The organism is Paractinoplanes deccanensis (assembly GCF_016862115.1).
Classification (GTDB): Bacteria; Actinomycetota; Actinomycetes; order Mycobacteriales; family Micromonosporaceae; genus Actinoplanes; species Actinoplanes deccanensis.
Window position 1 is genome coordinate 1 of record NZ_BOMI01000037.1, and the last position, 56,194, is coordinate 56,194.

At 72.3% G+C, this 56,194-nt stretch carries 51 protein-coding genes, 1 tRNA gene, 1 pseudogene and 1 riboswitch (1 of these 54 cut by a window edge); of the genes and pseudogenes, 26 read left to right on the top strand and 27 right to left on the bottom strand.

Features of this window, described 5'->3' with window-relative positions; translation table 11 throughout:
- On the bottom strand, positions 1 to 1,775 hold a 1,775-nt coding region (locus Ade02nite_RS11065), incomplete at its 3' end, for a cobyrinic acid a,c-diamide synthase CobB (protein ID WP_239168680.1).
- Positions 1,776 to 1,876: 101 nt separating this feature from the next.
- Between Ade02nite_RS11065 and Ade02nite_RS11070 the strand changes: the two are divergent.
- Positions 1,877 to 2,698, top strand: a pseudogene (locus Ade02nite_RS11070) (SURF1 family cytochrome oxidase biogenesis protein); the annotation flags it as partial.
- Between the two features lie 627 nt (positions 2,699 to 3,325).
- Here Ade02nite_RS11070 and Ade02nite_RS11075 read toward each other — a convergent pair.
- The 9 genes from Ade02nite_RS11075 to Ade02nite_RS11115 form a co-directional block, all read right to left on the bottom strand.
- Positions 3,326 to 4,900: an ATP-dependent DNA ligase gene (locus Ade02nite_RS11075; protein WP_239168681.1), complete on the bottom strand. Its 1,575-nt coding sequence runs from the start codon at positions 4,898 to 4,900 to the stop codon at positions 3,326 to 3,328.
- 717 nt (positions 4,901 to 5,617) lie between these two features.
- Positions 5,618 to 5,914 carry a hypothetical protein gene (locus tag Ade02nite_RS11080; protein ID WP_239168705.1) on the bottom strand — a complete coding sequence of 99 codons (297 nt, stop codon included), beginning with the start codon at positions 5,912 to 5,914 and terminating at the stop codon, positions 5,618 to 5,620.
- Positions 5,915 to 5,980: 66 nt separating this feature from the next.
- A complete protein-coding gene (locus tag Ade02nite_RS11085) occupies positions 5,981 to 7,459 on the bottom strand; it encodes an FAD-dependent monooxygenase (RefSeq protein ID WP_203761501.1) in 1,479 nt (492 codons plus the stop codon).
- A gap of 11 nt (positions 7,460 to 7,470) precedes the next feature.
- Positions 7,471 to 8,817 carry a dipeptidase gene (locus tag Ade02nite_RS11090; RefSeq protein ID WP_203761669.1) on the bottom strand — a complete coding sequence of 449 codons (1,347 nt, stop codon included), beginning with the start codon at positions 8,815 to 8,817 and terminating at the stop codon, positions 7,471 to 7,473.
- 87 nt (positions 8,818 to 8,904) lie between these two features.
- On the bottom strand, positions 8,905 to 9,969 hold the full coding sequence (locus tag Ade02nite_RS11095) for a M48 family metallopeptidase (RefSeq protein ID WP_203761502.1): 1,065 nt from the start codon (positions 9,967 to 9,969) through the stop codon (positions 8,905 to 8,907).
- Positions 9,970 to 10,012: 43 nt separating this feature from the next.
- The gene (locus Ade02nite_RS11100; RefSeq protein WP_203761503.1) at positions 10,013 to 11,557 is read right to left on the bottom strand and encodes a cobyric acid synthase; all 1,545 of its coding nucleotides are present in this window, start codon (positions 11,555 to 11,557) and stop codon (positions 10,013 to 10,015) included.
- The gene (locus Ade02nite_RS11105) at positions 11,554 to 12,612 is read right to left on the bottom strand and encodes a cobalamin biosynthesis protein (protein WP_203761504.1); all 1,059 of its coding nucleotides are present in this window, start codon (positions 12,610 to 12,612) and stop codon (positions 11,554 to 11,556) included. Before Ade02nite_RS11105 ends, Ade02nite_RS11100 begins: the two co-directional genes overlap by 4 nt.
- Positions 12,609 to 13,109 carry a hypothetical protein gene (locus Ade02nite_RS11110; RefSeq protein ID WP_203761505.1) on the bottom strand — a complete coding sequence of 167 codons (501 nt, stop codon included), beginning with the start codon at positions 13,107 to 13,109 and terminating at the stop codon, positions 12,609 to 12,611. The genes Ade02nite_RS11105 and Ade02nite_RS11110 overlap by 4 nt, the downstream gene beginning before the upstream one ends.
- A 385-nt stretch (positions 13,110 to 13,494) precedes the next feature.
- Complete coding sequence (locus tag Ade02nite_RS11115; protein WP_203761506.1) at positions 13,495 to 14,334, bottom strand: single-stranded DNA-binding protein; 840 nt, start codon at positions 14,332 to 14,334, stop codon at positions 13,495 to 13,497.
- Between the two features lie 170 nt (positions 14,335 to 14,504).
- Between Ade02nite_RS11115 and Ade02nite_RS11120 the strand changes: the two genes are divergently transcribed.
- From Ade02nite_RS11120 to Ade02nite_RS11130, 3 genes are all read left to right on the top strand, one after another.
- Complete coding sequence (locus Ade02nite_RS11120; RefSeq protein WP_203761507.1) at positions 14,505 to 15,503, top strand: alpha/beta hydrolase; 999 nt, start codon at positions 14,505 to 14,507, stop codon at positions 15,501 to 15,503.
- A gap of 169 nt (positions 15,504 to 15,672) precedes the next feature.
- Positions 15,673 to 15,745: transfer RNA gene (locus Ade02nite_RS11125), tRNA-Arg, on the top strand.
- 63 nt (positions 15,746 to 15,808) lie between these two features.
- Positions 15,809 to 18,220, top strand: a complete 2,412-nt coding sequence (locus Ade02nite_RS11130; RefSeq protein WP_203761508.1) for an ATP-binding protein — start codon at positions 15,809 to 15,811, stop codon at positions 18,218 to 18,220.
- Here the strand turns inward: Ade02nite_RS11130 and Ade02nite_RS11135 are convergent.
- Positions 18,192 to 19,310 carry a sensor histidine kinase gene (locus Ade02nite_RS11135; protein WP_203761509.1) on the bottom strand — a complete coding sequence of 373 codons (1,119 nt, stop codon included), beginning with the start codon at positions 19,308 to 19,310 and terminating at the stop codon, positions 18,192 to 18,194. The genes Ade02nite_RS11130 and Ade02nite_RS11135 overlap by 29 nt on opposite strands.
- Positions 19,307 to 19,963 carry a response regulator transcription factor gene (locus Ade02nite_RS11140; protein ID WP_203761510.1) on the bottom strand — a complete coding sequence of 219 codons (657 nt, stop codon included), beginning with the start codon at positions 19,961 to 19,963 and terminating at the stop codon, positions 19,307 to 19,309. Before Ade02nite_RS11140 ends, Ade02nite_RS11135 begins: the two co-directional genes overlap by 4 nt.
- Positions 19,964 to 20,072: 109 nt before the next feature.
- Between Ade02nite_RS11140 and Ade02nite_RS11145 the strand changes: the two genes are divergently transcribed.
- From Ade02nite_RS11145 to Ade02nite_RS11160, 4 genes are read left to right on the top strand one after another with little or no spacing between them, the layout of a single operon-like run.
- Positions 20,073 to 20,633: a hypothetical protein gene (locus Ade02nite_RS11145; protein ID WP_203761511.1), complete on the top strand. Its 561-nt coding sequence runs from the start codon at positions 20,073 to 20,075 to the stop codon at positions 20,631 to 20,633.
- Positions 20,630 to 21,679, top strand: coding sequence for an efflux RND transporter periplasmic adaptor subunit (locus Ade02nite_RS11150; protein ID WP_203761512.1), 1,050 nt, complete (start codon positions 20,630 to 20,632; stop codon positions 21,677 to 21,679). Before Ade02nite_RS11145 ends, Ade02nite_RS11150 begins: the two co-directional genes overlap by 4 nt.
- A 5-nt stretch (positions 21,680 to 21,684) precedes the next feature.
- Entirely contained in the window at positions 21,685 to 22,356 is a 672-nt protein-coding gene (locus Ade02nite_RS11155) for an ABC transporter ATP-binding protein (RefSeq protein WP_203761670.1), read from the top strand.
- Positions 22,337 to 23,515 (top strand): ABC transporter permease, encoded by a 1,179-nt coding sequence (locus Ade02nite_RS11160; protein ID WP_203761513.1) that lies wholly within the window; start codon positions 22,337 to 22,339, stop codon positions 23,513 to 23,515. Before Ade02nite_RS11155 ends, Ade02nite_RS11160 begins: the two co-directional genes overlap by 20 nt.
- Positions 23,516 to 23,524: 9 nt before the next feature.
- Here Ade02nite_RS11160 and Ade02nite_RS11165 read toward each other — a convergent pair whose 3' ends face one another.
- The 5 genes from Ade02nite_RS11165 to dhaK all read right to left on the bottom strand — a co-directional run bounded on the left by Ade02nite_RS11165 (position 23,525) and on the right by dhaK (position 29,578).
- Positions 23,525 to 24,760 carry a carboxypeptidase regulatory-like domain-containing protein gene (locus Ade02nite_RS11165; protein WP_203761514.1) on the bottom strand — a complete coding sequence of 412 codons (1,236 nt, stop codon included), beginning with the start codon at positions 24,758 to 24,760 and terminating at the stop codon, positions 23,525 to 23,527.
- A 96-nt stretch (positions 24,761 to 24,856) separates the two neighbouring features.
- On the bottom strand, positions 24,857 to 25,624 hold the full coding sequence (locus tag Ade02nite_RS11170; RefSeq protein WP_203761515.1) for an SDR family NAD(P)-dependent oxidoreductase: 768 nt from the start codon (positions 25,622 to 25,624) through the stop codon (positions 24,857 to 24,859).
- Positions 25,621 to 27,978, bottom strand: a complete 2,358-nt coding sequence (ptsP, locus tag Ade02nite_RS11175; protein WP_203761516.1) for a phosphoenolpyruvate--protein phosphotransferase — start codon at positions 27,976 to 27,978, stop codon at positions 25,621 to 25,623. The genes Ade02nite_RS11170 and ptsP overlap by 4 nt, the downstream gene beginning before the upstream one ends.
- Positions 27,978 to 28,571, bottom strand: a complete 594-nt coding sequence (gene dhaL, locus Ade02nite_RS11180; protein ID WP_239168682.1) for a dihydroxyacetone kinase subunit DhaL — start codon at positions 28,569 to 28,571, stop codon at positions 27,978 to 27,980. The genes ptsP and dhaL overlap by 1 nt, the downstream gene beginning before the upstream one ends.
- Before the next feature lie 5 nt (positions 28,572 to 28,576).
- Positions 28,577 to 29,578, bottom strand: coding sequence for a dihydroxyacetone kinase subunit DhaK (gene dhaK, locus Ade02nite_RS11185; RefSeq protein ID WP_203761518.1), 1,002 nt, complete (start codon positions 29,576 to 29,578; stop codon positions 28,577 to 28,579).
- A 248-nt stretch (positions 29,579 to 29,826) separates the two neighbouring features.
- Here dhaK and Ade02nite_RS11190 point away from each other — a divergent pair, with 248 nt between their 5' ends.
- Both Ade02nite_RS11190 and Ade02nite_RS11195 read left to right on the top strand, forming a co-directional pair.
- Entirely contained in the window at positions 29,827 to 30,429 is a 603-nt protein-coding gene (locus Ade02nite_RS11190; RefSeq protein WP_203761519.1) for a hypothetical protein, read from the top strand.
- Positions 30,430 to 30,491: 62 nt separating this feature from the next.
- Positions 30,492 to 32,507 (top strand): phosphocholine-specific phospholipase C, encoded by a 2,016-nt coding sequence (locus Ade02nite_RS11195; protein WP_203761520.1) that lies wholly within the window; start codon positions 30,492 to 30,494, stop codon positions 32,505 to 32,507.
- Here the strand turns inward: Ade02nite_RS11195 and Ade02nite_RS11200 are convergent.
- Complete coding sequence (locus tag Ade02nite_RS11200) at positions 32,504 to 33,073, bottom strand: DUF3455 domain-containing protein (RefSeq protein WP_203761521.1); 570 nt, start codon at positions 33,071 to 33,073, stop codon at positions 32,504 to 32,506. The two genes, Ade02nite_RS11195 and Ade02nite_RS11200, sit on opposite strands and share 4 nt — an antisense overlap.
- 244 nt (positions 33,074 to 33,317) lie before the next feature.
- On the opposite strand from Ade02nite_RS11200, the gene Ade02nite_RS11205 reads away from it, so the two are divergent.
- Positions 33,318 to 37,169: an NACHT domain-containing protein gene (locus Ade02nite_RS11205; protein ID WP_203761522.1), complete on the top strand. Its 3,852-nt coding sequence runs from the start codon at positions 33,318 to 33,320 to the stop codon at positions 37,167 to 37,169.
- Here the strand turns inward: Ade02nite_RS11205 and Ade02nite_RS11210 are convergent.
- Positions 37,144 to 38,004: a DMT family transporter gene (locus Ade02nite_RS11210; RefSeq protein ID WP_203761523.1), complete on the bottom strand. Its 861-nt coding sequence runs from the start codon at positions 38,002 to 38,004 to the stop codon at positions 37,144 to 37,146. The two genes, Ade02nite_RS11205 and Ade02nite_RS11210, sit on opposite strands and share 26 nt — an antisense overlap.
- A 130-nt stretch (positions 38,005 to 38,134) precedes the next feature.
- Between Ade02nite_RS11210 and Ade02nite_RS11215 the strand changes: the two genes are divergently transcribed.
- Positions 38,135 to 39,046 (top strand): aminoglycoside phosphotransferase family protein, encoded by a 912-nt coding sequence (locus Ade02nite_RS11215; protein WP_203761524.1) that lies wholly within the window; start codon positions 38,135 to 38,137, stop codon positions 39,044 to 39,046.
- 170 nt (positions 39,047 to 39,216) lie between these two features.
- Positions 39,217 to 40,431 (top strand): phosphoglycerate dehydrogenase, encoded by a 1,215-nt coding sequence (serA, locus tag Ade02nite_RS11220; RefSeq protein ID WP_203761525.1) that lies wholly within the window; start codon positions 39,217 to 39,219, stop codon positions 40,429 to 40,431.
- 35 nt (positions 40,432 to 40,466) lie between these two features.
- On the opposite strand, the gene Ade02nite_RS11225 is transcribed toward serA, so the two are convergent.
- Both Ade02nite_RS11225 and Ade02nite_RS11230 read right to left on the bottom strand, forming a co-directional pair.
- A complete protein-coding gene (locus Ade02nite_RS11225) occupies positions 40,467 to 41,849 on the bottom strand; it encodes a hypothetical protein (protein WP_203761526.1) in 1,383 nt (460 codons plus the stop codon).
- A gap of 173 nt (positions 41,850 to 42,022) precedes the next feature.
- A complete protein-coding gene (locus tag Ade02nite_RS11230; protein ID WP_203761527.1) occupies positions 42,023 to 42,679 on the bottom strand; it encodes a response regulator in 657 nt (218 codons plus the stop codon).
- A 220-nt stretch (positions 42,680 to 42,899) separates the two neighbouring features.
- Between Ade02nite_RS11230 and Ade02nite_RS11235 the strand changes: the two genes are divergently transcribed.
- From Ade02nite_RS11235 to Ade02nite_RS11255, 5 genes are all read left to right on the top strand, one after another.
- Positions 42,900 to 43,367 carry an AfsR/SARP family transcriptional regulator gene (locus Ade02nite_RS11235; RefSeq protein WP_203761528.1) on the top strand — a complete coding sequence of 156 codons (468 nt, stop codon included), beginning with the start codon at positions 42,900 to 42,902 and terminating at the stop codon, positions 43,365 to 43,367.
- Entirely contained in the window at positions 43,364 to 43,960 is a 597-nt protein-coding gene (locus tag Ade02nite_RS11240) for a class I SAM-dependent methyltransferase (protein WP_203761529.1), read from the top strand. Before Ade02nite_RS11235 ends, Ade02nite_RS11240 begins: the two co-directional genes overlap by 4 nt.
- A 92-nt stretch (positions 43,961 to 44,052) precedes the next feature.
- Positions 44,053 to 44,532, top strand: a complete 480-nt coding sequence (locus Ade02nite_RS11245; RefSeq protein WP_239168684.1) for a MarR family winged helix-turn-helix transcriptional regulator — start codon at positions 44,053 to 44,055, stop codon at positions 44,530 to 44,532.
- Positions 44,533 to 44,558: 26 nt separating this feature from the next.
- Positions 44,559 to 46,262: an MDR family MFS transporter gene (locus Ade02nite_RS11250; protein ID WP_379035888.1), complete on the top strand. Its 1,704-nt coding sequence runs from the start codon at positions 44,559 to 44,561 to the stop codon at positions 46,260 to 46,262.
- A gap of 409 nt (positions 46,263 to 46,671) precedes the next feature.
- Positions 46,672 to 46,986 (top strand): antibiotic biosynthesis monooxygenase family protein, encoded by a 315-nt coding sequence (locus Ade02nite_RS11255; RefSeq protein ID WP_203761531.1) that lies wholly within the window; start codon positions 46,672 to 46,674, stop codon positions 46,984 to 46,986.
- A gap of 112 nt (positions 46,987 to 47,098) precedes the next feature.
- Here Ade02nite_RS11255 and Ade02nite_RS11260 read toward each other — a convergent pair whose 3' ends face one another.
- Positions 47,099 to 47,830: a GAF and ANTAR domain-containing protein gene (locus Ade02nite_RS11260; protein WP_203761532.1), complete on the bottom strand. Its 732-nt coding sequence runs from the start codon at positions 47,828 to 47,830 to the stop codon at positions 47,099 to 47,101.
- Between the two features lie 99 nt (positions 47,831 to 47,929).
- A complete protein-coding gene (locus tag Ade02nite_RS11265) occupies positions 47,930 to 48,136 on the bottom strand; it encodes a hypothetical protein (RefSeq protein WP_203761533.1) in 207 nt (68 codons plus the stop codon).
- 625 nt (positions 48,137 to 48,761) lie between these two features.
- Between Ade02nite_RS11265 and Ade02nite_RS11270 the strand changes: the two genes are divergently transcribed.
- Positions 48,762 to 48,962 (top strand): hypothetical protein, encoded by a 201-nt coding sequence (locus tag Ade02nite_RS11270; protein ID WP_203761534.1) that lies wholly within the window; start codon positions 48,762 to 48,764, stop codon positions 48,960 to 48,962.
- Positions 48,963 to 49,023: 61 nt separating this feature from the next.
- Positions 49,024 to 49,176 carry a hypothetical protein gene (locus Ade02nite_RS11275; protein ID WP_203761535.1) on the top strand — a complete coding sequence of 51 codons (153 nt, stop codon included), beginning with the start codon at positions 49,024 to 49,026 and terminating at the stop codon, positions 49,174 to 49,176.
- Positions 49,177 to 49,206: 30 nt separating this feature from the next.
- Here Ade02nite_RS11275 and Ade02nite_RS11280 read toward each other — a convergent pair whose 3' ends face one another.
- Both Ade02nite_RS11280 and Ade02nite_RS11285 read right to left on the bottom strand, forming a co-directional pair.
- Positions 49,207 to 49,731 carry a DUF1360 domain-containing protein gene (locus tag Ade02nite_RS11280; RefSeq protein WP_203761536.1) on the bottom strand — a complete coding sequence of 175 codons (525 nt, stop codon included), beginning with the start codon at positions 49,729 to 49,731 and terminating at the stop codon, positions 49,207 to 49,209.
- Positions 49,732 to 49,758: 27 nt separating this feature from the next.
- Positions 49,759 to 50,004 carry a DUF6158 family protein gene (locus Ade02nite_RS11285; protein WP_203761537.1) on the bottom strand — a complete coding sequence of 82 codons (246 nt, stop codon included), beginning with the start codon at positions 50,002 to 50,004 and terminating at the stop codon, positions 49,759 to 49,761.
- A 92-nt stretch (positions 50,005 to 50,096) separates the two neighbouring features.
- Here Ade02nite_RS11285 and Ade02nite_RS11290 point away from each other — a divergent pair, with 92 nt between their 5' ends.
- From Ade02nite_RS11290 to Ade02nite_RS11300, 3 genes are all read left to right on the top strand, one after another.
- On the top strand, positions 50,097 to 50,504 hold the full coding sequence (locus Ade02nite_RS11290; RefSeq protein ID WP_203761538.1) for a hypothetical protein: 408 nt from the start codon (positions 50,097 to 50,099) through the stop codon (positions 50,502 to 50,504).
- Between the two features lie 19 nt (positions 50,505 to 50,523).
- On the top strand, positions 50,524 to 50,850 hold the full coding sequence (locus tag Ade02nite_RS11295) for a DUF3817 domain-containing protein (protein ID WP_203761539.1): 327 nt from the start codon (positions 50,524 to 50,526) through the stop codon (positions 50,848 to 50,850).
- A 218-nt stretch (positions 50,851 to 51,068) separates the two neighbouring features.
- Positions 51,069 to 51,169, top strand: a riboswitch (cyclic di-AMP (ydaO/yuaA leader).
- Positions 51,170 to 51,257: 88 nt separating this feature from the next.
- Entirely contained in the window at positions 51,258 to 52,163 is a 906-nt protein-coding gene (locus Ade02nite_RS11300) for a C40 family peptidase (protein WP_239168686.1), read from the top strand.
- A gap of 87 nt (positions 52,164 to 52,250) precedes the next feature.
- On the opposite strand, the gene Ade02nite_RS11305 is transcribed toward Ade02nite_RS11300, so the two are convergent.
- Positions 52,251 to 53,255 carry a sigma-70 family RNA polymerase sigma factor gene (locus tag Ade02nite_RS11305; protein ID WP_203761541.1) on the bottom strand — a complete coding sequence of 335 codons (1,005 nt, stop codon included), beginning with the start codon at positions 53,253 to 53,255 and terminating at the stop codon, positions 52,251 to 52,253.
- Positions 53,256 to 53,838: 583 nt separating this feature from the next.
- On the opposite strand from Ade02nite_RS11305, the gene Ade02nite_RS11310 reads away from it, so the two are divergent.
- Positions 53,839 to 54,525 (top strand): SDR family NAD(P)-dependent oxidoreductase, encoded by a 687-nt coding sequence (locus Ade02nite_RS11310; RefSeq protein ID WP_203761542.1) that lies wholly within the window; start codon positions 53,839 to 53,841, stop codon positions 54,523 to 54,525.
- Positions 54,526 to 54,530: 5 nt separating this feature from the next.
- Here Ade02nite_RS11310 and Ade02nite_RS11315 read toward each other — a convergent pair whose 3' ends face one another.
- Positions 54,531 to 55,226, bottom strand: a complete 696-nt coding sequence (locus Ade02nite_RS11315) for a dTMP kinase (protein WP_203761543.1) — start codon at positions 55,224 to 55,226, stop codon at positions 54,531 to 54,533.
- Positions 55,227 to 55,388: 162 nt separating this feature from the next.
- Here Ade02nite_RS11315 and Ade02nite_RS11320 point away from each other — a divergent pair, with 162 nt between their 5' ends.
- Positions 55,389 to 55,973: a nucleotidyltransferase gene (locus tag Ade02nite_RS11320; protein WP_203761544.1), complete on the top strand. Its 585-nt coding sequence runs from the start codon at positions 55,389 to 55,391 to the stop codon at positions 55,971 to 55,973.
- A gap of 19 nt (positions 55,974 to 55,992) precedes the next feature.
- Positions 55,993 to 56,194, top strand: partial view of a hypothetical protein gene (locus Ade02nite_RS11325; RefSeq protein ID WP_203761545.1) — the 5' portion only. 47 nt of this gene lie beyond the right edge of the window; the window shows 202 of its 249 coding nt (coding positions 1-202); its start codon is at positions 55,993 to 55,995; its stop codon lies off the right edge, out of view.

Below are 56,194 nucleotides of genomic sequence, written 5' to 3' on the forward strand. Positions count from 1 at the left end.
GACGTTGGCTGGCCTGGCGTTGGCTGGCCTGGCATCGACTCGGCGGGCAGCGCCGGGGCCGGTGCCGAATGGGCGCCCACCGGCTGCGGCGGCGTGTGCTGGGCCGGCGGCATCGGGTTGGCCTGTGACATCGGCTGGGTCTCGGACATCGGGTTGGCCTGGGACATCGGGTGGGTCTCGGACATCGGGTGCGCCTGAGACAACGGGTTGGCCCGGGACGTCGGCTGGGCCAACGGCAGGGCATGCATAGCGGGCTCGGCCTGCGCGGCGGGCACAGGCTGGGCTGAAGGCGCGGTCTGAGCCGCGGGCGCGGGCTGCACCGGGGACATGGGCTGCACCGGCGGCATCGGCTGGGCGTGCGGGGGCATCGGTGGAGCCTGCGGCGGCATCGGCGGGCGGGACGGGGGCGCCATCGGGGCGGGCCCGGCGATCGCGGCCGAGACGATGCGCTTGGCGATCTCGGGGGCGGCCGCCCAGTGCAGGCCCAGCTGGGAGGCGTGCACCTGGCGCCAGACGAAGCCCTCCGGGTTGCCGCCGGACCAGGTCCACGCCGGGACCGTGCCGGCGCGCGGGGTCACGATCGCCCGGTGTTGCTTGTAGCCGGTGATGCGGGCTCCTGCGGGGGCGAGCGACGACGTGATGGGCGCGGTGGCCTCGCGGTAGCCGGCGATCGTCTGCTCGCCGGTGACCGCCGACGCGTCGAAGACCCCGCACATCGGGCGGCCGTCGAAGTCCCGTCCGAGCCACGGCAGGGCCACGCCCTCCGCCACGACCGGCCATCCGTCGTGCGCGAACTGGGCGACCGCGTTGCAGAGCCGGCGATTGGCCGACAGCTCCTCCGCGTACCCCTCGGGAAGCCCTGCCCCCACGATCAGCGCGCGCGTGCCCGCCGGGAGCGACTCGTCACGCAGCGGATCGACCACGGCGACCTCGGCACCCGCGGCCGTCAGGAGCTCGGCCGTCTCGACATAGGTGTACGGGGCGCCGGGGCCGCCCGCGAGCGCGACCACCGGGCGCTGGTCGAAGACCTCGCCGCCGACGACGTCCGCGGGCGTCCAGACCGGTCCGGGCAGGGCCGGGGCCGACGCGGCGAGCGCCATGAGCCGTTCCAGATCGAGGCCGCCGGCGACCGCCTCGCCGAGCCGCCGCACCGCGCGGGACGCCTCGACCGTGCGGTGCGCGACCGGCACCGGGCCGTGCGCGCGCGCCGGCAGAACGTTGGGCAGGTCACCGCGGCGCAGCGCCCCGAGGACCGGCATGCCGATGTCGTCGAGCGCGGTGCGCAGCATCTGCTCGTGCCGGGGCGACGCGACCCGGTTGAGGATCACCCCGCCCAGGTGCACCATCTCGTCGAACATGCGGAAGCCGTGCACGAGCGCGGCGAGCGAGTGACCCATGGCGGCGACGTCGACGACGAGCACGACCGGGGCGCGCAGGGCGGCGGCGACCGCGGCGGTGCCGTCGACCTCCGGCTGACCGGTGAGCGAGTCGAACAGGCCCATCGCGCCCTCGATCACGGAGAGTTGCGCGCTGCCGGCACCATGCAGGAACAGCGGGGCGATACGCTGCGCCCCGACCAGCCGGGGGTCGAGGTTGCGGCCGGGCCGGCCGGCCGCGAGTCCGAGGTACGCGGCGTCGGTGTGATCCGGGCCGACCTTGAACCCGGCCGCCGGGATGCCACGCGCCGCGGCGGCCGCGAGCAGGCCGACCGCGATGGCGGTCTTGCCGTGCCCGGACGCGGGCGCGCTCACGACCAGTCGGGGCTGGGCGCTCATCTATGACTCTCCCGAACGGAATATCGCCTGTTGTCGACTACAGAAGTGGGACAGTACCCGGCCCAGGCAGGCGACATCCTGCCGACGGGTAGCCTCGGGACGTGTACCGCTTCCTGCTGAGGCCGCGCTGGCTGGCCGCTGCCGCGTTCGCTCTGGCAGCCGCGGCGGTGATGGTGATGCTCGGCAACTGGCAGCTGCACCGGTACCAGGAGCGCAGCGCGACCAACGACCGCATCGACGCCGCTGACTCCGTACAGGCCGTTCCGATGACCTCGGTGCTGGCCCGGCCGACCGCCGCGGGCACGCCCGGCGAGGCCCCCGGCAAGCAGCTGGCCTGGACAAAGGTCACGGTCAGCGGCCGCTACGACCCGGCTCACGAGATCCAGGCGCGCGGCCGCACGGTCGACGGCGACGTGGGCTACGAGATCGTCACCCCGCTGATCCTGAACGACGGGACGGCGGTCCTGGTCGACCGCGGCTGGATCCCCGCGCCGGACGGCGGGGCGCTGGCGGCCCCCACGGTCCCGCCCGCACCGACGGGCACGGTGACCGTCGTCGGCCAGGTCCACTTGTCGGAAAGCCGACCGGCCCCGATCGAGCAGCGCAACGGCCGCCTGGACACCCGCCGGATCACCGTGCCGAAGCTCGCGCAGGAGCTGCCGTATCCGGTCTACGGCGCCTACCTGCTCCTGACGGAGCAGACCCCGGCGAACGACGCCGCTTTCACCCGCATCCCGATCGGCCACGAGGACGCCTGGCAGAACGGCGGCTACGCGGTCCAGTGGTGGCTGTTCGCGGTGATGGCCCTTTTCGCGTACGGCTACTACGCCCGCAAGGAAGCCCGCGGCGAGTCGAAGCCGGCCACCCCCGGCACCACCCGCGAGCCCGTCCCGGCCACCCACGCCGGCGACCGCGTCGCGGAGGCCGACCGCAAGAAGTCCCGCTCCGGCGACCGCGTCGAGGAGTACGACCGCCGCAAGGCCGCCGGCGGAGACCGCGTGGAAGAGTACGACCGCCGCAAGGCCGCCAGCGGAGACCGCGTGGAGGAATACGACCGGAGGAAGGCCGCCGCCCGGGCTTCCTCGGGTGATCGCGTCGAGGAATACGACCGCGAGCGGGCAGCCCGAGCCGCCGCGAGCGACTCGCCGAAGGACACCGGCCGCTGACGCTGTCTGGCTGCGCCGGCGGGCGCGGGCGCTGCCAAGGGTGCAACGCCCGGGTAGCGCTGCCCAGAGGTGACGTCATCCCTGTGCGGCGGGACCAAGCGGGAGCGCGCTCGCCTTAACGTCACCCCCGGGGCGCTCGAAGGCCTCCAACTACGGCACGTAGCGACTGTGGCGATGCCTAGCGTTCCGGACAGAGTTAACCGACCACGCACGTCGTTGCGGCGGGGCGACATGGTGCGTCGGGTGAGCCGGTGCCGTGGGCGGCCCAATACGGTGGGTGGCCTAACGCGATGGACGGCCCAACGCGATGGACGGCCCAACGCGATGGACGGCCCAACGCGATGGACGGCCCAACGCGATGGAGGATCTGCGGCGGTGGGTGGCTTATGGCGGTGGGTAGCCGCCTATGGCTCGGACTGTGTCGATGGTGTCGGCCTCGGTGGCGGGCTTGTCGTCGCGGTAGCGGAGGACCCGGGCGAAGCGCAGGGCCACGCCGCCCGGGTAGCGCGGGGAGGTCTGGACGCCGTCGAAGGCGATCTCGACGACCTGGACGGGGCGGACTCGGACCGCCCAGCCGTTGTCGTCGATCTGGAGTTGCTTGAAGCGCTCGGTCTGCCAGCGCAGGAGCTCGTCGGTGAGGCCCTTGAACGTCTTGCCGAGCATGACGAACTCGCCGGTGCGCGGGTCGAGGGCGCCCAGGTGGAGGTTGGAGAGCCAGCCGCGGCGGCGGCCGTGGCCCCACTCGGCGGCGAGGACCACGAGGTCGAGGGTGTGCCGTGGCTTGACCTTGACCCAGGCGTTGCCGCGGCGGCCGACGTCGTAGGGGGCCTCGGCGGCCTTGACGACCACGCCCTCCTGGCCGGCGGCCAGCGCCGCCGCGAAGGCCGCTGCCGCCTCCTCCTCGGTCTCGGCCGTGGTGCGCCCGACGATCAGCTCGGCCGGCAGCGCGTCGGCGAGGGCCGCCCACCGCACCCGGCCGGGCTCGTCGAGCAGGTCGGCGCCGTCGAGATGGAGCAGGTCGAAGAAGTAGGGGGTCAGCGCGAGCGGTGCCGGGGCGGGAGCCGACTCGGCCGCCTTGCCGCGGCCGGCGGCGCGGGCACCGCGGGTCGCGGCGCGGCTGGACGTCTCTTGGAACGGGCGGGGGCGGCCGGTCTCGTCGAGGGTCATGGCCTCGCCGTCGAGAACGGCCTCGCGCAGCGGGAGCTTGCGGACGGCGGCGACGACCTCGGGCATGCGCGAGGTGATGTCGTCGAGGCTGCGGGTGAAGACGGCCACGTCGTCGCCGGAGCGGTGGACCTGGATGCGGATGCCGTCGAGCTTCACGTCGACGGTCGCGGGGGTGCCGGTGGCGAGCAGGGCGGCGCCGACGTCGGGGGCGGCCTGGGCGAGCATCGGGGTCAGCGGGGTGCCGACCCGCAGGTGGATCTCGGCGAGGGCGGCGGCGCCGCCGGTGAGCGCGGCGACGGCGACCTGTTTGAGGTCACCGGAGAGCAGCAGCGCCCGGCGGACCGCGGTGAGCGGGACCTCGGCGGCCTTGGCGATCGCGTCGGCGAGCAGGCCGGCCTGGGCGCCCTGGCGCAGCTCGCCCCCGAACAGCCCGATCAGCAGCCGCTGCTCCTCGTCGGTGGCGGCGGCGAAGAGGGCACCCAGCAACTCGCGCCGCCTGGCCTGTGAGCCGGCGCCGGCCACCACGGAGATCTCGGCGACCGCGGCGTCGACCCCCGCGACGGTGAGGCTCGGCTCGGTCGCGGGCGGCGGCCGGTCGCGAAGGCTCGCATAGCCGACGCCGGTCTGCCGCTGCCGCAGCTCACCGGCGAGGAAGGCGGAGCCGGCCGCGATCTCACCGGGATCGAGCCGGCGGAGCGCGTCGGCCAGCAGCTCGATCTTGGCCTTGCGCCCGGAGGTAGCGGCGACGGCCGCCGAGGTCGCCGCCAGGTCGAGGAATCGCACAAACCTCATCCTGGCAGCACCCCCTGACATTTTCGGCCCCGCCGACCGGCAACCGCCCGACGCCACCAACGGAAGGCGACGACGGCAAACGACGGATGACGCGGACGGCGGGTGGCGATGACGGACGCGACGGGCAGAGGGTGGCGCGGCAGAGGGTGGCGCGGCAGAGGGTGGCGCGGCGGGGGGCGGCCAGCAAATGGCGGCAGGACGCGAGAGCAAGCGGCGTCCGGCGGCCGCCGGTCGGAGCGGCGGCGGAATGGCGTAGGCAGCAGGGAACAGCGGGCGGCGAACGAGCAACAAAAGCGGCAAAAATGCCCAGTCGGGCGTAAACATGCGAATGGGCGGCGATCGGGCGGCGGATGCCGAGCGAAACGGGACGGGCGCAGGCAGCGGATGACGAGCGAAATGAGATGGGCGCGGGCGGCGGATGCCGAGCGAACCGAGACGAGGCGGGCGGCGGAGATAACGAGTAAAACGGGATGGGCGCGCGGGCGGCGAATGCCGAGCGAACCGGACGGGCGGGTGGGCGGCAAATGACGGCGGATGGTGGGTAACGACGGGTGAGGGCGGCGAGCGCCGCACCGGGTGAGTGCTGCGCGATAGCCAGCCGACCGGCCGCTCAGGCGGCTCAGGGCTCGGAGATGCGGAGGCCGCGGGCGCGGACCTGGCGAGGGCGGCGAGCGCCGCTCCGGGCGAGGGCGGCGCGGCAGCCGGCCCACCGGCCGCTCAGGCGGCTCGGGGCTCGGAGATGCGGAAGCCGCGGGCGCGGACCTGGTCGGCGACGCGGGTCACCTGGGCGTCGATCGCGACCAGGGTGGCCGAGAGCTCCTCCAGGTGGTCGGTGAGGGCGGAGTCGTCCCAGTCGGCGACGTCGACCGAGTCCATGGCGAGGACCGCGGCGCGCAGCCGGGCGAGGGACTCGATCCGCTCGCGGGAGCGGAGGCGGTCGATGGTGTTGCGCGGCCCGATCGGCATCGGCCGCACCACCGGGGCAAGCGAGGCAGGCACTTTGTTCGAACGCATGTTCTAATCCTAACAGGACGCAGGCGCCTCCCGCACCAGTTCACTCTTTGTGACGACGGGCTCCTGTCAGCCCGTGAGCAGGGGCGGGAACGTGTTCGTGGCGTCACTCGGAGCAGCTTCGGCGGCCACGAAACCGTCGGGGCGTACGAGGTAGAGCCGTCCCGGCGTGAGGCCGGTCTGTGGCGCCTCGGCGAAGACGTGCACGGGCAGGCCGAGGTCCGGGAGGTCGGCGGCGGCCACTCCCCCGTACGCGTGGATCTGCCATGTCGCCTCGCGCAGCACGTCGAAGTTGCCGCCCGTCCAGGGCAGCCGGCGGCCGACCACCGGATCGCGCCGGCCGTTCGACGCCGCCTGGGCGCCGGCGGTCATCCAGTAGTGGATGCGGATCTGGGACACGTATTGGAACAGGCGGGATCCGCCCGAGGCGCGCGGCAGCAACCGCACGCCCACCGGCGCGAGCAACGGCGCGGCGAGCCGGCGCAGCAATCGGGTCGCCGGGCGCTGGGAGGTGACCATCCCGAAGAGCCGGTCGGTCGTCGCCACCAGCGTCTTCGCGACCGGGCGGCGCTCGGCCTCGTACCGGTCGAGCCAGGCGTCGCGGCGCCGGCCGCGCACGACGTCGGCCAGCTTGAACGCGAGGTTGTGGGCGTCCTGAAGGCCCGTGTTCATGCCCTGGCCGCCGACCGGCGAATGGACGTGGGCCGCGTCGCCGGCGAGGAAGAACGGACCGTCGCGGAAGGCCGCCGCGACCCGGTGGTGCACCTTGTACGTCGCGAACCAGCGCGCCTCGCCGTACGTCACCGCGAAGCGGCGGATGCGGGGGCGCACGTCCTCCTCGGTGAGCCGGCCGTCGCCGTCGTCGTCGCGGACCAGGCCGATGAGCCGCCAGTTGCCGAGGCCGCGCATCGGGAAGCCGAGCAGGAAGTCGGAGCTGCCGGGGCGTACGTTTATCGCGTTTTCGACCAGGCCGCCGGTCGCCGCCGCGTCGAGGACGAAGAACCGGTGCGGGTTGGTGACGCCCTCGAACGGGATGCGGCGGGCCTTGCGGACGATCGAGTTGGCGCCGTCGCAGCCGACGCAGAAGCGCGCCCGCACGGTGTCGTTGCCGACCTTGGCCACCACGCCCTCGTCGGTCTGGGTCACCGCCGTCACCGGCGTCTCCCAGCGGACCTCGCCGCCGAGCTTGTGCAGATTTTCGTAGAGGATCTCCTCGTTGCGGCTCTGCTCGAGGATCTCGATGTACGGGAACGGCGTCAGGTCGCCGCCGAGCGGGCCGATCGGGATGCGCCCGAACGCCCGGTCGTCGAAGCCGGGCGCCAGCGCGTCCGCACGATGCGCCGCGTGCAGCACCAAGTCACCGAGGCCGAGCTGGTCGTAGATCTCGAGGCTGCGCGCCTGGACGACGAGGGCCCGCGACTCGCGGGTGGGCCCCTCCTTGCCGTCGGCGACGATCACGTCGACCCCGAGTTTGACCAGCCAGTTGGCGAGCATCAGCCCGGTCGGACCGGCGCCCGCCACCAGCACGTCACACGTCAGCTCGGCCATCGGCCGCTCCTCTACTTCGACAAGGTGTCCGCCACGTTCTTGAGCAGCAGGGCCTCGGCGACGCAGACGCGCTCGAACTCGCCGAGGTGGAGGCTCTCGTCGGGGCCGTGCGCTCCCGCGTAGGGGTCCTCGACGCCGGTGACGAGGACCGCGGCCTGCGGGAACAGCTCCTGGAAGGTGGCGATGAACGGGATCGACCCGCCCACGCCGATGTCGACCGGCGACGTGCCGTCCCAGGCCGCGGTGAAGGCCGCGCGGGCCGCCTCGTACGCCGGGCCGGTCGCGTCGATCACGCAGGGCGAGCCGAGGCTCTCGAGGGTCACCTCGACCTGGGCGCCCCACGGCACGTGCTTCTCGAGGTGGGCCTTGACCGCCGCGTACGCCGACTCGGGGTCGTCGCCGGGCGCCAGCCGTACGCCGATCTTGGCCTTGGCCGTCGGCTGGAGGGCGTTGGCCGCCTCGAGCGTGCGGGGCGCGTCGATGCCGAGGACGGAGATCGCCGGCTTGGTCCAGAGCCGGTCGGTGATGGTGCCCTTGCCGATCAGCTGAACGCCGTCGAGCGTGCCGGCCTCGTGACGGAAACGGTCCTCGGGGTAGTCGACCGGCGCGCCCTCGCGGCCCACCAAGCCGTCGACGGCGACCTCGCCGTGCTCGTCGTGCAGGGTCGAGATCAGCCGCGAAAGGGTGATCAGCGCGTCGGGCACGGCCCCGCCGTACATGCCGCTGTGCACGGCGCTGCGCAGCACCTTGACCTCGGCGAACAGGTTGACCAGGCCGCGCAGCGAGGTGGTGAGAGCCGGCTCGCCGATGTCCCAGTTGCCGGAGTCGGCGATGACGATGACGTCGGAGCGCAGCTCGTCGAGGTGGGCCTGGATGATCGCGTCGAGCGAGTCGGAGCCGTATTCCTCCTCACCCTCGACGAAGACGACCACGCCGACCGGGAGCTGGTCGCCGAAGGCGCGCAGTGCGGCGACGTGGGCCATCACGCCGGCCTTGTCGTCGGCGGCGCCGCGGCCGTAGAGCCGGCCGTCGCGCTCCTGCGGCTCGAACGGGTCGCTCGTCCACTTGGTGAGGTCGCCGACCGGCTGCACGTCGTGGTGGGCGTAGAGCAGCACGGTCGGGGCCCCGGCCGGCGCCGCCTTGCGGCCGATCACGGCGGGCTGGCCGCCGTGGCGCACGATCTGCGTGTCGAGGCCCACGCCGCGCAGCAGCTCGGCGACGGCCTCGGCCGACCGCTCCACGTGGGAGTGGTCGAAGCCCTCGAAGGCGATGCCGGGAATGCGGATCAGCCGCTCCAGGTCGGCACGGACCCCGGGCAGCTCCCGCGCGATCGCCGCGCGCAGATCGGTTTCACTCAAACTCATGACCCCGATCCTAGGCCCGGGGTGTGACGGAAAGTCAGGCGTCGCCGCGAGCCCGCGGCGGGCCCGGCGTGTGACACGAGGTCAGGCGTCGTCGCCGTTGCCGCGGCCGCGCCGGGAGGCGTTGTCCGCCCAGCTGCGGGCGCCGCGCACGGCGGAGCCGGCCAGGTCGCCGGCGCCGTCGCCGAGCTTGCGCAGCAGGCCGACCAGCGGGTCCTGGGAGTTGTTGAAGGTGTCGCGATATGACTGCGCGGCGGCCTTCACGTCGTCGGAGACCGACGCGTCGCCGTCGGAGTCGCGGCGCGGGTAGTCGCCGCCCAGAATCTGGGCGTAGGCACCCGAGTCGATCCACTTGCGCAGCTCGGCGGCGCGGGCGACCGGCACCGGGTGGGTGCTCCACGCGGTCATGCCCAGCTTGTGGATGCTGTCGCGCAGGTCGCCGCCGCTCTCGTACTCGGCGGCCTGCTCGAGGAAGGCGGCCGTGTCGATCTGGGACAGGTCGCCGCCGCCGGCCAGCTTCATGAGCAGGCGCAGCGACGCCGCCGGGTCCTGACCGGCGAGCAGCCCGGCGCGGTCGGCGGAGAGCTCGGCCTTGCGCCACCACTCGAACATCGCGGCGATGATCGCCCGGAGCGCGATCGCGCCGACCGGCAGCCAGCTCAGGCTCGCCGCCCAGCGGGTGAGGATCATCATGATCGTCTTGTAGACGGCGTGACCGCTGCGCACGTGGCCGATCTCGTGACCCAGCATCGCCCGCAGCTCGTCGTCGTCGAGCCGCTCCACGGCTCCCGTGGTGACCACGATGAACGGCTTGTCGAGCCCGATCGCCGAGCCGTTGATGATCGGGTCCTGCGACACGTAGAGCTCCGGGAGCTCGACCACGTCGAGGGTCTGCGCGGCCTCGGTGAAGCGCTGGTAGACGCGGGGGTACTGCCGGTGGTCGACGCGGATGGCGCCGGCCAGGAACTGGAGGCGGAAACCGCGCTCGTTCCACATGCCGAAGAAGGCCTTGACCACGTCGTCGAAGCCGCGCAGCTCGCGCAGGGCGGTCAGCGCGCCGCGGTCGGCCGGGTGCTCCCAGGCCCGCGAGCTGATGCCGGTCAGGGTGACCCGCCGGCGTACCGGACGGTTCTCCTCGTCGGTCGTCATCGATCCCACCCCGTCCTGCGCTCCGGGTTGAACACGCCAGGGCTCAAGGTACTTCCGAAGTGCAACCCGGCGCACCTGGCGGAACGAAGGAAAGTCCGGCGGGCGGCCCCTGCTCGATCAGCCGCCACAGCGCCGCCGTGTCCAGATGCTCCTCCACCAGGTCGGCGAGGACGTCCAGCGAGCGCTCACGCAGGGCGGCGAACCGGGTGTCCGGCGCGACCACGAAGCCGTGCCGGCCGGCGAGGCGCGCCGCCTCGGTGAGGAACCGGCGGCGGAACTCGTCGGACTCGAAGGCGCCGTGCCAGTGGGTGCCGAACACGTGCCCGGCCACGGCGCCCTCGGGGCGGCCGTCGGCGTACCGCAGAAGGGGCCGAGGTGTGCCCGACGACACGACACCGTGGTGGATCTCGTAGCCGGTGACCGGGGCGTCGAAGGCGACGCCGGCCGAGCGGGCCAGCGTCTTGCGCGCGCCGAAGGTGATGTCGACGGGCAGCAGGCCCAGGCCGGGCACGGTGCCGCGGCGGCTCTCGACCTCGTCGTGGATCGTGCGGGAGAGCATCTGGAAGCCGCCGCAGATGCCGAGCAGCGGCTTGCCGGCGGCGGCGTGCGCGGTCACGGCGTCGGCGAGGCCGGTCTCGCGCAGCCAGGCGAGGTCACTCACGGTCGCCTTGGAGCCGGGCAGGACGACCAGGTCGGCGTCGGCGATCTCGGCGGGTTCGATCGTCATCCGTACGCGCACGCCCGGCTCGGCGGCGAGCGCCTCGGCGTCGGTCGCGTTGGAGACGCGCGGCAGGCGTACGACCGCCACGCGAAGCCACTCCGTGCCGCGCGGCGCGGCGGGCCGGCCGAGCACCCGCCCGTAGGCGAGCGAGTCCTCGCCGTCGAGCCAGACGTCGAGGTGGAACGGGAGAACGCCGTGCACCGGCCGCCCGGTCGCCGCCGTGATCATGTCGAGCCCCGGCCGCAGGATCCCGAGGTCACCGCGGAACTTGTTGATCACAAAGCCCGCGACGAGCGCCTGGTCGGCGGGGTCGAGCAGCGCGAGGGTGCCGAAGAGCGCGGCGAAGACCCCGCCCCGGTCGATGTCGCCGACGACGATCGCGGGCAGGCCGGCCCGGCGCGCCAGCCCCATGTTGACGAAGTCGCCGTCGCGCAGGTTGATCTCGGCGGGGCTGCCGGCGCCCTCGCAGATCACGGCGTCGTACTCCGCCCGCAACTCGGCAAGGGCGGCGTGCGCGACCTCGGCCAGGCGCGGCTTCATGGATCGGTAGTTGCCGGCGGTGACGGTGTCGATCGCCTCGCCGAGCAGGACGACCTGGCTCGACACGTCGCTGCCGGGCTTGAGCAGCACGGGGTTGAAGCGCAGATCGGGCTCGATGCCGCAGGCGGCGGCCTGCATGGCCTGCGCGCGGCCGATCTCGCCGCCGCGGCCGTCCGGGCCCACCACGACGACCGAGTTGTTCGACATGTTCTGCGCCTTGAACGGCGCCACCTTGACGCCGCGACGATGCAGCCAGCGGCAGATGCCGGCGGTGAGCACGCTCTTGCCGGCGTCGGAGGTGGTGCCGGCGACAAGGAGGCCGCTCACGCCCGCTCCCTTCCCCGGGCCAGGCTCGCGTCGGCTCTTCCCCTGGCCACGCTCGCGTCGGCTCTTCCCATGGCCACGCTCGCGCCGGCTCTTCCCCTGGCCACGCTCGCGCCGGCCCGTCCTTTGGCGAGGCTCAAGCCGGCTGCGATCACGGCCGCGCCGACGCCGACCGCGCCGGACACGCGCGCGGCGCGGCGCAGGTGAACGGCACGGGGCTTGGGCCCGTCGCCGAGGAACGGCCTGGTCTCACTTCGGCCAAAATAGACATTACGCCCACCAAGCCGTACGCCGAGAGCGCCGGCCATGGCGGATTCGCACTGCCCGGCGTTCGGGGAGGGATGGTCGTCCCGGTCGCGCCGCCATACCCGCAGCGTCTCCCGGGGCGAACCGCCCGCGACCGGCGCGAGGGCGATCGTCAGCAGCCCGGTCAGCCGCGACGGCAGCAGGTTGAGCGCGTCGTCGAGCCGCGCCGAAGCCGTGCCGAAGCGGGCATAACGGGCCGATCGGTGCCCCACCATCGCGTCGAGCGTGTTGGCGGCGCGATAGCCGAGCAGCCCCGGAAGCCCCAGAACGCCACCCCAGAACAGCGGTGCCACGACGGCGTCGGACGTGTTCTCGGCCACCGACTCGACGGTGGCGCGGGCCAGCTCGGGCGCGTCGAGCTGGGCGGGATCGCGCCCGCAGAGGTGATTGAGCCGGCCACGGGCCTGCTCGATGTCGTCCCGGTCGAGATATCGCGCCATGACACGCGACTCGCGCCGAAGCGTGCGCCCGCCGAGCACGGTCCAGGTGGCCGCGGCCATCAGCGCGGCGCGCGCCACCGGCAGCCGCCGAGTGGCAACGGCCGCGCCCAGCCCCACGGCGGCCGGCACCCCGACCGCCACGGCGGTGAAGACGGCCCCGCGGCGGCGCGTGGGAGCGTAGAGCCGCCGTTCGAGCGCCCCGGCGGCCGTGCCGAACCCGGCCACCGGGTGGAGCCGTCGTGGATCTCCGAACGCGGCGTCGAGCAGAAAACCGGCGATCAGCCCGGCCGCGTCCGCCTTGCCGTTGCTCACGCCGGGGTCGCGTCTCGGTCCACGCGGCCGGCAGTGGAGTGGCTCAGGTCACAGACCCAGACCACGATCTCGGCGTCGTCGATCACCGGGTCGTCCGGGAACGGCACCGGGTCCAACTGGCCCCAGGCGATGGCGCCGGGGGCCCTGTCCTCCAGAAACTCGACGACGATCGGCTGGAGGTCGCCCGTCGTGCGGTAACCGGTCTCGAACGGCAACTGGTCGTGTCCGCAGGAACGGGTCGAGCAGCGCAGCTGCCCCGCCTGCGGGTCGTGCCACACGTAGAACGTCGCCGGCCCGTCGTGTCCCAGGGTCACGACCTGGTCCCTCAGCAGCTCGGCCGTCTCCTCGAAGGCGGCCACCACCTCGTCCGCCGTCATGCCCAGGCGCTCGTGCGGCGGGGCGCCGAACCAGCTGGTGTTGGCGGTCTCGGCGTCCTGGTCGTGCGGCGCGAGGACTAGTGTCTCGCCCGCGATCGCGCGGATCTCCTTCAACAGCACGGCCCCAGTCTGCCGGTCCGGCCCACCCGAGGACCAACCGGGCAGGTCGGCCGGGCGGGCCGTTCAGTCGGCACGATCGGCCCACCCCGTTCGGGGGAGCCCTCCCCCGTCCGGTCGGCCCATCACGAGGCCGCTCCGCAATGGACACGGCACCGGGCAGCCCTGACGGCGCGCGCGCCGCAGGACCGACCCGCACGCCGCGGACGAGGGAGCCCGGCCCGCACCGTTGCCGGCCAGGCTCCACACATCAGCTCACGAGCGACCGGACCAGGCCACGAGCGACCGGACCAGGCCACGCGACCGGGCCAAGCCGCGCGCGACCGGAACAGGCCGCGCGCGACCGGACCAAGCCGCGATCGGCCCGGTCAACCCGCTGTCGGCCGGGTCAGGCGGCGATGGGCGCCCGCTTGGCCGAGGCGCGCCGGCCCCGGCGGGCCGTCGTGGCGGGCGGCGCCGCCTCGATCCGCTCGACCTCGAGCGTGATCTCGTCGTCGGCCCCCTCCGCGGCGGGCTCCGGCACAGCCGACAGCTCGGCGGTCGAGCGCCCAGCAGCCCCGGCCTCGGCCTCGACCGGCGGAGGCTCAGCAGCCCCGACCGGCGAAAGCTGCGCCGGCGGAACCTCAGCCGGCCGGAGCTCGGCAGGCGCCAGCTCGGCAGGCGCCAGCTCGGCGGGCGGGAGCTGGGCGGGCGCCAGCTCGGCGAAGGCGGGCGGCTCCGCGAAGACGGGCGGCTCCAGGAACGCCGGGTTGTCGGGCAGGCCCTCCCCGTACCCGATCGGGGCCTCCTCGGGTGTCAGCGTGATCGACGGCTCCGCGCCGAGCTCGGCCTCGGCCTCCTCGATCGCGGCGGCGCCCGGCAGCGCCTTTTGACGGAAGAACCGCGCCCGGCCGCGGGCGAGGTCGTGGCCGATCGCCTCGGCCTCCATCTCCCACGAGATGCGCTTGTTGCCTTGGTCGTCCTGCCAGTCACGGGTGAAGACGCGCCCGTAGACGATGACCGGGTCGCCGACGGCGATCGACGAGGCGACGCCCTCGGCGAGCCGGCGCCAGGCGGACACCCGGATGCGCAGGCTGCGGCCGTCGACCCAGGTGTTGGTCTCCCGGTCGTAGCGCCGCGCCGTGGACGCCATGCGGAAGCTGGCGACCAGGTTGCCGCTGCTGGGGACGCGGCGCCACTCCGGCGCGACGAGGACGTTGCCCACGACGACGAGGTTGGTGTCGAACACTGTGTGCCCTCCTGTTGGTGACGTTTGGCGGGCAGTCTGGTGCGCTCGGCGTACCGGAAAGGGATCTTGACTGGCGGCCTGTGGACGACGGGACGTCCTGTGGAAAACGAGCGCGGAGCGGGGCGATCTGATATCGCGCGCTGCCCGGTACCAGTGGGTAGCCTGGGCGCGTGGAGATCGACGTTCTCGGGCCGCCCTACGAGCGGCACACGATCGACCTGGGCACCGACGACGAGGGCGTGGTCGTCGCCACGCTGGTGCGCCGGCGCGCCGAAACGCCGCACAAGCGCGCCGTGCTCTACGTGCACGGTTTCGTGGACTATTTCTTCCAGACCCATCTCGCCGATTTCTTCGTCGAGCAGGGCTGGGATTTCTACGCGCTCGACCTGCGCAAGTACGGCCGCAGCCTGCTCCCCCACCAGACGCCCAACTTCGCCCGCAGCCTCACCGATTACTACCCGGAGCTGGACGAGGCGGCCCGCATCATCCGCGAGGACGACGGGCACGATCAGTTGCTGGTCGCCGGCCATTCCACCGGCGGGCTCATCACGTCGTTGTGGTCCCATTCGCGCCAGGGTCAAGGCATTGTCGACGGCCTCTTCCTGAACAGCCCGTTCTTCGACTTCAACGTGCCGTGGCTGGTGAAACGCCCGATCATGGCGGCCGCGATCGGCGTCTCGCGGCGTTCCCCGTACCGCAAGATCCCGATGGCCAACCTGGGCCTGTACGGGCAGAGCCTGCACGCCGACCACCAGGGCGAATGGAGCTACGACCTGGCCTGGAAACCGGTGCTCGGCTTCCCCGTGACCACGGGCTGGCTGGAGGCCATCCGCCGCGGTCAGCGCCGCCTGCGCGCCGGCCTGTCGATCGACGCCCCGGTCTTCGTGGCCTGCTCGACGCGGTCCTTCCGCGGCCGCGCCTGGCACGACGACCTGCGCATCACCGATTCCGTGCTCGACGTCGAGCACATCGTGCGCTGGGCGCCCCGCCTCGGCCCGCGCGTCTCCATCGCCCGCTTCGACGGCGGCATGCACGACCTGACTCTCTCCGGCAAGGAGGTGCGCGTCGAGCTCTTCCGCGAGCTCGGCCGCTGGGTCGACGCGTACCTGCCCCCGGTCGGCACCCCGGAGATCGAGGTACCCCCGGCCCCGGAGGACGCCACCAGGTAGGACGGCGCTGAATGGCGAGCCGGGCACAAAGGGCGAGCGTTTCGAATCGGTGTCGGAGAGCCGGAACGGGGGGACCGACCGGCCCGGCCGGCATAGACGTTCCGGGTGGTTATGAGGGGACGGCTGGGTGCCCCCGCGTCACAGTCGGCAAGATAGGCTGTTGGCCCACGCGCTCGTAGCTCAGCGGATAGAGCAATGGACTTCTAATCCATCGGTCGCAGGTTCGAATCCTGCCGGGCGCGCCTTGTGATGTGCCGGGCACCAGCTGGTGCGCCGGGTGGTTTCGGCTATCGATAGGGTCAGATATGGCCTTCTCCACGGCGCCGCCCGATCCTGGGGTGGCTCGTGGGCTCGATGAGCTGGTGGGGCTGCTGCGCGAGCTCAAGGGGTGGGCCGGTGACCCCTCGTTCGAGGCGATCACCGAGCGGGTGGGTGGCTGGGCGCGCAAGTCGACGGTCGCCGACTGCTTCCGGCTCGGCAGGCGGCGGCTGGACACCGAGCTGGTGCTCGCGATCGTGGGGGCGTTGCACCCGGAGCCGGACTACGTGGCGCGGTGGCGGCAGGCGCTGCGGGTCGTCGGCGGGGAGGCCGAGGCGGCCGCGCGGGTCAGCGTGCAGGACCGGCTGCCGCCCGATCTCGCCGAGTTCACCGGGCGGGACCGCGAGCTCGATCTGATCACCGGCATGGGGCACGGGCATCTGGCGATCAAGGGGATGGCGGGGGTCGGCAAGACGCAGCTCGCCGTCCGCGCCGGGCATCTGCTGCTGGCGCGGGGGGCCTTCGAACGGGTGCTCTTCGTCAACCTGCGCGGCTTCCATCCCGACCCGGGGCAGCCGCCCGCCGACCCGGCCGCCGTGCTGGGGGCGCTGCTGCGGCAGCTCGGGGTGCCCGCGCGGCGGGTGCCGCATCAGCTGGCCGATCGCACCGCCGCCTTGCGGGAGCGGCTCGACGGGACGCGCACGCTCGTGCTTCTGGACAACGCGGCCGACGTACGGCAGGTGCGGCCCCTGCTGACGGACGCGCCGGGGTGCCTGACGCTGATCACGAGCCGGCACAGCCTCGACGGGCTGGACACGGTGACCGTGGACGTGTTCGGCGCGGACGAGGCGGCCGCCTTTCTCGCGCGGACCGGCTCGGCGGGCGACGCGGAGGCGGTCGAGCGGATCGCCCGGCGCTGCGGTCACCTACCGCTCGCGCTGGGCCTGGTCGCCGGGCACATCCGCGGCACGCCGGGCTGGACGCTCGCCGATCACGCGGACCGGCTGGACGAGCGGCGCCGGCTCGAGGGTGGTGTCGAGCTCGCGTTCGATCTGTCGTACCGCCATCTGCCCGCCGGGCAGCGGCGCCTGCTGCGCCTGGCGGCCCTGCACCCGGGTCAGGACCTCGACGGGTACGCCGTGGCGGCGCTCGCCGGCGAGCAGCCGCACGGCGTACCGGGGCGGCTCGATCGTCTCTGCGACGACCATCTGCTGTCCCGGGCCGCGGCCGGGCGGTACACGTTCCACGACCTGGTGCGCGCCTACGCGGCCGAGAAGGGGCGCGACGAGGAGAGCCCCAGCGAGCGCCGCGCCGCGCTGACCCGGCTCTTCGACTACTACCTCGCGGCCGCGACCGCGGCGATGGACGTGCTGCACCCGGTGGAGGCGCACCGGCGGCCGCAGGTCTCGGTGACCGGCGTCGCCCTCCCGGAGTTGGGCGCCGCCACCGACGCGCGGCAGTGGCTGGACGCCGAGCGGGCCACCCTCGTGGCGGTCATCGCGCACATGGCCACCGAGGGGTGGCCGGGGCACGCGACCGGGCTCGCCCGCATCCTGTTCCGCTATCTCAACGGCGGTCACAACCACGACGCCGTCACCGTGCACGGTCTGGCGCACAGCGCCGCCCTGAGCAGCGGCGACCTGGCGGCGCAGGGGCACGCGCTGACCGACCTGGGCACCGCGCTGTGGCGGCTGGGCCAGGGCGGGGCGGCGGCGGACAGCCATCGGCGGGCGGTGGAGATCTTCCGCCGTACGGGCAACGCGGTCGGACAGGCGCGGGCCCGGCTCAACCTGGGCAACGTCGTGACCCAGCTCGGCGACTACCGGGACGCGGCCGAGCAGTTCGAGCAGGCGCTGCGGCTCTACACGGAGGCGGGCGACCGGCTCGGCGAGGGCCGCGCGTGGGGCCGGGTCGGCTACATCGCGCACACGCTCGGCGAGCACGACAAGGCGGCCGGGCACTTCGCGCGGGCGCTCGCCCTCTGCCGCGAGAACGGCGACCGGATGGGCGAGGCGAGCTCGCTCAAGAGCCTCGGCGAGGCCGAGACGGAGGTGGGCCGCCACGACTCGGCCGGCGACCACCTGTTCGAGGCGCTCGCGCTCTTCCAGAAGGAGCTGGCCGACCGTACGGGTGAGGCCAGCGTCCTCTACGCGCTCGGCGTGCTCGAGACGCGGCTCGGCCGTGGCGACCGGGCCGCGGCGCACCACGGGCAGGCGCTGGCCATCTTTCGCGAGACCGGCTACCGCGACGGGGAGGCGGCGGCGCTCAACGGCCTGGGCGAGGCCGCCGAGAACCCCGCCGAGGCGCTCGCCCACCACGGCGCGGCCCTGGTGATCGCCGAGGAGATCGGCGCCCGCGAGCTGATGGCCCGCGCCCACGCCGGGCTGGGCCGGGCGCACGGCCGGCGCGCCGCGGAGCTCTACGAGCAGCTCAAAGGGCCCGCGGCAGAGTCACCGTGACGACCAGCCCGCCCTCGTCGCGGGCGTCGGCGCGCGCCTCGCCGCCGTGGGCCCGGGCCACCGCCCGCACGATCGACAGGCCGAGCCCCGCACCCGGCGCGTGCAGGCGCTCGGTGCGGTAGCGGTGGAAGGGCTCGAACAGGCCGGGCACCTCGTAGCGGGGAATCACCGGGCCGGAGTTGCTGACCTCGAGCACCACCCAGCCGTCCAGGCGGGTGCCGGTGCGCACCCGCACCCAGCCGTTGTCCGGGATGTTGTGCCGTTCGCCGTTCTCCACCAGGTTTTGCACCAGGCGTTCCAGCAGGACGGGGTCGCCGGCGACCGTGGCCTCGTGGCAATCGGTGACCACCTTGACCGTGTCCGAGACGGCGACGTGGTCGACGATGTCGGCGAGGTCCACGTAGGAGCGCTCGGCGATCGGCCGGTCGGACTGCGCGAGCAGCAGCAGGCCGTCGATCAGCCGGCCGTGCCGGTCGTTGATCGCCAGCAGGGTGCTGCCGAGCTGGCGCACCTGTTCGGAGGCCTCGTCCTGGGAGAGCGCGACCTCCAGCAGGGTGCGGTTGAGCGTCAGCGGGGTGCGCAGCTCGTGGGAGGCGCTGGCGATGAAGCGGCGCTGCCCGTCGAAGGAGTGGTCGAGCCGGGCCAGCATGATGTCGAAGGTGTCGGCGAGCTGCTTGATCTCGTCCTGCGGGCCGGTCATCGCGATGCGCTCGTGCAGGCCTTTGTCGGCGTCGGGCGCGTCGGCGATGCGCCGGGCGGTCGCGGTGATCTCGTGCAGGGGCTGGAGCATGCGGCCGGCGACCAGCCAGCCGAGCGCGATCGCTGCCGCGCTGACCACCACCAGCGCGATCGCACCCTGGGTGATCATGGTTTGCAGGGCGCCCTCGCGGGTGCCCTGGACGATCTGCTGCACCTCGAGCCGGTCGGCCGCGGCGCCGGGCGGCGGCGTCTCGGTGGAGAACTTCGTGGCCACCACACCGGGCAGACGCTGCGACACCAACACGTAGGTGACGCCGAGCAGCACCAGCCCGGCGAGGACGAACAGCCCTCCGTACACGAGGGTCAACCGGCCGCGGACGGTGAGCCTCATGGGATCCTGTACCCCACTCCCGGCTCGGTCAGCACGACGGGCGGATCGCCGAGCTTGCGCCGCAGCTTCAGGATCGTCATGCGGACGGCGTGGGTGAACGGGTCCGCGTTCTCGTCCCACGCCTTTTCGAGCAGGGTCTCGGCCGACACCGCCGTGCCGTCGGCGCGCAGCAGCTCGGCCAGCACCGCGAACTCCTTGCGCGACAGCGGCACGTAGCGGCCGTCGCGGTGCACCTCGCGCCGGTGCGGGTCGAGGCTGATGCCGGCCCGGCGCAGGACCGGCGGGGCGGCCGGCCGCGCGCGGCGCCCCAGCGCGATGACGCGGGCGGAGAGCTCGCGCAGCGCGAACGGCTTGGGCAGGTAGTCGTCGGCGCCGAGGGACAGCCCGGTGACCCGGTCGTCGACCCCGGCCGCGGCCGTCAGCATCAGCACCCGCGTCTCGCCGTCGCGCTCGACCAGCGCTCGGCACACGTCGTCGCCGTGCACCACCGGCAGGTCGCGGTCGAGCACCACCACGTCGTAGTCGTTGACGCCGACCCGTTCGAGGGCGGCGGCGCCGTCGTAGACCACGTCGACCGCGTGGGTGTCCTGCCGCAGGCCCTGCGCCACCGCGTCGGCGAGCAGCGGCTCGTCCTCGACCACCAGGATCCGCATGGGTCCATCCTCCCGCGCCACGGCGTCACCTGGGCGTCACGTTTTTTCGTGACGGCCGGGAAACCCGCCGCTCGCTCTACTTCGACCCAGCGACGAAAGGAGCAAGCCGATGAGAACGGCAAGAGCGACGGCCCTCTGCCTCATGCTGGCGCTGGCGACGGCGGGATGTGGCCAGGCCGCCGACGGCGGCCCCCAGGTGGCGAGCGCCCAGTCGGGCGGGGCGACACCCACGGCCAGCGCCGGCGCGCCGGACAAACCGGACGAGGAGGCGGCGCTGAAGTTCGCGCAGTGCATGCGCAAGGAGGGCATCACCTGGTGGCCGGACCCGCAGCCGGGCGGGCGCAGCACGATCAAGACGCCGAAGGGCTTCGACCCGAAGAAGCTCGAGAAGGCGCAGGAGGCGTGCAAGGAGTTCGCGCCCAACGGCGGCGAGCGGCCCGCACCCGACCCCGAGATGCTCGAGGCGGCCCGGCAGATGGCCAAGTGCATGCGGGAGAACGGGGTGCCGAACTTCCCCGACCCGCAGCCCGACGGCAGCATCCGCCTCGACACGAAGAAGCTCGGCACCGGCCCCGGCGACCCGACCTTCGACAAGGCGGAGGAGAAGTGCCAGCAGTACCAGCCGGACGGCGCCTCGCAGGATCGCGTCGAGGAGGCGAGGCCGGCATGAGCAGGCGCAGCACCGGCGTGGTCGCCGGCGTGCTCACGGCCGGCGCGGTCGCCGCGGCGGTCACGATCTTCAACCTGCCGCGGGCGGAGAGCACGGACGGCACGGCCGCCGAGAAACAGCTGGAGACGGCCGAGGTCACCAAGAAGACTTTGGTGGACAGCGAGTCGCACGACGGCACCCTGGGACACGGCGACACCTCGACGATCAGCGCCCGCGGCTCGGGGACGGTGACCGCGCTGGCCGCCCTCGACACGACGGTCACGCGGGGCAAGCCGCTGCTCCGGCTCGACGACGAGCCGGTGATCCTGCTGTACGGCACGCTGCCCGCGTACCGGACCCTGAAGCCGGGGGTCGAGGGTGCCGACGTGCTCCAGTTCGAGAAGAACCTGTGGGCACTCGGCTACCGGGGCTTCACAGTGGACGACGAATACACGAGTGCCACCGCGGACGCCGTCGAACAGTGGCAGGAGGACCTCGGCCGCGACGAGACCGGCACGGTGGGTGCCGATCAGATCGAGTACGCCCCGGGGGCCGTCCGCGTCGACTCGCACGACGTGGAGCGGGGCGCGGTGGTCCAGCCGGGCACGGCGGTGCTGAAGACCACCGGCACCACGATGGTCGCCACGGTCTCGCTCGACGTCGACTCGCAGCGCCTGGCCCGCAAGGGCGCGACGGTCGACGTCACCCTGCCGGACGGCAGCGAGACCACCGGCAAGATCACCGGCGTCGAGACGGTGGTCGAGCCGGGCCAGGGCGACCAGGAGGACACCACCATGATCGAGGTGACGGTTTCCTTCGCCAAGGTGCCGAAGGGCATCGACGAGGCCGCGGTCACCGTCGGCTTCACCTCGTCGCAGCGCGAGAACGTGCTGACCGTGCCGGTGGCGGCGCTGCTCGCGCTCGCCGAGGGCGGCTACGGCGTCGAGATCGCCGAGAACGGCGGCACCCGTCTCGTCGCGGTGAAGACCGGCCTGTTCGCCGACGGCCAGGTGGAGGTCTCCGGCGGCGGCCTCCGGCCCGGGACCAAGGTGGTGGTCCCGTCGTGAGCCCGGTGATCGAGCTGTCCGGCGTCACCAAGTCGTACCCGGGAGGGGTCACCGCGGTGCGCTCGGTCGACCTGACCGTCGAGTACGGCGAGCTGGTCGCGATCGTCGGCCCGTCCGGCTCGGGCAAGTCGACGATGCTGCACCTGATCGGCACGCTGGACCGGCCCACCCACGGCACGGTCCGGATCGACGGGCACAACGTGGCGACCCTGTCGGACCGGCAGCTGTCCGCGCTGCGGGCCCGGCGGATCGGCTTCGTGTTCCAGCAGTTCCATCTGGCGCCGGGGCGCGACGCCATCACCAACGTCGCGGACGGGCTGCTCTACGCCGGCGTACCGAAGAAGGAGCGGGAGTGGCGCGCCGAGGCCGCCCTCGTCCGGGTGGGTCTCGGCGACCGGCTCACGCATCGCCCGCACGAGCTCTCCGGCGGGGAACGTCAGCGGGTCGCCATCGCCCGGGCGGTGGCGGGCGATCCCGCGGTGCTGCTCGCCGACGAGCCGACCGGCAACCTCGACTCGGTCTCCGGCGCGGGGGTGGTGGAGCTGCTGCGGGAGCTGCACGCCTCCGGCACCACGATCATGGTGATCACCCACGACCACGAGATCGCCGACGGCCTGCCCCGCCAGGTCCCGATGCGCGACGGGCGGGTGATCGGCGATGTCCCTCAAGCCGTCTAGATTGCACCCGGCGGACCTGCTCCGCCTCGGCGGGTACGGGCTGAGGGCGCGCCCGCTGCGGGCGGTGCTCTCGGCGCTCGGCATCGCGATCGGCATCGCCGCGATGATCGCGGTGGTCGGCATCTCGTCGTCCAGCCGCGCCGACCTCGACCGGCAGCTCGCCGCGCTCGGCACCAACATGCTGACCGTCGCGCCGGGACAGACCATGTTCGGCGACAACGCCACCCTGCCGGACGAGTCGGTGGCGATGATCCGCCGGATCGGCCCGGTGACCTCGGCGACCGCGACCGGCGCGGTGAACGAGACGGCCGTCTACCGCACCGACCGGATCCCGGCCGGGGAGACGAGCGGCCTCGCGGTGCTGGCGGCCGAGCAGGCGCTGCTCGACACGATCGGCGGCTCGATGGCCGACGGCACGTGGCTCAACGCGGCGACCGGCGACTATCCGGCAGTGGTGCTCGGCTCGACCGCCGCCCGCCGGCTCGGCAACCCGCCGACCGTCTGGATGGACGGCCGCTGGTGGACCGTGGTCGGCGTGCTGGAGCCGGTGCCGCTCGCCCCGGAGATCGACCAGTCGGTGCTGGTCGGCTGGGACGCGGCCGGCACGTACCTGGACTTCGACGGGCATCCGACGACCGTCTACACGCGATCGATCGACGCCCAGGTCGAGGCGGTGCGCGCGGTGCTGGCGCAGACGGCGAACCCGGAGGACCCGAGCGAGGTGAAGGTCTCGAAGCCGTCCGACGCGCTGGCCGCCCGGCGGGCGACGAGCGACGCGTTCACCGCCCTGCTGCTCGGCCTGGGCGCGGTGGCGCTGCTGGTCGGCGGCATCGGCGTGGCCAACACCATGGTGATCTCGGTGCTGGAGCGCCGGGCGGAGATCGGCCTGCGCCGCTCGCTCGGCGCGACCCGCGGCCAGGTGCGCACCCAGTTCGTGGCGGAGTCGCTGCTGTTGTCGCTGCTGGGCGGGGCGGTGGGCGTGTTCATCGGGTACGTGGTGACGGGCTTCTACGCGATGACGCAGACCTGGCCGACGGTCGTACCGCCGTGGGCCCTGATCGGTGGCGTGGGGGCGACCGTGATGATCGGGGCGGCGGCCGGGCTCTACCCCGCGATCAGGGCGGCCCGGCTGGCGCCGACCGAGGCGCTCGCCACCTAGCGAGGCCGGCTATCCGACCAGGCTGCGGCGCTCGTCGACCTCCTGCGGGGTGAGCGTGCCCGCCGGGTCGTCCCAGTCGATGAGGGTGATGTCGCGGGACGACCCGGCGTGGTGCTCGTGCACGCCGATCGTGACGATCTCGGGCTCGTGGTGCGCCGCCGTGACGACCAGGTGGTGCAGGCCGGGGCGGACGTTGCCTGCGCGGTAGGCGCCGTCCGCGCCGGTGGTGGTGCGCACCAGCTCGCGGCCGTCGTCGTCGAGGGTGAGCACGGTCGCCCCGGCCACCGGGACGCCGCTCGTGGTGCGGACCGTGCCGTGCAGCGTCTGGCCGGGCTTCTCCTCGGCCACCGCGGCCGGCCGCCTGACCGGGCGCGCGGCCCAGGCGAGCAGCGCCGCCGCGACCACCACCCAGCCGATCAGGATGCCGAGCGGCCGGGCCAGCCCGTGGCCGCCGAAGTAGGCGCTCGACCGGGCCACCTCGATGAACTGGCCGAACGGCAGCACGTTGTGCAGCCACCGCAGCACGGCCGGCATCATGTCGGCGTTGACCGTGCCGCCCGCGGTGGGCAGGCCGAGCAGCAGCACTAAGGTCATCGCCACCGGCATGGTGAACTGCTTGACGAAACGGGGCAGCGCCGTGGTGATCCACCCGATCGCCTGGGTCAGCAGGAACCCGTAGACCAGCAGCCGCCAGTCGGCCGGGATCACGTCACGCCAAACCGCCACCCCGTACGAGAAGACGCTGGTGAAGGCCCCTGTCGCCGCGATCGTGACGATCTTGCGGCGCATCGGCCACATGCCGAACTGCAACATCATGAACGACGTGATCATGCCGACGAGCAGCAGCGGCAGCCCGTAGAAGAACAGGCCCACGCCCGTGACGTCGCCGCTCGCCGTCGGCACGAGGTCGACGGTGTGCGCCGGGTGCAGGACAGCGGTCAGGTAGTCGGCGCGCGTGCCGCTGCCGGCCGACGACACGTAGAGCGTGCCGGTCGCCGAGTCGTACACCCCGGCGAGCTCGTCCGCCCGTACCCCGTCGAGGCCACTGACCTGCTCGATCTCGACGCCGTGCGGCACCACCGCCGGCGCCTCGTGCAGGACGCCGAGGTGCACCGCGCGCGGCTCCGGATGCGAGATGCCGGCCACGTAGACCAGCGACATCACCGCGGCGAAGAAGAACGGGAACCAGAGAAGGGACAGAACGCGTCCCCAGGTGGGCTGGGGCGCTCCGGCGTGACCATTCATGGCACGGACCTCCGTCTTACTGACCATGTGGTTAGTAAGCTAGCGCGTAGTGAACACGCGTACAGTAAGAGGTGCGTCACATGCCTGCCGGGCCGGTCAGTGGACGGTGTAGCCGCCGTCGATGACGAGAACGGTGCCGGTGATGAACGAGGCGGCCGGCGAGCACAGGAAGACCACGGTCGGGGCGATCTCGTCCGGCGTCGCGTACCGCTGCTGGGGCGTGTCCTCGATCCACATGCGGCGGAACTCCGGGCGATCCACGGGAGCCATCTCGGTCTTGACGTAGCCGGGTGCCACGGCGTTGACGCGGATGTTGTGCGGCGCCCACTCCGCGGCCAGCGACTTGGTGAGCTGGTGGACTGCGGCCTTCGAGGCGTTGTACGGGGCCTGCGCCTGCGGCCGGTTGACGATCAGGCCGGAGATGGAGCCGATGTTGACGATCGCTCCCCCGCCCGCATCGCGCAGGAGCCGGCCCGCGGCCAGGCTGACCTTCCAGACCGCGCGCACGTTGAGGTCGAAGACCTGGGCCCACTGCTCGTCCGTGGCGTCCCACGCCGGGTTGTGGAAGCACACGCCGGCGTTGTTCACCACGATGTCCAGGCCGCCGAGCGCATCGGCCGCCTCGGCCACCGCACGCTCGACCTGGTCGTCGCGGGTCAGATCGGCAGTGATCCCGTACGCCCGCACGCCCGACCCGGCGAGACGGCGCACCGCCGCGTCGTTGGCCGGGGCGTCACGGCCGGCGAAGGCCACCGACGCGCCGCTGTCGGCGAGCGCCCGCGTGAACGCGAACCCCAGGCCGCGATTGCCGCCGGTGACCAGGGCTTTGCGGCCCTCCAGCGAGAAGGCCGGCAAAGCGCTCATCGGGGCACCTCCACGCAACGGACGGTCTGCTTGACGAGAGGCACCAGGGCGGGCGCGACGCTCAGCTGCCGTACGCCGGCGGCGAGCAACCGCGGCACGGCCCGCTCGTCGGCGGCCAGCTCACCGCAGACCGCGACCGGCACCCGGTCACCGGCGGCCCGGCACACCTCGCCGACCAGCCGCTCCACGGCCGGATCGAGGCCGGATGCCAGCGACGCGAGGGCGGCGTTGCCCCGCTCGGCGGCCAGCGTGTACTGCGTCAGATCGTTGGTGCCGACACTGAGGAAGTCGGCGTACGGGACGAAGTCCGCGGCCCGGAGAGCGGCGGCGGGCACCTCGACCATCATGCCGACCCGCAGATCCGGCGGCCGGCCGGCGCCGTCACGGGCCACGGCCTCGTCGAGCAGCAGCCGCGCCCGCCGGAGCTCGTCGACGGTGGTCACCATCGGGAACATCAGGCTCACGGGGGCCTCCCGGGCGACGCGGACGACGGCCAGGAGCTGGTCGGCGAAGACGTCGGGGTGCAGGAGGGAGAGGCGCAGACCCCGCACGCCCAGGAAGGGATTGGCTTCCGCCGGGGCGGGCAGGTAAGGGACGGGCTTGTCGCTGCCGGCGTCGAGCGTGCGCAGGGTGACGCGGCGGCCGCCCAGGGCCTCGGCGATCCGGCGATAGACGGCGACCTGCTCGTCCACGCCGGGCGCGGTGGCGCGGTCCTGGAAGAGGAACTCGGTCCGCACCAGCCCGGCGAGGTCGGCGCCGTTCGCGGCGGCGGCCCGCGCATCGCCGACATCGCCGATGTTGGCGCCGACGGCGACGGTGACGCCGTCGACGGTCACGGCGGGCTCGGAAGCATGGCTGCGGGCCGCGGTCCGCAGCGCGGCCTCGTGGGAGGCCCGCTCCCGGAACGACGCGAGCACCGGCGGCGGGGGCGCGACGGCGAACTCTCCGGCGGTGCCGTCGAGCGCGATCTCGGTGCCCGCGGGGATGTCGAGCACGTCGGGGCCGGCCCCGACGACGGCGGGAAGGCCGCGTGTGCGGATCAGGATGGCGGCGTGCGAGGTGGGGCTGCCGGCGGCCAGCAGAACCCCGGCGACGCGCGACGGATCCAGGAGCGCGGCCCGCGCGGGCGTGAGATCCGCGGCGATCAGCACGCCGCCGCCGGCCGCGGCCGGGGGTGCGTCGTCGCCGGTCGGCGCATCGGTGGTCACGGCCGGGGCAGGGGCGCCGATCAGGGCGCGCAGGACCTGGTCGCCGACCGCGCGGACGTCGGCGGCCCGGGCGCGCTGGTAGGGGTCGGTGAGGGAGTCGAAGTCGGCGGCGAGGTCCGTGGTGGCCGTCTGCCAGGCCCGGGGAGCGGGGAGGCCCTGGGCGATCAACGAGTCGGCGGCAGGGACGAGGTCGTCGAGGAGCAGGAGGTGGGCGTCGAAGATGCCGGGCTCCGCCGAGCGGATCTGGGCGATGGCGCGGCGGGTCTCGTCGAGGGCTTGGGTCAGGCGTTGGCGCTCCGGCTCGGGGCCGAGGGAGGGGTGGTCGGGGAGGTTGATGGGGGTTTCGCGGAGGTGCACTGCCGGGCCGACGGCGACGCCGGGAGACGCGGCGGTTGGCCCGACGGCCCCGGTGGACAACGACGCCTCATCCGCGACAACGAGAGCCGCGACCCGCCCGAGCGCCTCCCGCGCCCGCACCCCCGAAGCCCGGATCTCCACGTCATGCCCCTGCAAGGCACCCAACGTCGCCACCCGCGAGAGGCTCGTCGCCGGCACCCACCCCGATCCCGTCGTCGCATTGCGCAGTTGCACCAGCGCGCCGTCGAAGGACCGCGCCTCGGCCACGAGCCGCGCGGCGGGTCGCGCGTGCAGCCCGTGCGGATGGCTCACCGTCACCGTGGCGGACAGCCCGTCATGCTCTTGCGGGAGGGAGGGCGAAGCGGAGGACGGGGCGGGGCCGAGCTGCGACTCCTTGCCGGCCAGCCCCGCCATCGCCTCCGCGGCCACCTCGTCCCGCCCGGCGCCCGAGGCGGCCGCGACCGTGGCCGCGATCAGTCCCTCGACCAGCGGCGCCGGGCAGAGCACCACCTTTTCCCGCACCTCGTCGTCGAGCAGTTCGAGGGCCGTCTCCGCCGACAGCACCGCACTGCCCAGGTCCATCAGCACGACCACCCCGTCGCCGGAGTCCGCCGCCGTGATCGCCTCTGTGATGGCGAGCGCGTCCGTGCCGTACGTCTGCTCGTCGAGGTCGTCGAGGCCCGCCGCGATCTCGACGGCGAGCGGGCGCCCCTTCGTCATCTCGGCCGCCAGGGCGACCGCCGCCCGGGCCAGGGGGCGGCTGTGCGACACCACCACCAGGCCCACCATCAGGCGCCGTCCCCCAGCGTTGTCGCCGCCGCCCGCAGCAGCAGCGCCGCCGAGGTGGCTCCCGGGTCGAGGTGGCCGGCGCTGCGCTCGCCCAGATAGCTGGCCCGGCCCTTGCGCGCGACCATCGGGATCGTCGCGTCGCGTCCCTCGTCGGCCGCCCGGGCGGCGTCCTCGATGCTGCCGCCGCCCTCCAGCACCGCGACGGCCGGCGTCAGCGCGTCGACCATCGTCTTGTCGCCCGGCTCCGCCTTGCCGCGGGCCGTCACGCCGTCGAGGCCGGCCCGCAGCACCTTGCCGAGCTCCACCGAGTCGCCCGCCGCGGCGGCCATGCGCAGGAACGCCGTGCCGTAGAGCGGGCCGCTCGCGCCGCCGACCTTGCTGATCAGCGTCATGCCCACCTTTTTCAGCAGGGCGGACGGCGAGTCGGGTGGTTCCGCCTCCAGCGCCGACACCACCGCGGTGAGGCCGCGGTCCATGTTGACGCCGTGGTCGCCGTCGCCGATCGCCGAGTCGAGCTCGGTGAGGCGTTGCTTCTCCTGCGCGATCAGGCGCGCGAACTCCCGGATCCACGCCGTGAGCGCCGCCGTGTCCACGGGCTTCACGCTCCGCGCCGGAGGGCGGGCGTGCGGACGGGCGCGTCCCACAGTCGCAGGATCTCGTCGTCGGCCTTGAGCAGCGTGACCGAGCATCCGGCCATGTCCAGGCTGGTGATGTACGGGCCGACGAGCGACCGTGCCACCTCGACGCCGGCCTTGGCGAGCAGCTGCGACACCTCGTTGAACATCAGGTACAGCTCGATCAGCGGTGTCGCGCCCATGCCGTTGACGAAGACGATGACGCCGTCGCCGCCGGTGAAGTCCAGATCGGACAGGATCGGGCTCACCAGCATCTCGGCGATCTCGTTGGCGGGCGCGACCGGCACCCGGCGCCGGCCCGGCTCCCCGTGGATGCCGATGCCGACCTCCATCTGGTCGTCCGGCAGGTCGAAGGTCGGCCGGCCCGCCGCCGGCACCGTGCACGAGGTCAGGGCAAGACCCATGCTGCGGCCGTACGAGTTGACCTTGCGAGCCACCGCCGCGACCTCGTCGAGCGGGCGGCCCTCCTCGGCGGCGGCCCCCGCGATCTTCTCGACCAGCACCGTGGCGCCGACGCCGCGCCGCCCGGCCGTGTAGAGGCTGTCCTGCACGGCCACGTCGTCGTCGACGACCACCGCGACGACCTCGGTGCCGCTGTCGGCCGCCACCATCTCGGCCGCGATCTCGAAGTTCATGACGTCGCCGGTGTAGTTCTTGACGATGTGCAGCACCCCGGCGCCGCCGTCGACGGCCCGGGTGGCCGCGACCATCTGATCGGGCACCGGGGAGGTGAAGACCTCGCCCGCGCACGCCGCGTCGAGCATGCCCGGCCCGACGAAGCCCGCGTGCAGCGGCTCGTGTCCCGACCCACCGCCGGACACCAGGCCGACCTTGCCGCGCACCGGGGCGTCGCCGCGCACGACGACGCGGTTGTCGTAGTCGACGCGCAGCTCCGGATGGGCGGCGGCGAAGCCGTGGAGAGCGTCGGTGATCACATTCGCGGGGTCGTTGATGAGCTTCTTCATGGTGGCTCCTCACCGCTGAGGGGTACGACCTGCCGCCCCTCAAGCTACGCCCGATCACCACGTCGTCACGACCCGTTCGTACGCGATCTGCAACATGGCAGAGTGACAGCTGGCGGACAGCCGGGTTGCATGTTCTACTGAGTCAAGGGCAAAACGGACAGCACCCACCACGCGCCGCGATCTCGCCGACTGCTGAGGAGCACCAGCGAGGTGGCGGCTTTTTGCACCCTCGCGAAACGGAATCCGAGGTGATCACCATGGAAGTCACCGGCTATGTCGCTCTCGGCTCCTTCGCGGTCGCCGCCGCGAGCCTCCTGTTCAGCGTCCTCGACAAGCGCAAGGACAGGCACCGGCGCATCGTCGTCGAGGTGGAGCAGATCCTGCTGCTTCCCGAGATCGCCGGCTTTCCCGGCAGCACGTTCGGCGTGACCCTCGACGGCGCCCCGCTCGACGCCCCGCGTTTCTACGTCGTGCGGGCCACCAACACCGGCAGGGCCAGCCTGCGCACCGCCGACATCGAACAGCCCCTGACCGTCCGGGTCGCCGACGGGCGCATCGTCCAGGCGGAGGCCGGCTTCCTCGACCACCCCGGCTCCCCGCCGGAGGTTCTGGAGGGCGTGGCCGTGAGCGGCTCCGGCCGCGCGGTCCAGGCCCCGAAGACGCTGCTCAACCGCGGCAACGCCATCCAGTTCAGCCTCCTCACCGTCGGCAGCACCACGCCGCCGCAGGTGAGCCTGCGAGCGACCGACTTCAAGGTCGTGCCCAAGGCCGAGCGGTCGGCGGGCGCGGCCTGGACGGTCGCGGTCTTCACGGCCATCGGCGTCGCGCTGGCCCTGATCTCGATCCTGTGAGTCCCCGCAGTCATCGACTTCCGTACATCGACGGTCCACCTCCGGCCACTAGCTTGCCGACCATGGCAACTGTTGATCGGCGTACGTTCCTGCACATGCTCGGCATCCCGGCGGTCGCCTCGGCGACGCCGTCCACGCTGGACAAGGCGCTCGCCATCCCGGCGAACAACCGCACCGGGACCATCGAGGACGTCGAGCACGTCATCTTCCTGATGCAGGAAAACCGCTCCTTCGACCATTACTTCGGCACCATGCGAGGCGTACGGGGATTCGCCGACCCGCATCCGGTGCGCCAGGGCGACGGCACGCCGGTGTGGCACCAGCGCAACGGGGCGAGCGTGCTGCTGCCGTTCCGCCCCGAGGTCCCCGACGTGGGCGCGATGTTCCTGCCCGACCCGCCACACGGGTGGAACGACACGCACGCCGCCTGGAACGGCGGACGGCACGACCGGTTCGTGCCGCACAAGGGCGTGCAGACGATGACCCACCACGTCCGCGCCGACCTGCCGTACCACTTCGCGCTGGCAGACGCGTTCACCGTCTGCGACAACTACTTCTGCTCGCTGATGGGCTCCACCGACCCCAACCGCTATCACATGTGGACGGGCTGGGTCGGCAACGACGGCAAGGCCGGTGGCCCGGTCGTCGACAACGCCGAGGCGGGCTACGACTGGTCCACCTACCCGGAGCGGCTCGAGCGCGCCGGCGTCTCGTGGAAGATCTACCAGGACATCGGCGTGGGCCTGACCGCCGCCGGCTCCTGGGGCTGGACCAGCGACCCGTTCATCGGCAACTACGGCGACAACTCGCTGCTCTACTTCCACCAGTACCAGAACGCGCGGCCGGGCACCCCGCTCGCCGACCGGGCCAAGACCGGTACCGAGATCAACAAGCTGGGGCGCGACCCGGAGCAGCTGCTCACCGACTTCCGCGACGACGTCCGCAACGACCGCCTGCCGCGGGTGAGCTGGATCGTCGCGCCGGAGGCCTACTCCGAGCACCCGAACTGGGGCCCGCACTACGGCGAGTGGTACGTCTCGCGCGTGATCGACATCCTGGCGGACAACCCGCGGGTGTGGAGCAAGATGGCCCTCTTCCTCACGTACGACGAGGAGGGCGGCTTCTTCGACCACCTGGTCCCGCCGACGCCGGGCGAGTCGACAGTGCCCATCACGAACGAGATCTTCCCGGGCAGCTCGAACCACCCCTCCGGCCCGTACGGCCTGGGCATCCGCGTCCCCACCATCGTGGTGTCGCCGTGGACCCGCGGCGGCTACGTCAACTCGCAGGTGTTCGACCACACCTCGCTGATCCGGTTCCTCGAGAAGCGCTTCGGCCTCGCCGAAACCAACATCACCCCGTGGCGGCGCGCCGTCGTGGGCGACCTGACCAGCGCGTTCGACTTCGAGAACCCGAACCGGCGCCTGCCGGAGCTGCCCGGCACCGCCGACTTCAAGCCCGTCGCACTGACCCGCCGGCCGGACGAGGTCCCGGTGCCGCCCGCCGGCCCGGCGCTGCCGGAGCAGGAGCGCGGCGTCCGCCCGGCCCGCCCGCTGCCCTACCGGCTGCACGTCGACGGGCACGCCGGCGAGGACGGTCTCACCGTCGAGTTCCGCAACACCGGGCAGGCCGCCGCCGTCTTCCACGCCCACTCGGACGATCCGGCGGTGGCGCCGCGCACGTACACCGTCGAGCCCGGCAAGCGGCTGACCGGCACGTGGGCGGGCACGCCGGCGCTGGAGGTGCGCGGCCCGAACGGCTTCTTCCGCCGCTTCGCGGGCAGCGCCGGCGTCGCGGTGCGGATGCGCGGCGACGACCACCGCCGGACGGTCACGCTGGAGATCCGCAACCACGGCACCGCACGGGCCGAGGTGACCATCACCGACCGCTACACCCACAAGACCGAGAGGCTGTCGGTACGCCCGGGAGCGAGCCGCACGTACGAGCGAGCGACCGCCCGCACGCACGGCTGGTACGACCTCACGGTGACCGGCGCGGGCCTGGAGCGCCGCTACGCCGGCCACCTCGAGAACGGCCGGGAGAGCATCAGCGACCCGGCGATGGGCGGGCTCGTCTAGCGCCAGAAGACATAGACCCCGCCGTACGGGACGGACTTCTTCTCGCCGTTCACGCAGGTGCCGGCCGGGGCCGTGCCACCGGAGGTCAGCAGCCGGTTGATGTAGGTGGCGCGGCCCAGCACGCCGCTGCCCGAGGACTCGGTGACCTTGAGCAGCAGCTCCGGGATCGTGCCGGCACGCGGGCTCTCGGCCTCCTTGGCCGCCTTGACGAGCGAGCCGTCGCGCGTCGACTGCCAGCTCGGGCCGGCGAAGTGGTGGACGCGGCCGCCGGTGCCGAGCAGCTGCGCCTCGGGCACGGAGGCGCCGGCGAAGGAGCCGTTGGCGCACGTGTACGTCTGGGTGCCCGACACGACGACGTACGCGCCGAGCGGCTTCACGCCCGCGGGCGGCTTGATCGCGGCAGGGATCCCCGGGATCGACACGGCCCTGCCGTCCGGGGCGGTGACCGCCACCGTGGGCTGCTCGGCCGCTGACGCGTTGTAGGTCACCGCGCCGACGGCGGCCACCACGGCCGCCATCCCCACCCCGGCGACGGCACGGATCCGGGAACGCTTCGAGTTGAGCATGGAGTCTCCTCGCTTGGGGGCGTGAGCGTCGCCCCGTCCCTCAGCAACACGAACCCCGGCCGCGCACAGATCTAGATCAACATCGATGCGGCACGTTCGTCCCCCCGCATTGGCCCGAACGGCCCATGCCGTCTGTTTACCCAGCTCAGAATGCATCCTGTGGCGTACATGGACGGTCGCAAGAGACGTATCGCAGCGTTCCCGCGCCGTTCACATCGTTGCCGATCCCCCTTACTCTCAGTCAGTGCATCTCGGCGCTCCCCTCGACGAGGCGGACAAGATCAGCTCGGTTGTCGGCGCGGTCGTCGCGGTGCTCACCGCCTTCGGCGTCAGACTCGGCTTTCGGTGGTTCCGGCGTCTTCGCCTGCGAATGCGGTGGCTTCCCGTACGCCGGCTCCCCGAGCCCGCGGTCGAGCGTCTGCTCCAGGCGCAACGGGTCGCGGCGGAACAGTCCACGTACGAACCCTGGCGCTTCGGTCAGCCCTTGCTCGGTGAGACCTACGTCGAGCAGCAGACCGAGGAGCTGCCGTCGGAACGGGCCGAGGAGCCGGCGCGCTTCGACGCAGGCGAGATGCTGGCGAGGTTCCACGACGTCGTGGTGGTCGGCGGCCCCGGCACGGGCAAGTCGACGCTCGCGAACACCCTGGTCCGTGAGTCGGCCGCATTCTGGTCCAGCGCCGGGCGGTTCCGGCCGGCGGCCTCGCCGCTGAGCAGCACGGTCGCCGTGCGGGTGCCGGCCTCCGACCTCGCCCAGGCCAAGGGCGACACCCTCGCGGAGGCACTCGCCGCCCACTTCACGGACTCGGGCATCCCACTCGGCGCCGACACGTTCCGCCGGCAACCGGTGCGGCGGGCGACCTGGCTGATCGTCCTCGACGGCTTCGACGAGGTCCTGTCCTCGGTCGCCCGCAGCCGTCTTCTCACCCTGATCCGACACGAGCTGACGAGCCCGAACCGGACCACGCGGCTCCTCGTCACGAGCCGATCCCCCTTGGAAACCGCCGTCAAGGCCACCGAGCTGCGCCTCTGTGTCTTCGACGACGAGCGCCTCGAGCTCTTCGCCGGGAAGTGGTTCCGGTGCCGGCGCAGCCAGGACCCGCGGGGTGAGGCGGGACGTTTCCTGGCCCGGTTCGGCGCCGGACCGCTGGCGAACCTGATCCGGGTTCCCCTGATGGCCGCCATGGCGGCGGTGATTCACGAGTTCGACCGCGCCGTGCGCCCACCGACTTCCCGGACCGAGCTCTACGAGCAGTTCGTGGACGTTCTCCGCAGATCACGTGGCCCGCTGCCGGAGCTCGGCCGGCCCGAGGCTGCCGTCTGGCTCGGCGAGAACCTCGACGGGCTTCTCGGGGCGACCGCATGCGAAACGATCCGGTCCGGTCCCGGCACGGTTTTCTCGGCGGCTGCCGACTACTGCGCACGGGAGGCACCCGCACCGATCAGGGCGTGGCTGCGCTCGTCCGAGGGTCTAGCCGCCTTGCGCGAGCACCTGCTGGCGACGTCGCTGATCATGTCGGACGGCGTCACCCTCACCTTCATCCATCACAGCGTGGCGGAGTTCCTGGCGGCCTCGGGTCAACCCGCCGATCTGCCGCGCCTGCTCGCGGACATGGGCGATCCGGCCACTCGAAGCTACGCGCTGTTCTGTGTCGCTCGCGCCGGTCTGGCCCCGGCCGCGATCTCCGCTCTCCTCCGGGGACCGGGCAGTGATCCGATCCGGGCCGGCCACCTCCTGCTGGACGGCACGGCCGTCCCGCCCGGGATCCAGCGGCAGGTCGCAGCCGACCTGGGCGACTGCTTGCTGAGCGACGGCGCCACGGCCGGCGAGGCACTGACTCTGCTGGCGGGTCTGGCGGCACTCGACCATGACGTGGCCGACTGGCTCGCCGTGACGGCGAGGTCGCCGCAAACGCCGCCGTGGCCCCGGACACTGATCAGCGACATGATCGCCAACGTCGACGTCACGCTGGGCACCCAGCTGCTGAACGACGTGGCAAAGGATCGGCGGATCGAGGAGCGCTGCCGGCGCTGGGCCGCTCATCGTTTGATCAGCCATGGCGATGTCATGGGTCGTCACCTGCTGAACGGGATGGAGAAACGGGCCGGGCGCGGCGCCTCCACCAACGAGCCCGGCACCTCGCTGGCGATGCTCGCCGACCGGCAGATCGCGATGGACCGGCGACACGGCCTTCCGGTCCGTGCTGAGGCCGCCCTGCGACTGATGGAAGATCCCCGCAACGACGATCCTCACATTCGAGACGTGCTGAGGCGCATATGCCGCGACGGCAACGCGCCCGCCGGCCTCCGCCGCAAGGCCGCGGCCACCCTCGCCTCCCACAGGGCACCGAGCGGCGTCCGCGACATCGAGGAGCTGCTTCGCGACCGGGCGACCCCCGAGGACACGATGGCAACCGTTGTCGAGACGTTGGCCACCGCGGCCGGAGACGAGGCCATCGGCATCCTGGAGGCGATGGCGACGGATCCGTCCGTTCCGCTGGCGACCCGCACCTCGATTCTGACGAGCTCCCGGCTCAGCCTCGACTACAGCCTGCCGAAGCGGGTCGCGCTCGATCCCACGGCGGAGCCGGAGCTGCGCACCGAGGCCGTCCGCTTCTTTCGGAACCACGGCGGGGGCCACGGCGCGATACACGCCCTGTGCACGGATCGGAGCGCTCCGCAACCGACCCGCGCTCTCGTGATCGACACCATGCGCCTCGGCTCCTGCCCGGAAGATCTACCCCTGCTCCGCCACGTCGCCACCGATCCTCGGGACGATGGCATACTGCGCCTCCACGCCGCCAAGGTCCTGCTGGATCGCGGCGACCCGGCCGCCGAGACCGTGCTCCGCGACCTGGCAAGAGGCCGGCACGCCGACTGGTGGCTCGCCCGCGGCGCCGCGGATCTGCTGCAAGCTCCCGCGCCCTCCGCTCCGTCGGCTGAAGCCGCCGAGCAGATCGCGATCGGGCTCGCCGACGAGCCGGATACTCCCTTCGCCGTGCTGGACGACCCGGCGGTCCTCCGCAAGCAGGTGGCCGACCACAAATTCGAGATCTACGACCGCAGAGCGGCCGCATCCCGCCTCCTGAGCATGGCGGAAGCCTCCCAGGCAGAGTGGGTCATCCACTTCGCCTGGAGTCAGGACGGCACGAGCACACGCCGTTCCGAGGACGTCGACGAGCTTCAGGACCTGGTGGTCGACCACCTCTCCTCCCGGCCGAACTCGCTGGACCGCTGCCGGGCCCTGGTGCTCGATCCTCGCTCCGGCCCTCGGGCACGCGGACGTCTGGCCATGCACCTCCTGCGCGTGGGGGACGGATCCGACCTGACACGCGTACGGCCACTGGCCCTGGAAACGGAGATCAGAATCGAGGTGCGAGAGATCATCGTCGAAGACCTGCTCCACCGGCTGGAGCCCGACGACGTGGACGCACTTGTCGATGCGGCACTCCAGCCACGCAACGCTGATCTCACCCGGCTGGTTGTCCGGCGTCTGCTGGCCGCGAACAAGCACCGAGCCGTGCGGAGGCTGTGGCCGGCTCTCTCGGATTCCGGGTACGACGACGGGACACGCCTCGCGATCGGCGAGACGCTCGCCTGGAACGGCAGTACCGCTGATCAGGACGAGTTGCGACGGCTCATCTCGACCGAGGGAATCCGGCCGTGGGAGCGGCTCAGGTTCGCCGAGATCCTCAGTCACCGCGGCGACACGGTGGCCCGCCGGGTGCTCAGACAGCTCGCCTGCGACGACGACCTCGATGGGGACGCCCGGGCCAAGGCGCTGGCGTTGATCGCCGTGCCGCGCGAGGCCGCGGATACCGAGGCGGTTCGCCAGGTGGCTCTCGATCGCCTCGCGCCGGACACGCTGCGCCGATCGGCGATGCACAGCCTGGGCGACCTCGGCACGACCGACGAACTTCGCGTGATCCGGGCGATCGGCGCCGACGCCCGCAACCCCGTCGAGCTGCGGCGCCTGGCCGGCGAGACCCTTGCCGAGCTGGGCGATCGGGCCGGCCTCGCGATCCTCGACGCGCTGAGCGCTCCGGGGCCGCACGCCGCGGGCCGGTCGTGGCTCATACCGGGGATCGCGCGTCACTGACCTCCGGCGGGCGGGCCGCGCCCGACGGCGCGGCCGTGCGGCGGGCCAGGCCGATCACGCCGGCGGTCATGACGATCGCGGCGAGGCCGACGACCACGAGGCCGGCGGTGCCGAAGCGGAAGCCCTCGTCGTAGACGATGACGCCGGCCGTCGCGGCCACGAGCGGGTTCGAGACGCTCACCGTGGCCAGCGGGGCGGCGAGCCCGGCGCCGCGGTAGGAGAACTGACCCAGCAGGTAACCGCCCACCGCGAAGATCACCACGAGCGCGAGGAGCAGGGCCGGCACCGAGCGCAGACCCTCGCCGGTGACGCCGCCGATCACCGCCTTGGAGAGCACCGACGAGATGCCGAACGCCGTGCCGGCGGCCGCCGCGAGCAGGACCCCTCGCATGCGCGGGCCGCAGCGCCAGGCCACCAGCGCGAGCACGCAGACGGCGCCGGCGGTGATCAGCCCGATCTCGCCGCTCTCGGCCGTGGTGAGCAGCGACGGCTCGGCCGACTCCACCGACAGCGACAGGATCAGGGCCAGGCCCGCGACGGTCAGGACGGCGTCGGCCCAGGCGGCGGCGCTGAGCTTCACGCCGTACCGCACCCGGGCGATGGGCAGCGCGAAGAGCAACGTGAGCGTGCCGAGCGCCTGCACGACCGCGACCGTGCCGAAGTCGAGGGCGACCAGGTGCAGAGCCGCGCCGCCGCCGGTCAGCAGCAGGGCCGCCGCCCAGCGCGACAACCCGCGCTGGCCGTGCTCGGCCAGCCGCTCCTGCGCCACCGCCGCGGCCGCGTAGCTGGCCGCGGACAGCACCGACAGCACGACCGCCCACCCCAGCGAAGCCATGGCACCCCTTGCCTAAGTCTGCCAGCAGCCGCATACCCCCGAGGCCCGACAAGAATGCACGAAAGGGACATCGGGCCAGGGCCGGGAAATGCGGTCGCCCCGGCTCGCCGGGAGCTGTCACGATCGGCGCATGGTGCCCGCGTCGGGGAAGCGAATCACGTGGCTCGAGCTGCCCGAGGCCGTCCGTGCCCGGGTCGAGCGGATCGTCGGTGGCCGGGTGACCGGCGCCGACTCCCAGCCGGGCGGGTTCTCCCCCGGCAGCGCCGACCGCGTGATCACCGACCGTGGCCGGCGCGCCTTCGTCAAGGCGGTCGCGGCGACCATCAACGCGCGGTCCGCCGAGCTCGCCCGCCAGGAGATGCGCATCACAGCGCTGCTGCCCGAGGCGGCGCCCGCGCCCCGCCTGATCGAGGGCTTCGAGGACGGCGAGTGGGTCGTGCTCGTGTTCGAGGACGTCGAGGGCGCTCACCCCCGTACCCCCTGGGTCGAGAGCGAGATCGACGCTGCCGTGACGGCCCTCGCCGAGCTGGCCCGGCTGACCACGCCGGCCCCACCCGGACTGCCGCGGGCGGCCGACGAGTTCGCCGGCAACTTCGAGGGCTGGGACAGGATCACCGCCGACCCGCCCGCCGACCTCGACCCGTGGCTGCGCGACCACCTGCCGGAGCTGCGGGCCGCCTCCGCCCGGACGATCGACCGGTTGCGCACCGGGGACACGCTCACCCACTGCGACGTGCGCGCCGACAACATGCTGGTCCGCCCGGACGGCCGCCTGGTGATCGTCGACTGGCCGTGGGCGTCGGCCGGGCCGGACTGGTGGGACCGCGTCATCCTGGCGGCGAACGTCTGGGTGCACGGCGGAGACCCCGTACGAGTGATCGAGGGTATCGACCGGCGGATCGTCACCGACTCCTTCGCCGCGTTCGCGGGCATGTTCTTCGACATCTGCCGCCTGCCGCCGCCGCCCGGCATCCCGACCGTGCGGGCCTTCCAGCGCTGGCAGGCCGACGCCCTTCTGCCCTGGTTGAAGGCCGAGATGTGAACCGTTGAAAGGTCACCTCCGTATCTGTGCCCGCACGGCGACATGGGTGCAACCACCAGATGGGAGGTCGAGCACACCCGCCCGGGCGGGTCACGACAGGGCATTAGGCTGGGTGGTCGGGCTTCGGCGTGGCGGCCCGGACGGCCAAATCTCACACGGAACGGAACACAATGATCGACGAGGCCAAGGTGCGAGTCCTTCTCCTGGAGAGCATCCATCCCGACGCGGTGACCCGGCTCGAGTCCGAGGGATACGCCGTCGAGTCCGTCCGCAACGCCCTCGACGAGTCCGAGCTGATCGAGCGCATCGCCGGCGTCCACCTGCTGGGCATCAGGTCCAAGACGCGCGTCACCGCCAAGGTCCTCGAGGCCGCCGACAAGCTCGTCGCGATCGGCGCCTTCTGCATCGGCACCGACCAGATCGACCTGACCGCCGCGTCGGCGAACGGCGTCGCGGTCTTCAACGCGCCGTTCTCCAACACCCGCTCGGTGGTCGAGCTCGCCATCGCCGAGATCATCGCGATGACGCGGCGCCTCACCGAGAAGAACGCGCTGATGCACCAGGGCGTCTGGGACAAGTCGGCCGACGGCGCCCACGAGATCCGCGGCCGCCGCCTCGGCATCGTCGGCTACGGCAACATCGGCACCCAGCTCTCCGTCCTCGCCGAGAACCTCGGCATGCACGTGTCGTTCTACGACACCGCCGACAAGCTGGCGCTGAGCAACGCGCACCGCTGCGCCTCGATCGAGGAGCTGCTGGAGACCAGCGACATCGTCACGATCCACGTCGACGGCCGCCCCGGCAACGCCGGCTTCTTCGGCGCCGAGCAGTTCAAGCGCATGCGCGAGGGCTCGCTCTTCCTCAACCTGTCGCGCGGCATCGTGGTCGACCACGTCGCCCTGCGCGAGGCCCTCGAGAGCGGCCATCTGGCCGGCGCCGCGGTCGACGTCTTCCCCACCGAGCCCAAGGGCCGCGGCGACGAGTTCGTCTCCGAGCTGCGCGGCCTGCCCAACGTCATCCTCACCCCGCACATCGGCGGGTCGACCGAGGAGGCGCAGTCCGACATCGGCGGTTTCGTGGCCAACAAGCTGGCCTCGTTCGTCGAGGAGGGCAACACCACGCTCAGTGTGAATCTCCCCGGCGTCGCCCTGCCCGAGCAGGCCGGGCAGAGCCGGATCGGGCACGTGCACATCAACACCCCGGGCGTCCTGGCCCAGGTCAACAGCATCCTGGCCGAGCACAAGGTGAACGTCGAGGGCCAGTTGCTGAGCACCCGCGGCGAGTACGGCTACCTGATCACCGACATCAGCGGCGGCTTCAGCGACGAGGTGCTCGAGCGGCTGCGCGCCATGGAGCAGACGGTCCGCCTGCGCGTCCTGTCCTGACGTCGTCGTCCGGGAGGGCTCGGCCCTCCCGGACCTCAGGCGTTCGTGACCGTCAACGCGGTGATCGGGGCTCCCGCGACGGCGTCGTAGCGGTTCTGCACCGCCCAGCCCTTCGGCGTGAGCGTCGACCCGGCGGCGACATCATTGAGCGTACGAGTGCCGGCCACGACCTTCTGCGCGCCGCCACCGACCTTGACCCGCACCGGGCTGTCCGCGGGCGTCCGCACGACCAGCCGCTCCACCGCACCATTGATCTTGATCGGTACGGTGCCGGACGGCCGGGACAGGGTCAGCTCGGCCGCCCGCATCCCGCCGACCATCTCGATGCCGCTGATCTGGCCGCCGCTGAGGTCGATGGTCTGCTCCTCGGCATAGCCCGAGAACCGCAGTTGCCAATTGACCTTCGCGGCCAGCACCACGTCGATCTCGCCGCCGGTGCCGTCGCCGTCCCGGGTCACCTGCAGCTTCACGTCGTCGTTGCGGACGATCGGGCTGGGCAGGAAGCCGGCGTCCTCCGGAGTGGAGATGCGGTAGAGATCGTCGCCGAGCTCGCCGATCGTGACGGTGACCTTGTTACTGGCGGCGAGCAGTTCAAAGCTTGCCTTCGTACGGTTGTCGAGCGGCGCGGTGGCGGTGCGCTTGCCGTTGTCGCCGGCGCCGAGCTGGAGCACGGAGTCGAGCTTGTCGTCGGAGCCGGTGAAGTAGACGACGCCGACGGCGCTGCCCGCGACCAGCACGATGAGGCTGAGCAGCACGATGCCGACGGTGACGCCGCGCGACTGGCGGGCCGGCGGCGCGACGGCGGGCTGCGCGGCCTGCTGCTTGGCGGCGGGCTCCGCGGGCGGCCTCGCGAAGAACTCGGCGTCCGGGAGATCGAGGCCGCGCGGGGGTGTGTCCGACATGGTCAGCCGGCGCTCGGCGGTGTCGCCCAGGGCCGGGCGGCGCTGGGCCGTGTCGCCCAGAGGGAGCCTGCGCTCGGCGGTGTCGCCCACGGGTGGCCGGCGGCCGGCCGTGTCGCCCACGGGTGGCCGGCGGCCGGCCGTGTCACTCAGGGGTGACCGGCGGTTGGCGATGTCGCTCTGCCGCCGGATCGGCAGCTCGACCGCGATCGGCTCCGGGGCCGCCGGAGTCTTGTCGTACACCGCCGCTGCCGGCGTGTCGTTGCTCATCGGGGCGGGCGAGGTGGGTGACGCCGGGTGCCGGACCGGTGAGATCGGACTGTCGGTGAAGCCGAACGACGCGCGGCTGGGCGTCTCGGCGGAAGCGGCCGGTGTGCCATCGGCCGGGCCGCCGACGGGGATGCCGGCCGGTGCCGGCGGGCTGCCGTTGAACCACGACGAGCCACTCGCCTCCGGCCGCGCGGGCGGCCGCCGGTAGATGGTGTCCCGGCTCCCCGCACCCGGCTCGGCAACCGCCACATCGGACGGTGCCCCGCCAGCCGCTGCTCGGTCAGCTGCTGTTCGGTCCACGCCAATCCTCCCCTGCCGTCGCCGCCGACGCGGCCACGAAAGCCGCCATCCTCAGCGGCACCCCGCGAACAGGTACGGATTTCACGTCTTCCCGGATGAGTACCGGCGAGAACTACTTAGCGTTACGGCCGGCCGGGGCGGACCAGGCCCCGCCGGGTCGCGATCGCGACCGCCTCGAGCTGGCTGTGCGCCCCGAGCTTCGCCAGCACCGCCTTCACGTAGCCACGGCAGGTGTGCAGGCTGATACCGAGCCGCCGGGCGATCGCCCGCGCGTCCAGGCCCGCGGCCATGAGCTGGAGCACCTCGTCCTCACGGGCGGTCAGGCCGCCGCCGCGCGGGCCGACGACGGGGCTCGTGCTGCGCAGCAGGCGGGCGAGGATGTCGGTGGAGACCGTCATGCCGCCGCCGTGCGCCGTGCGCAGGGCGTTGAGCACGTCGCCGAGCGCGCCGTTCTTGGACAGGAAGCCGGCCGCGCCGGCCGCCGTCGCCCGGCCGACGAGCGCCTGCTCCTCGCTGGCAGTGAGGATCACCACACGTGTGTCCGGCTGCCGCACGCGGAGCAGTTCCGCGATGGCAATACCGTCCGCATCGGACAAATCGGGGTCGAGGAGGATCACGTTCGGCTGGAGCTCGGCCGCCAGCCGCAGCGCCTCCGCACCCGTCAGCGCATGCCCCACATACCTGAGGTCGGGCTGCCCGGCCAGGGCATGTCCCAGCAGCTCGGCGAAGGTCTGGTGGCCGTCGACGACGAGAACGCTGATCGCATCGCCGTTACTCATGCGCCACCTTTCTCGAACCGGACCCGTGGAAGTCTAAGGAGTACCAGCTCTCATCTTTGCCCTACCAACAGACGGCGGCTGCACCGGGCCGGATCCGTTCGACCGGTACGCCCGATGATCGGTTGAGGCCAAGCGGACGTGATCACCAGTCTTTCGGGTGAGTTGACCCCCCGCATTGGGGCTTGCCGGGCCGGGTTCCTCGATTGCAGAGTTCCGAAACATGTTCGACATCCAGCTTTTCGGCCGGGTCGAGGTCCGGACCAGGGGCACCCTCCTGGCCGGTCACGATCTCGGCGGAGACCGCCCTCGCCGCCTGCTCGCCCTGCTCGCCTTGCGGGGTCCGCAGTCGACGGCGGAGCTGGCCGACGCGCTGGAAGAAAAGAACAATGACATTGAGTCCGACATGTCCGTTCTCCAGGACAAGATGGAGCCGATGATCCATCGCCATCGTGGACGCTGGTCGCTCGACCCCGACCAGGTCCGCGTCGACGTGCACCGGTTCGACGAGCTGCTCGCCGCCGCCGCGGGCCGGCCCGCCGAGCGGGCGCTCAAGCCGCTGACCGCTGCCACGTTCCTGGCGGCCCGCCCCCTGCTCGAGGACGAGGACACCCCGTGGGCCGCCGAGGCCCGGGCCGCGTACAGGGCGAAGCTCGTCACCGCGAGGGCGGGCAGCACAATCACCGTGTGAAGGTCGCGACGAGGCTGCTGCCCGTACCCCTGACGCCGGAGATCTCCCTGCACCTGGCCGGCGGCGAGGTGGGCCTTTTCGACCTGACCGGCGGCGAGTTCCGCAGCGACGAGCCGCCGCCGTTCTGGGCCTTCGTCTGGGCGGGCGGCCAGGCCCTCGCCCGCTACCTGCTCGACCACCCGGACGAGGTGCGCGGCCGGACCGTGCACGACCTCGCCACCGGCAGCGGGGTGGCCGCGATCGCCGCCGCGCTGGCCGGGGCCGCCTCGGTGGCCGCCTCCGACCTCGATCCCGCGGCCGTGGCGGCGGCCCAGCGCAACGCCGCCGCCAACCACGTCACGCTGCGTACCGAGGCGACGGGCGCCGATGTCCTGCTCGCCGGCGACGTCTTCTACAGCCCGACGGTCGCCGAGACCATGACCACCCTCCTGCGCGGCGCCCGCCGGAACAACCAGCAGGTCCTGGTTGGCGACCCCGGCCGCGGGTATTTCCCGGAACGGCTCTTCACCAAGGTCGCCGAGTACGTCGTGCCCGTGCCGGCCGCCCTGGAGGAGACCGAGACGCTCGTCACAGGCGTCTGGCAGATGCGCTGATCGTCATCCACGGTCGGTCAAATCTGAGATGCTTTCATCACCCAACCAGTTGTAGGCTGCAAGCAATCAAAGACCTCACAGGACGGCACGCCGTGGACGATTCGGACGCCCTCCCGCAGCTCGCCGAGGAACTTGTCCGGTTCCACCGTCTCGCGACGCGGAGCAGGAGCATGCTCAGCGTGGGCGACCTCGGTGCGGAGTTCTCCGCGCTGATGCTGCTCTTCCCGCTGCGTCACAAGGGCCCCATGCGCGCCACCGACCTCGCCGAGATCAAGCAGGCCGACCCCTCCACGATCAGCCGGCAGGTCGCGCAGCTGGTGAAGGCGGGCCTGGCCCGCCGCGAGGCCGACCCGGTGGACGGCCGGGCGTCGCGCCTCGCCATCACCGAGGCCGGGCTCGCCGCCTGTGTGCAGCTCGAGGCCGCCCGGCAGGCGTGGCTCCGCGAGGCGCTCGAGGGATGGCCGGCCGAGCGGATCGCCACCTTCGCCGGCCTCTTCGCACAATTCAACAGCTCGGTCGAGGCGCGTCTGCGCAACGAGCCGGCCGCAACTCCACCACGGGAGAACGCGTGAGCAACCCCACCACCAAACCAGCGTCCGTGGAATTCACCCATCGGCAGATCCTCACGATCCTCGCCGGCCTGATGATGGGCATGTTCCTCGCCGCGCTGGACCAGACGATCATGGCGACGGCCACCCGTACCATCGCCGACGACCTGCACGGCTTCAACATCCAGGCGTGGGCCACGACGGCCTTCCTCATCACGTCGACGATCTCGACGCCGCTGTACGGCAAGCTCTCCGACCTCTACGGCCGGCGCCCGTTCTTCCTGTTCGCCATCGGCATCTTCGTCGTGGGCTCGTTCCTCTGCGGCCTCTCGCAGAACATGTACGAGCTGGCGGCGTTCCGCGCGATCCAGGGCATCGGCGCCGGCGGCCTCATGTCGCTGGCGCTGGCGATCATCGGTGACATCGTGCCGCCCCGCGAGCGCGCCAAGTACCAGGGCTACTTCCTGGCCGTCTTCGGCACCGCGAGCGTCCTCGGCCCGATCCTGGGCGGCTTCTTCGCCGGCGCCGACACCATCCTGTGGGTCGACGGCTGGCGCTGGGTCTTCTACCTGAACGTGCCGATCGGCATCGCGGCCATGGCCGTCGTCGCCCGGGTGCTGCACCTGCCCCACCAGCGCGTCGACCACCGCATCGACTGGCCCGGCGCGCTCGCGCTCATCGTCGGCCTGGTGCCCCTGCTGACCGTCGCCGAGCAGGGCCGCGACTGGGGCTGGGACTCGGGCCGCGCGTTCGCGTGCTACATCATCGGCGCGGTCGGCCTCGTCGCGTTCGTGATCGCCGAACGGGCGTACGGCGAAGAGGCCCTGCTGCCCCTGCGCCTCTTCCGCAACCGCACGGTCAGCGTCGGCGCGACCTCCAGCACGATCCTCGGCATGGCGATGTTCGGCGGCCTCATGACCGTCCCGCTCTACCTGCAGATCGTGAAGGGCTCCTCGGCCACCATGGCCGGCCTCCAGATGATCCCGTTCGTCTTCGGCATCATGTCCGGCTCGATCATCTCGGGTCAGCTCATCGCCCGGACCGGCCGCTACCGCGTCTTCCCGATCATCGGCAGCGTCCTGATGGTCGCCGCCCTCGGCCTGTTCGCCACGATCGGCGCCGACACCCCGCTGTGGCGCACCATGCTGATCATGGTGCTGATGGGCCTCGGCCTCGGCGGCAACATGCAGCCCATGATCACCGCGGTGCAGAACGCGGTCTCCCCGCGCGAGATCGGCGTGGCCACCAGCTCGGTGACGTTCTTCCGCTCCATGGGCGGCACCCTCGGCACCGCCATCTTCCTGTCGGTCCTCTTCAACGTGCTCCCCGGCAAGATCAATGACGCCTTCACGGCGGCCCGCAGCACCCCCGAGTTCCAGCAGGCCCTGGCCGCCGACCCGGCACAGGCGCAGACCTTGCAGCAGGCCACCGCGGGCGGCGGCGACCTGAGCGACACGTCGTTCCTCAACAAGCTCTCCGACGTGATCGCCCACCCGTTCAAGGTCGGTTTCTCCGACGGCATCCAGGTCGTCTTCCTGCTCGCCCTGGCCGTCATGATCGTCGGCCTGATCGTGGTCTTCTTCCTGCCGGAGATCCCGCTGAGCCTCCGCTCGGCCCAGCAGCAACGAGCCGACGACATCCTCGCCGCCGAGAACAGCGACGGCGTCCCCGGCGAGGTGGGCGCCGGCCCCCTCCGCGACAAGCCCGCTCCCGACGCGACAGAAGCGGTCCCCGCGGGCAAAGACAAGAGCTGACAGCCCCGGGGCAGCGGGAGGCCGGACGTCCCGCCTCCCGCTGCCCCCGCTTCCCGACGCGGCCGGGCCGTCCCCGTCTCCCGGTCTCCGACGCGGCCAGACGTCCCTCCTGCGCTGCCCCTGCTTCCCGACGCGGCGGACGCCAGACCTCCCGCTCTTGCCGCTTCCCGAACGCGGCCGGACGTCCGGCCTCCGCTACACCTGCTTTCCGACCCCGGCCAGACGTCCCGTCTCCGCCTCCCTTGCTTTGCGACCCCGGCCGGACGCCCACCTCTCGTTCTTCCCGCCTCCTGACCCCGCCGTCCGCCAAGCCCGAACCTCGGCCAGGCGCAAGGCGGACAAAAAGGGCGCGCTTCGCGGCCTGTGGACAACTCCGGCCGCGCTCAGGCCGGGGCAGTAGCGTTGCGGCATGGCTGTTGTGAAGATCAACGCGATTGACGTCCCCGAGGGCGCCGGCCCCGAACTGGAGAAGCGCTTCGCCGCCCGCCAGGGCGCCGTCGAGAACGCGCCCGGTTTCCTCGCCTTCGAGCTGCTCCGCCCGGTGGCCGGCGAGAGCCGCTACTTCGTCTACACCCGGTGGGAGACCGAGGAGGACTTCCAGGCCTGGTCCGCCGGCAGCGGCCGAGCCGCCCACTCCGGCGAGCGCAGCAAGCCCGTCGCCGGCGGCGCCTCCCTGCTCGAGTTCGACGTCGTCCAGCACGTCGAAAAGCCCCCGGCCGAGTAGGCCGGCCACCTCCAAGCCCTCGGCCGACCAAGCCGACCACCAGATCGGCACGGCCGCCCGGTCAGGCTTGCGGGCGGCCGTGCCGATCAGGCGTTGCGGGCGGCCAACGCGATCAGGCGTTGCGGGCGGCGACGGCTATCAGGCGGTCGGCCACGGTGCGGCGGTCGAGGCCGAGGCGCTGGGCCGTGTCGCGGAGGACGTCGTGGGCCTCCTGCACGCCGCAGCCTCGCTGGGCGATGATGACGCCGATGGCGTGGTCGACGGTGGCGCCGGCGCTGAGGGCGTCGCGGCGGCGCAGCTCGTCGAGCAGGACCTCGGCCTGGCTGGCGAGGGCCATGGCGATCAGCAGGCGGTCGGGGCCGGGCGCGCCAGGCTCGTCGAAGTACAGGCTCAGCGCGCCCACCTCGGCGCGGGGCAGGTCGAGTGGGATCGCGGCCATGGCGTGGACGCGCTCGGCGCGGGCGGCCTCGGCCAGGTCGGGCCAGCGCAGGTCCGTGGCCAGGTCGGGGACGGTGACGAGCGTGCGGGTGCGCGCCGCCTCCAGGCCGGGGCCGGGAGTGCCCTGGGCGTACTGCAGGGTGTCGACGCTCTCGCCCGCCGGGCCGTGACCCGCCTGGGCCGGCGGGCCGCCCTCGCCGATCAGGGCGACCGAGCAACGGACCGTGCCGGGGACGGCGCCGGCGGTGAACTCGGCGAGCCGTTCCAGGGCCGGGGTGACGCCCTCGGCGGAGAGTAACCGGGCCGACAGCTCGTGCAGCAGGCCGGCCAGCTCGAGCGGGTGCGGACCGGTCGGGTCCACGGTCCGGCCGGCGGCCGCACGGGCACGGCCGGGCCGGGTCAGCACTCGGGCGGGTCCGCGCTTCGGGGTCGAAACCCGGCGATTTGGGGCAGGCACGCGGGGGATCCTGCCATGACCATCGAAGAACACGTAAGTCTTGTGTCTCTACCGGGTGATTTCGCCGGTTTCCGAGGCCTCGCCGGAGCTGCGCCGCTCCAGGAACGAGTCCGGCGCCGCGCCGGGCTGCTCCTCCCGCTCGTCCGACTCGGCGAGGATCGCCTCCGCCTGCGCCCGCGGGTCCGCGCTGCCCCCTCCCGCCTGCTCCTCGGGGAGCAGATCGGCGGCACGCCGCCCGATCCGGTCATCAGTCATGAGGGACGCGGTACCCGCCTCGCCCTTCACCCCAAACCCGCAAATGACCATCACCACCCGACGGAGCAACCCGAAGCACCAGCGGACGGCAAAGGGTGGCTGCCGGCTGGGGTGGCCGGGAGAGGGCGGGAAGGGTGGCTAGGACAGCGGCCGGGAAGGGTGGCCCAGAGAAGGACCGGAAAGGGGCGGCCAGGAGGGCGGCGGCGGCCAAAGGGTGCGGCCGGGAGCCGGCTGCGGCCCTGAGGAGTCGTCGGGAGCCGGCGGCGGCCAGGAGGGCGGCTGCTCGCAGGGCTGCCGCCCAGGAGGGGCGAGGCCAGGAAGCGAGCGGCGGCCGCGCAGGGCTGGTGGGCGGAGGCTGCCGGGAAAGGCGCCGCGGAGGGAGAAAGGGTGCGCCGCCCTCGGCGGGCCGGGGGCGGCGCGGGTGTCGGTGTGCAGGTCGCCTCGCGGCGAGTGGCTCATCACGGCTCCAGCCGAACGGTATTCCGTGAAGGCAATGGGTGAGGCCCGGGGACACTGGGCACACCGACATCTGCTCTCAACGGTCGGAACGCGGCCATGATTCCATCAGGGGATGTGACGGCGGCCACAGCGTTTGTGACGGGATGTCGGGGGTAGACCTCCGGCCGTGACCGATGTGTTTCGTGAGCTGGATGCCTTTCTCGACGACGCCTTCGACGCGCAGGAGCGGCTGAGCAGCGCCGACCTGCAGCGGCGGGCGATCGCGGCCGATCTGCCGGCGACGATGCTGACGCGCATCGACGCGCTGCCGGAGGGCGAGTATGCCCAGGACGAGGCCGCCGAGGCGCTGCGCGCGCTCGACGCCTGAGAAGGGACGGCTGAGAACGGACGTCTGAGAAGGACAGCGAGGACAGGGAGAGGGAGGCGGCGTGGAGCCGATCGGCGACCCGGACGAGCAGGAAGACTTCGCGGCGGAGCACGACGACACGGCCGTGGACGAGCAGATCACCGCGGATCGGGATCGCAGCGAACCCGAGAGCCCCGAAGGCTGGTCCGGTCTGGACAGGGACGGGCCGCCCTGACGGACAGGGCGGCCCGGGCGGACAGAGGGCTCAGTCCTCCTCGGCGGCGTGCTTCGCCATGTCGTACGCCATCTGGAGGAAGTCGGAGACGGCCGTGGCCGTCAGGGTGGTCGCCGCCAGGCGGGTCAGCCGCGGCGCTAGGACGAGACCGCCGGTGAGGCCCGTGGCGACCCAAACCGCCAGGCAGAACGGGCAGGTGATCAGCTCGCCGATGCCGTGCCGCAGGGAGCTGTGGTTGTCGCGGACCTCCTCGTTGAGCTCCGCCGCGCCGGCCGGCTCGCTGTAGCGGGTGAACGGCGCCCTCAGCGGGCTCGTGACCGAGTCCTTGGCGATCAACCGGCTCAGCTTGTGGGTGGCGATCGAGATGAGCGCCACGTCGCCGAGGCTGGGGCGCTCGGGCGCCGGCTTCCCGGTGACCTTCGCGGCCGCGGCGAGGCTCCCCGCCAGGGCGCCGAAGGCACCCATCGCGGCGAGGTAGCCGGCGAGCGGCCGATGTTCGTGGGGGGCGTACGACTGGCCGACGCGCGCCAGGCGGGCGCGCAGCGTCTCGGTCAAGATGTCTCTCCTCGAAGAAGGACGCGGTCAGAAGTCCTGGGTGAGCCGGTCGGGGTCGACCTCCCGCCCCGGATAGCGCGCCATGTACTCGGTCTCGAGCTCCGCGGTGCGCTTGAAGTGGTTGGCCAGGGCCGCGTCGGGACCGTGCCGCAGGGTGGCGAGGCGCGTGCGGTAGAGGCTGGCGAGCTCGCGGAACAGGTCCTCGTCCCCGAGGCCGGCGGGGTCGATCCCGTTCTCCATGAGGGGCGCCGAGGCATCCCGGGCGTCGGTCATCGTGCACCTCCGAAGGCGACTTGGTCTTCCTTGCTGCCAGGACGGTTGCCCATGCGGGCGGAGGTCAAACCCGCGCCGGTACGCTCAAGGGCATGAAGGGCCTGTGGACTCCGGCGTGGATAGCCCGCCACGTCCTCGCGCTGGTCCTGTTCTTCGGGTGCCTGGGCCTGGGCTGGTGGCAGTTCGGCCGCGCGTCCGAGGGCAACGCGATCAGCTGGGGCTACATGTTCGAGTGGCCCGTCTTCGCGGGCTTCGTCGTCTTCCTGTGGTGGCGCGAGGTGCAGCTCGCCCGGCGCAAGCTCGATCCCCGGCGCGACGAGGCCGAGGCGCAGCCCGAGAGGCTCCCAGGTACGGCTGTTACCGTCGGCCGGCCGGTCCGGGTCCCGGTGCGCCCCGCCGCGGACGCCGACGACGCCGAGACCGCCGCCTACAACGACTACCTGGCCTGGCTCAACGCCCACCCGGGCGCCCGGCCCGGTGACTACCCCGGCCCGAAATGAAGCAGAAGGACGTGCAGCCGTGCAGGGAGCCCTGACCCGCTACCGGATCATCGCCTGGATCGTCGGCGTGGGGCTGCTCGCGCTCGTCGTCGTCGGCATGCCGCTGAAGTACCTCGGCGACAACGACACGGTGGTCGCGGTCGTCGGCCCGGCGCACGGCTTCCTCTTCATGGTCTACCTGGTGCTCACCTTCGACCTGTCGCGCCGGGCGAACTGGTCCTTCCCGCGCATGATCGCCGTGATGCTGGCCGGCACGATCCCGTTCCTGTCGTTCTGGGTCGAGCGCAAGGTGAGCAAGCAGTGGATTCCGCAGCGTGCTGCGGAGCTTGCGAATAGTCCCGCATAAGGGGCACCATCGACGCATTGTTCCCGCCGAATGACTATCTGTTATCGGGATCAATGACGCATAGCGGTCCACTGTCTTAAATCACTCTGTGGCCCCTTGCATTTGATGTTTCCCCCGATAAGTTAATGCGGTTGGTCCGGTCCGCAGCCACTCCCCTCGGTGGCGCCGGCCAGCGCCGCCGAATCTCCGCGGTGACCGACGCGCTCCCCCGAGCGTGTCCGGCTCCCGCGGCGGAACCGGGGAACCGCGTTTCCGGGGTGAATCCGCGCGCAGCGGTAGCGCCTTCTTCCCGCGCGAACCCGACAGCTGACCCGGTAGGCGGCCGAGCGGAAGAAAGGCCACTGAAACCGGTGCCACACCTCCGTATGAGGCTTCGGGCGCTCGCGGTCGCGGCGATGGCTGTCGCGATGACCGGGTCTCTGGCGACGGCCGCCCACGCGGCTCCGTCCACGAGCGAGCTCACCAAGAAGATCGAGGCGGCGTCCAACCAGCTCGAGGACATCACCGAGAACTACAACAAGATGAACATCAGCCTGAAGAAGACGATCGCGGACGAGAAGAAGCTCGCGGCGTCTCTGGCTCCCGCCCAGGCGGCGCTCAAGGAAGCGAGTGCCCGGGTCGGCACTCTCGCCTCGACGACGTACAAGCAGGGCCGGATCGGGCCGATGACCGCCCTGCTGACGGGCGGCCAGGACGACCTGGTCGACAAGATCAGCTACCTCGACCAGATCACCCGGGCCAACCAGCGGGACATCGACTCGTACACCGAGGCGACCGAGAACTTCAGCTCCCGCCAGGCGGCGCTCAAGGCGACCCAGGCCAAGCAGACCGCCCAGGTCAACGCGCTCGCCGCCCGCAAGACGCAGATCCAGAAGGACATCAAGAAGCTGATGGCCATGCGCACCGAGGCCTACGGCCAGGCGCAGGAGACCACCAGCAAGTACACCGGCCCGATCCCGACCATCGCGGGCTCGGCCGGCAAGGCGGTCACGTTCGCCTACAACCAGCTCGGCGAGGCGTACGAGTTCGGCGCGGACGGTCCGAGCACCTGGGACTGCTCGGGTCTGACCTCGGGCGCGTGGGCGGCGGCCGGCAAGTCGCTGCCGCACAACACCGAGGCGCAGTGGGGCGTGGTGGCCCACATCAGCCGGTCCCAGCTCCAGCCCGGCGACCTGGTGTTCTACCGCAGTCTCGGGCACGTCGCCCTCTACGTGGGCGGCGGTCAGATCATCGACGCTCCGCACACCGGCACAGTGGTCAAGAAGCGCGACATGGACATCATGACGCCGTACGGATACGGCCGCGTGAAGTAGGCAGCCAAGGCACGGCAAAGGCCGGTACCCGTCGGGGTACCGGCCTTTCGTGTCTCAGGAGACCGGGGGGTGTGTCGCGAAGAAGGGTCAGGCGGCCTGGAGGCCCTCGGCACGGGCCAGCTCACGCAGCCGGCCGAGCGCCTGGATCTCGAGCTGGCGGATCCGCTCGCGGCTCAGCGAGAAGCGCGAGGCCACCTCGGTGAGCGAGTGCTCGCGGCCGTCCTCGAGGCCGTAGCGCGCCCGCATGATGCCGGCGGAACGGTCGTCGAGGTGGTTGAGCAGGCCCTCGATGCGCTGCCGCTCCAGCGCGGTCAGCACGATGTCCTCGGGGGAGGGAGCGTCGCTGTCGGCGACCAGGTCGCCGAGGTTGGTGTCGCCGTCGTCGCCGACCGGCGTGTCGAGGGACACCGTGTCCTGCGCCCAGCGGGTGAGCTCGTTGACCCGCTCGACGGTCACGCCGAGGGCCGCGGCGATCTGCTCGGGCTCGGGGTCACCGCCCAGCTCGCGGACGAGCTGACGGGTGACGTTGCGCATGCGGTTGACGTCCTCGACCAGGTGCACGGGGAGGCGCACGGTGCGCTCCTGCTGGGCGATGGCCCGGCTGATCGCCTGGCGGACCCACCACGTCGCGTACGTCGAGAACTTGTAACCACGCTCGTAGTCGAACTTCTCGACCGCGCGGACCAGACCGGTGTTGCCCTCCTGGATCAGGTCGAGCATCGGCATGCCGGAGCGCACGTAGCGCCGGGCGATCGAGACGACGAGGCGCAGGTTGGCGCGAATGAACAGGTCCTTCGCCCTCTGCCCCTCGGTGACCAGCCGCTCGAGCTCTTCCCGGCTCACGCCGCGCTTGGCCTCGCCGGTCTCGAGCAGGTGCTCGGCGTAGAGGCCGGCCTCGATGGCCTTGGAGAGCTCCACCTCACGTGCGGCGTCCAGCAGCGGCGTCCGTGAGATCTCGTGCAGGTAGACGCCAACAAGGTCGCGCTCCTCGGCGACCTGATCGGTCCTCAAGACGGTGCTCTTCTCCACGTTGCCCACGGTCCCCTCATTGCCTTCACTACTAACCCCGCTACGGGCGATACCTGTGTCCATCAGTTCCTCCCCGTAACGTCCGCAGTTCGCACATTGCGGTTACTGGCATCTACACAACAAATTGCTGCCTGTACTGATTCCGGCTGGTGGGTCGAAAGTGTCACGAATGCCTGGGTGATAGCTGAGAGCCCAGTGCGTACTTCCTGAGGCCCGGTGACCACTGTCCGAGCGGGCCCCGCCTGCGGGAGCTCTCTGTGGCATTGCAGCGCGTCCTCGATCTCGGCAGCGCTGACTGACGCTTACCCGTCGCTCGTCCCATGACACCACCGGCCCCTCATTGATCACAGCGACGGGCATCACCAATGACCTTGGGACGCTCGTCACCCCCCTGTACGGCCGAGTGGCTTCCCGGGTTCAGGTGGTGGATCGTCAGGTTCACGACGGGCTTGAAACAAAAGCAACATCAAAAAGATCCCGAGGCGCGGACCGAACGGGACCACCTGCCACAATGCGGCACGCGGCGGCGCAGTTCACTCGCCCGCACGGGTGATGTTCCGGCGAGTGAGTCCACCGTTCGACAACGGTTCGGGCCGGCCCGGCCATCCGGATGCCGGACGTGACGAAAAACACAGCGGGAGGGCACATGGACGGGCGCACGGTTCTGATCACCGGAGGGGCCGGCGGCATCGGCTCGGCGGCCGTGGAGGCGTTCGTCGCGGACGGCTGGCGGGTGGTGGCGCCGGTGCGCCCGGGCGGGGCCGGGCGGCTTCCGAAGGGTGCCGTGGCGGTGGATGCGGACCTCCAAATCGAGACGGATGTCACGGCGGCGGTGGCGGCCGCCGCGGGCGAGCCGGGCGCCCCGCTGCGCGCGGTGGTCAACCTGGCGGGCGGCTACGCGGGTGGCGGCCTGATCGCCGAGACGCCGATCGCCGGCGTCGACGCGATGCTCGCGGCCAACCTGCGGCCGACCTATCTGGTGACCGCGGCGGCCCTCCCCCACCTGGTGGCGGGCGGCGGCGGCTCGGTGGTCTGCGTGGCGGCCCGGGCGGCCCTGTCGCCGTTCGCCGGCGCCGCCGGCTACGCGATCGCCAAGGCGGCCGTGCTGGCCTTCGCGAACGCGGTGGCGGTCGAGTACAAGGGCAGCGGGGTGCGCTGCAACACGATCCTGCCCGCGATCGTCGACACCCCGGCGAACCGGCGCGACATGCCCGGCGCCGACCACAGCAAGTGGCCGACCGGCGAGGAGATCGCCGCGGTGCTGCTCTTCCTCGCCTCGGACGCCTCGAAGCCGACCAGCGGCGCGCAGCTCCCGGTCTACGGCCGGTCGTAGGGGATTCAGAGGAGCTCGGCGAACTGGTAGCCGACGGTCGCCATCGCCGCGAGGGTGGCGGCCCCGGCGAGGAGCAGGCCGCCGCTGCGGTGCGCGGCCGGGGCGGAGAGGCGCCGCAGCTCCGCGTGCAGCGCCGCCGAGACCTCGTCGGGCGTGCCGTTCGCGTCGATCACCACGAAGGTCGGGTATTCGGGCAGGGAGCGGTACGCCTCGGCCGCGGCGCGCAGGTAGGCCATCGACTCGTGGTCGTAGCCGCGCGCGTCGATCCGCCGCTGTGCGACCTCGGGGTCCACGGTGAGCAGGAACGTCACGTCCGGGCGCGGGAAGAAGCGGTAGGCGAGGCGGGCGCGGCGCTCGGCGGCCGGGCGGGCACCCCGCGCGCGCAGGCTCGCGTACTGGCACACCGCGTATCTGTCCATGACCACGACGCCGCCGGTGAACGCCCGGCGCAGCAGCGTGCGCAGGATCGCGAGCCAGCGCAGCACCGACTCGACGACCAGCATCGCGCGGCGGCCGATCAGATCCTCCGCGTCACGCCGGCCCAGTCGCACGGCCACCCGGCCCACCCAGTGGCGGCCGCCGGCGTTGCGTCGGTAGACGGCCGGGACACCGGCCGCGGCGAGCTCGTCGGCCAGCCTGTGCGCCTGCGTGGTCTTGCCCGAGCCGTCCATGCCGACCAGCGCGATCGTGCGAAGGGTCATGCCAACCAACGGTAACCCGCGGGTGCACATCGGGTTTTCCGGCGACCGCGCCGAATCCGTACCAAAATGGGGAAGATCCCCGAGGCCGGCGGTTCAAACGCGGGGGCGCCCGGGTAGTCCTAATCGCCACAGGACCGCACACGCCGACAGGGGGGATACGTCATGCCGCACCAGGTGGACGAGGGCCTGGCCACCACGCTGAAGAAGGTCGCCTCGACACTCAAGGCGGCGAGCATCCCGTTCGCGCTGGGCGGGAGCTTCGCGGTCTGGGCGCACGGCGGCCACTCCAGCGACCACGACGTGGACTTCCTGCTTCGCGAGCAGGACAAGGAGCAGGCGCTGGCCGAGCTCGCCAAGGCCGGCTTCCGCACCGAGCAGCCGCCGGAGGACTGGCTGGTCAAGGTCTACGACCAGGACCGGATGGTGGACCTCATCTATCGCCCGGTGGAGACGCCGGTGACCGACGAGACCCTGCACGACACCGAGCAGATCTCGGTCGAGGCCATCTACATGCCCGTGCTCTCCGCCACCCAGCTGATGATCCACAAGCTGCTCAGCTACAGCCAGCACTACTGCGACTTCGCCACGGGGCTGCCGGTGGCACGGTCGCTGCGCGAGCAGATCGACTGGGACCGGGTGCGGCGGGAGACCCGCAAGTCACCGTACGCCGAGGCGTTCTTGATCCTCCTGGACCGGCTGGACGTGGTGCCGCTGCCGGACGGCCAGGGCGCGCTCGCGGCCCAATGAGAGGGAAAGGCCGGGACCAATGACGAACGACATCGATCTCGAGGCCGAGATCCAGAGGCTGCTCACCGAGCACGACCGGATCGCCGAGCAGGGCATCACGGTCCAGCGCCGGGAGCACATGATCGTGCTCAACGGCGAGGTGGAGAGCGCGCAGCGCCGGGACGAGATCTGCCGGCAGATCTCCGCGCGCTTCCCCGAGGTGGAGATCACCTGTGACATCG

Excerpts from the sequence above, each read along its gene's own strand:
- Ade02nite_RS11150 (WP_203761512.1), top strand. The coding sequence starts at position 20,630 with ATGAGCAGGCGCAGCACCGGCGTGGTCGCCGGCGTGCTCACGGCCGGC.
- Ade02nite_RS11305 (WP_203761541.1), bottom strand. The coding sequence starts at position 53,255 with ATGGACACAGGTATCGCCCGTAGCGGGGTTAGTAGTGAAGGCAATGAG.
- Ade02nite_RS11195 (WP_203761520.1), top strand. The coding sequence starts at position 30,492 with ATGGCAACTGTTGATCGGCGTACGTTCCTGCACATGCTCGGCATCCCG.
- Ade02nite_RS11075 (WP_239168681.1), bottom strand. The coding sequence starts at position 4,900 with ATGAGGTTTGTGCGATTCCTCGACCTGGCGGCGACCTCGGCGGCCGTC.
- Ade02nite_RS11140 (WP_203761510.1), bottom strand. The coding sequence starts at position 19,963 with ATGCGGATCCTGGTGGTCGAGGACGAGCCGCTGCTCGCCGACGCGGTG.
- Ade02nite_RS11145 (WP_203761511.1), top strand. The coding sequence starts at position 20,073 with ATGAGAACGGCAAGAGCGACGGCCCTCTGCCTCATGCTGGCGCTGGCG.
- Ade02nite_RS11135 (WP_203761509.1), bottom strand. The coding sequence starts at position 19,310 with ATGAGGCTCACCGTCCGCGGCCGGTTGACCCTCGTGTACGGAGGGCTG.
- Ade02nite_RS11200 (WP_203761521.1), bottom strand. The coding sequence starts at position 33,073 with ATGCTCAACTCGAAGCGTTCCCGGATCCGTGCCGTCGCCGGGGTGGGG.
- Ade02nite_RS11210 (WP_203761523.1), bottom strand. The coding sequence starts at position 38,004 with ATGGCTTCGCTGGGGTGGGCGGTCGTGCTGTCGGTGCTGTCCGCGGCC.
- Ade02nite_RS11285 (WP_203761537.1), bottom strand. The coding sequence starts at position 50,004 with ATGACCGACGCCCGGGATGCCTCGGCGCCCCTCATGGAGAACGGGATC.
- Ade02nite_RS11290 (WP_203761538.1), top strand. The coding sequence starts at position 50,097 with ATGAAGGGCCTGTGGACTCCGGCGTGGATAGCCCGCCACGTCCTCGCG.
- Ade02nite_RS11130 (WP_203761508.1), top strand. The coding sequence starts at position 15,809 with ATGGCCTTCTCCACGGCGCCGCCCGATCCTGGGGTGGCTCGTGGGCTC.
- Ade02nite_RS11080 (WP_239168705.1), bottom strand. The coding sequence starts at position 5,914 with ATGCGTTCGAACAAAGTGCCTGCCTCGCTTGCCCCGGTGGTGCGGCCG.
- dhaK (WP_203761518.1), bottom strand. The coding sequence starts at position 29,578 with ATGAAGAAGCTCATCAACGACCCCGCGAATGTGATCACCGACGCTCTC.
- ptsP (WP_203761516.1), bottom strand. The coding sequence starts at position 27,978 with ATGGTGGGCCTGGTGGTGGTGTCGCACAGCCGCCCCCTGGCCCGGGCG.
- Ade02nite_RS11165 (WP_203761514.1), bottom strand. The coding sequence starts at position 24,760 with ATGAATGGTCACGCCGGAGCGCCCCAGCCCACCTGGGGACGCGTTCTG.
- Ade02nite_RS11170 (WP_203761515.1), bottom strand. The coding sequence starts at position 25,624 with ATGAGCGCTTTGCCGGCCTTCTCGCTGGAGGGCCGCAAAGCCCTGGTC.
- Ade02nite_RS11235 (WP_203761528.1), top strand. The coding sequence starts at position 42,900 with ATGTTCGACATCCAGCTTTTCGGCCGGGTCGAGGTCCGGACCAGGGGC.
- Ade02nite_RS11315 (WP_203761543.1), bottom strand. The coding sequence starts at position 55,226 with ATGACCCTTCGCACGATCGCGCTGGTCGGCATGGACGGCTCGGGCAAG.
- Ade02nite_RS11215 (WP_203761524.1), top strand. The coding sequence starts at position 38,135 with ATGGTGCCCGCGTCGGGGAAGCGAATCACGTGGCTCGAGCTGCCCGAG.
- Ade02nite_RS11300 (WP_239168686.1), top strand. The coding sequence starts at position 51,258 with ATGACCGGGTCTCTGGCGACGGCCGCCCACGCGGCTCCGTCCACGAGC.
- Ade02nite_RS11310 (WP_203761542.1), top strand. The coding sequence starts at position 53,839 with ATGGACGGGCGCACGGTTCTGATCACCGGAGGGGCCGGCGGCATCGGC.
- Ade02nite_RS11320 (WP_203761544.1), top strand. The coding sequence starts at position 55,389 with ATGCCGCACCAGGTGGACGAGGGCCTGGCCACCACGCTGAAGAAGGTC.
- Ade02nite_RS11255 (WP_203761531.1), top strand. The coding sequence starts at position 46,672 with ATGGCTGTTGTGAAGATCAACGCGATTGACGTCCCCGAGGGCGCCGGC.
- Ade02nite_RS11230 (WP_203761527.1), bottom strand. The coding sequence starts at position 42,679 with ATGAGTAACGGCGATGCGATCAGCGTTCTCGTCGTCGACGGCCACCAG.
- Ade02nite_RS11265 (WP_203761533.1), bottom strand. The coding sequence starts at position 48,136 with ATGACTGATGACCGGATCGGGCGGCGTGCCGCCGATCTGCTCCCCGAG.
- Ade02nite_RS11085 (WP_203761501.1), bottom strand. The coding sequence starts at position 7,459 with ATGGCCGAGCTGACGTGTGACGTGCTGGTGGCGGGCGCCGGTCCGACC.
- serA (WP_203761525.1), top strand. The coding sequence starts at position 39,217 with ATGATCGACGAGGCCAAGGTGCGAGTCCTTCTCCTGGAGAGCATCCAT.
- Ade02nite_RS11095 (WP_203761502.1), bottom strand. The coding sequence starts at position 9,969 with ATGACGACCGACGAGGAGAACCGTCCGGTACGCCGGCGGGTCACCCTG.
- Ade02nite_RS11160 (WP_203761513.1), top strand. The coding sequence starts at position 22,337 with ATGTCCCTCAAGCCGTCTAGATTGCACCCGGCGGACCTGCTCCGCCTC.